This is a genomic window from Methanobacterium formicicum DSM 3637 (assembly GCF_000302455.1).
GTDB lineage: Archaea > Methanobacteriota > Methanobacteria > Methanobacteriales > Methanobacteriaceae > Methanobacterium > Methanobacterium formicicum_A.
The window spans coordinates 57672-108702 of sequence record NZ_AMPO01000012.1 but is presented as its reverse complement, the minus strand read 5'-3'; the positions used below and the strand labels follow the sequence as shown (position 1 = coordinate 108702).

The following is a 51031-nucleotide window of genomic DNA, read 5'->3' as shown; positions in this document are numbered from 1 at the left end:
GTGTGGTGTTTCTTTTTAACACTGCACGCCCCCCCCCCCCCCCCCTTAATTTTCACATATTTTTATTTCACTACTTGTTTTAAATTGGATACTTATATTTCCCGTTTTGAGTCAGTAGTTGTTTTTAACCAATTTTCATGCATTTTTTCTAAAAATATTGATTTACCTATTTAAAAGCAGGGTTTACTCTTTTGAGACTTAATAATCATTTTTTAAGATAAAATACTTACTTGTAAGAAAATATTCTCCTTTTTCGGAGAAAGTATTCAATCTGTTTTAGAAGAATGTTTTCGTTGGAAGAATGGTTTTGTTTAGATGAGGATATTCCATTTTCTTGAGATCAGTTCCTCACTTTTTTTTCGAAGAAAAATCAGTTTTTTAAGAGAAAATACGCACATGTCTTGTGGTTAACTTTTTTGATAATATTTTCAGGTTTATAAGCTGATCCTGGCACAAAAATAAAAAATCAATTTTTCATGATTTTTTTTAAAGTAAAAGTGAAAACTTTATATAGTGTTTGTTCTAAAAGTGAGTTACAGTGGGGTGGGGAATTATAGAGCAAGTGTCATGTAGTGACAAGTGAATTTGCTTCCTAAATAATTAATACCCATTTGAAAAGTCGGAATAATGAAATAAATATCAAATAAATTGTTTAAAATAAAAGGAGGATTTAAATGCATATTATGGAAGGTTTTCTACCATGGCAATGGTGCCTTTTCTGGTACATAGTAGCTCTGCCAGTGGTGGCTTACGGTATTATACAGATTAAGAAGATAACAGATGAACATCCAGAATCCAAACCCTTACTTGCAGTTTCAGGGGCATTTATATTTGTTTTATCATCATTAAAACTACCTTCAGTTACGGGTAGTTGTTCTCATCCAACTGGTACTGGTTTAGGTGCAGTATTATTCGGCCCAGCAGTTACCAGTGTTCTGGGAGCTATTGTCCTTGTTTTCCAGGCACTGCTCCTGGCCCATGGTGGACTGACCACTCTGGGTGCCAACATTGTCTCCATGGGAATTGTGGGACCGGTTGCAGGATGGCTGGTCTACAAAGGAATTAAAAGTGCAGGCGGACCCCCACTTGTGGGAATATTCCTGGCAGCATTCTTTGCAGATCTGTTAACCTACGTGACCACGGCAATCCAGCTATCCCTGGCCTTCCCGGTACCTACCTTTACTGCAGCATTCACCAACTTCATGATCATATTCGCAGTCACCCAGATACCACTGGCCATAGCAGAAGCACTCTTAACTGTGGTTATATTCGATTACATCATGAAACTCAGACCGGACATCCTGGAACAGTTAAAGGTTATCGGGCCTCGTGTTAAGGATAAAGTGAAGGCGGTGGTGTAGATGAATAGTAAATACTACATCCTCATCCTGGCCCTGGTGGCTTTAATCGCCATCATACCCCTGGCCATGTACAATGGAATGGGTGAAGATCAGGGTTACTTCGGCGGAGCCGATGATGCAGCAAGTACAGTAATTGAAGAAACCGGATACCAGCCCTGGTTCAGTTCCATCTGGGAACCACCCAGCGGTGAAATCGAAAGTCTTTTATTTGCACTTCAGGCAGCTATAGGGGCCATTATAATAGGTTACATCCTGGGATACTATAATGGACAGGCAAAGGAACGTAAGAGGATTCGAAAAGAAAGTGAAGCCAAATCAGGTTTTAATGGATCAGAAAAAACAGAACCTGAAAACTAAAAAAATAGGTAGAGGTAAAGGTGAATCAGTACTTAAAGTAAACTGGAAAATATATAAAGTAAAACATATTAAATAGAATTTGAATATGTTTAAAGTAACTTTGTACTGATTGCAGGTGTAACTTTATATGTTTGAAAACACTCTGGATAACTACGCACACTCCAATGGCCTTCGAGATATCAACACTCTCTTTAAGGTTTTGTTTGGAATTTCAACCATGCTGGTGAGCCTGATATCCACATCACTTGTAGTACCTTTACTGATAACTATTTGCATATCTTTTTTAATTATATTCCAGGCCAAAATCCCCTGGAAATTTTACCTTAAATTTTTAACCATCCCCCTTACCTTTGGATTATTTTCATTTGTTTTCATGTCCCTTTTTTTCGGTGTAGGGACCCACATCCTGGATCTGGGGATATTCAACCTGGCAGTTACCGAGGATGGTTTCAATCTGGGTCTGCTCCTTTTTGCCCGGGTAATGGGTGGTTTCACCTGCATGGCCTTCCTGGCACTCACCATTCCCATGACCGAACTATTCAGTGAACTGGAACGCATTAAAATTCCCCAGATAATCACTGAACTGGCCATGTTAATGTACCGTTACATATTCCTCTTTTTAGATGAGGGTATCAACATGTACCATGCCCAGGAAACACGTTTAGGATATTCATCCTACAAAAAATCATTCAAATCAATGGGAATGCTGGGAAGCAACCTGTTTATCCGAACCTGGGTGAAGGGTGAACAGGCACATCTAGCCATGGAATCAAGATGCTATGATGGTTCCATTAAAACAATGAAAGAACCCGAAAGCATAAAAAGCATAGGAATCCTTAATATATCTTTACTCATACTTTTTGAGGCATGTCTTATTTTTGTAGTTTATTTAACTGGAAGCTTCACAGTCATTTAAGTAGGAAATAGCTGTGTTTTTTAGGGTCTAATGGTTATGTGAGGATGGTTAATGTAGTTAGTGTATTACTTGATACTTAAAGAGAAGATGAAAATGTATTACAATCTGGAATTTATTACAATCATTAATGTGGTAGATAATCATGAATGTAGTTGAAACAGTGGATGTCACTTACCAGTATCCCGATGGAACCAAAGCACTCAATGAAATAAATTTCACTGCCCCCGAGGGCAAGATCATTGCACTTCTAGGTCCCAATGGTGCTGGAAAATCCACACTATTTTTACATTTTAACGGAATCTTAAAACCCACCACCGGGTGTGTGAAAATAGAGGGAAATCCAGTAAATTATGAAAGAAAAGGATTAAAAAAGTTAAGACAGAGGATTGGAATCGTTTTTCAAAATCCGGATGATCAACTTTTTGCCCCTACAGTTGCCGAAGACGTGGCCTTCGGTCCCCTGAACCTGGATCTGCCCAAGGAAGAAGTTGAATCCCGGGTTGAGGAAGCCTTAAAACGTGTGGGTATGGAAGGCTTTGAGAATAAACCTCCACATCATTTGAGTGGCGGACAAAAAAAGCGGGTGGCAATTGCAGGAATCCTGGCAATGCAGCCCAAGATAATGGTTCTGGATGAACCCACCAGTGGTCTTGATCCCAGGGGAGCATCCCAGATAATGAAGTTACTCTACAAACTCAACCGGGAAGGAATTACCATTATCATATCCACCCACGATGTTGATCTGGTCCCACTTTACGCCTACCAGGTTTACATAATCAGTGAAGGCAATATAATTAAGGAGGGATCACCTCAGAATGTTTTTGCTGATGTGGAAACCATCAGAAAAGCTAACCTCCGACTGCCCAGAATCGCCCATCTCATGGAAATACTACAAAAAAAGGATAACCTCCCCTTTGATAAACCGTATCCCTTAACCATTGGAGAGGCCCGTCAAAAACTTTTAAAAGAATTTGGAGACTGAATTCTTATTTTTTTCCCTATTTTCATCTGATATATGGTTATAATTGAGTAATTCATTCAATATCCTGTAAAAACTGTATTGCCCGTTGCCATAACAATTCAGATGATTTTCTATTGTAATCTTCTGAATCTGGATCAGCAAACAGGTGTCCTGTGACCGGATACTCAAAATATTCAAAACTGGCGCCAGATTGATGGACACTCTTTGAAAATTCATCGATCAATTGTTGATTTTTCCACGGATCTTTAGCTGCATAATGAACCTGAACCGGGACACTTGATGGCCACCTTTCAATACCAATCATATTAAGAGGTAAAGCAGCGTGAAATAAAAGACATCCCCTGGCACCAGGCTTTGTTCCAGCAAGTAACTCAGCCGATGTTCCTCCATTGGAAAACCCTGCATAAACTGTTTCACTGGGAAAATCTTTAACTGAAGAAATGGTACGAGAAACCATTTCCGCGATTCCAATTTCCTCAAATTTTTCCAGTGCTTGTTCCATATCATCAAATGTTTCACCATTATAAAGATCTGGAGTGAGAACATTATGTCCTTTATCTTTTAACATTTCTGCAGTTTCAATTATTCCACTTCGAAGCCCTAAAACTGAATGAAAGATTACTATATTTGTCATAAATTGCTCCCTTTTTAAATATAAATATTAACAATTTTTTAATCTGCAATCTTAATGGCCTTGGTAGGGCAGGAAGTGGTGCAGAATCCGCAACCAATGCACTTCTGGTTATCCAGTTCCACAGTCCAGTCTTCCTCCATTTTAATGGCATTTACTGGACAGAGGCTTATGCATTCACCACAATCCATGCATTTTTCTTCATCCTTTTTAACCACTTTCTTAATGGGATTAAGCTGGATACCTTCCTTCTCCATGTACTTGATTCCTTCTTCTGCCTCACTGCCGCTAATTTCTATGAGCATTTTACCACCTTTGGGGGTGATATTTGCCTTGAGTATGTTGAAGGTCACGTCGAAGTTCTTTATCAGGTCCGAGATCACGGTCTTATTCACGATACTGGGGGAAAAGTTAAGCCAGGCTTTCATTGTGAACCACCTTCCTTGTTATTCTGGGAACAAATTAATCTGGAGATATCCTCCGCAGTGATCATCCCCTTAACCCTGTTTTCCCGGTCAACTAGGGGCACACCGGATATTTCATGTTTATCAATGCGTCGAGCAACCAGTTCCACTGGTTCATCCTCCATGGCCACAATCACCTTCTTGGTCATTACATCGGTGAGCTTCCGGCTATCCTTGGCCACTGCATGGGCAATATCCCAGCTGGTTACAATACCCATGAGGCGGTCAGCATGATCCACCACCGGAAGGTGGTTGATGTTGTTTTCCACCATTTTCCGGGCAACACCAGAAATAGCCTCTTCAGCACGGGCAGTGATCACTGGTTTGATCTTCAAATCCTGCACCATAATGGATGGCCGTTTAATCTCAAGAGGTTTGACTGTGCATCCGTAGGATGGTAAATTATTCACCGGTTGAGTCAGGAAGAATTCACCATTATCAATCCATTTTTTAAGTTCCTCTGCTATTTCCAGTGCCTTTTTTAAGGAGGAAAGTGGAGATGTCTGTACTTCATTTCCATTGATTTCAATCTTACCGGTTCGAAGTTCCTGGTAATTGGTTTCCATCATCGCAGGACGGCTTCTGCGGGGAACACCATAATCATAAATATTACAGCTTATATCTGCATCACTGATACCGGTACGACGGGCAATATCCTCATTTAAAACTGGGATGGGAATACCAGCACCCACATAGAGCGTGGGACCGTACTTGGGCATGGTAGCTCCCCGAAGATAATCTGCATCCATCTGTTTAAGGTCACCCTTGAGCATCAGTGTACCGGCGGAATCTACAGGAACACCATTCCTGCGCTCACCCTCAGTGGCGTGCTGAGTTCCCTCACCCATAATATATCCCTGGCTTCCACACAGGAATATCCTGGTGCCCAGACCAATGGTCTGGAAGTAGGGGTCATTTAAAAGTGGGCTGAGCTCCCCGGCACTGGAGTAACTCACATTACCCATCTGAGGTAGTAGAGTGCCCATGTAAGTGTAAATGGTTTCCTCAGTGGAGTTTGTGGCTGCAGCGTAGTTCTGGTAACAGTTCCTGGGGTTAACCATAACTGCCTGGTTAAGGTTTTCCAGACTGAGGAATGTGTGAACATCAGTACGGGGATAACAATCTGTTCCGTAAGCTTCTGCCACCAGTTCAACCTCTTTTCCCCGGACCAGATCTTCCAGAAGATGAGCACCACCATAATCTAAGCCAATATCAGGGTTACGATGTGGTTGTGTGGCCCCAACATAGGCATCCACAGCAGCCAGACCAGAATAGGCCTCCACACCATTTAAGTAGGTGCGACTCATCTTGATAGGCGGATCAGAGTGTCCGAAGTTGAAGAATGCACCGGAAGAACACATAGCACCAAATGTACCGGTGGTGACAACATCCACCTCTTCTGCAGCTTCTCCTGCACCTTTCTCCTGCACAATACGGGTCATCTCAACCGCAGTAACCACAACTGCGTCCCCGGCTTTAATTTTTTGGTTTATTTCCTCTATGGTCTTCACTTTTTTCACATCCGGTGCCTTTTAATAATAATCCCCTTTGATGGGGAAGAAATAATAATATCAATGATTTCTAAGCTATTTAACCCGAACATCATATATTTATTTTTCCATAATTAATATCCAAATTTGTTACCTGGAATTTCATTTATTAAATGATTCCACTTAAAGGAGTTTATTTTCAATTAAAGGAATTTTCACTAAAGATTTCTTTCATTGAATCTTATTTAGTAGGATTTTCCCTCATTGAAGTAAAATAAAACAATTTACTCATTAAACAGAATACCTTTAAGTTCCTCTAAATTCATGGTAATCAAGTGCTCAGCTCTTGGTTCTGCCAGTATTTTAAACTGTTCCAGTTCGGTTTCCAAATAGAGCTCGTTTAACACATTCTGAAGTTCGGGAACTGGTTTATCGATAATTCTCCTTATATCCTGCAGGTTTTCATCAGACAACTTGGGTATATATGCCCGTATACCTTCTTCGTATGCTTCGACCCCGTTTATGTCCTTGGAAACATAATCATTAATTACAAATGTGGGCATGGTTTCCACTCCACGCAGTATCCTCCACATATCATTGGTTTTAACTTCTACTCCCAACAATTCCTCCACACATTTAGCTGCTTTTTTGGCCCGGTCATTACTACCACGGCCGTAAACTACAGAGGCAAGGATCACGCCTATTAAAACAGCGAAGAACACGTATAATTGATGTTCACCAAGAGATGAAAGAGGATATCCTGCAAAATAGAATATAATACCTACAAAGAATGCAGTTCCAGCTATGAATGTTAAAACTGCTAAAATAATTGCGATTGGTTTATTCTCGATCAATTCTTACACCCTTTACTATCATTTCACTGTTTATTTATATATAAAGCCCTAAATTTAATTAATCTTTTAACTAAATTAATTGATCCTTAAAATATTAATCTTTAAAATTATATGTCAAGAAGAACATATTAAAAGTGGAGATAACATGAAAGAAGAGTTAGATCTGGACTTACTGGAAAAAACACTGAAATCAGTGGAAAAACATGTTGACTACGCTGATATGCGGGTTAATGAGAGTGAAAACACTGTTATTGTAATGAAGGATGGAAAAATCCAGGAAATCAGATCAGGATCGGATCTGGGTGCCTGTATCCGTGTTTTAAAGGGAGGGGCATGGGGATTTTCCTACACCACCCGGTTGGATCGTCTGGATCATGTGGCAGAATCTGCACTTAAACTGGCCAGTGCCCTTTCCAGTGATGTGGAACTGGCACCAGCTGAGGTTAAAACCGATAAAATATCTTCAAATGCCCGCATCAAACTATCTGATGTGTCCCTTGAGGATAAAAAAGGAGTTATGTCCGAGGTGGAGAAGGCTGCCAACCTGGATAAAGTGGTCAGCACCACTGTTAACTACGTTGATTCTGAGGGAACCACAATGTTCCTAAACTCAGAAGGATCCTCCATTACCATGGAAGAAAACAGGGTTGCTTTGTTTTTAAATGCAGTAGCTGCATCCGAAAGCGGCATTCAATTTGGACACAAGAGTACTGGTGGTGCAAAGGGTTTTGAAGTAATTGAATCCGAAGACCTGGAACTAATGGGAAGAACCGCTGCTACCAAGGCAGTCCGGTTACTGGATGCCAGTCTACCCCCATCCGGACGCTATCCTATAATTATGGACCCGGAACTCACCGGAGTCTTTATCCATGAAGCAGTAGGTCATGCATCTGAAGCTGACCTGATACTGCAGAATGACTCCATTTTAAAGGGAAAAATGGGAACTCAAATTGGTTCACCCTTGGTTACCATTGTAGATGATGCCAGTATGGATGCATTTGGCTATTATGCTTACGATGCGGAGGGTACCAAGACCAGTGAAAACGTACTGGTTCAAGATGGAGTTTTGACATCCCTTTTAAGCTCCAGGGAAACAGCAGCCAAACTCAACATATCATCCAGTGGAAATGCACGCTCTGGAGTTGGGGATCAGCCCATAGTCCGTATGAGCAACACCTACCTTAAACCCGGCCAGATGAGCTTTGAAGAATTGATCGAAGATATGGATCATGGAATATACCTTAAGGGATCACGTGGTGGTCAGGTAGATACCGGTAAGGGTGTTTTCCAGTTCAATGCTGCTGAATCATTCTTAATAGAAAATGGTGAAGTTAAAGATCCCCTCCGTGATGTGTCTCTCTCGGGTAATATCCTGGAAATACTGCAGAAAGTTGATGGCGTTGCATCTGACTTCCACTTAGGAGTGGGATTCTGTGGTAAAGCAGGTCAAACAGCTCCAGTTGGAGATGGAGGCCCACACACCAGGGTCAGTGAGGCAACAGTAGGTGGGGCCAGTTAAGGTAAGATCATCTGCTTGAAGGTTAATTTAAGATAAAATTAACACGTGAACTAACTCTAGTACATTCAATAATTGATACCGGTTGGACTTTAAAAAAATCATATTCAGAAAGGTTAAGCTGGAATAAAAATCAACATTTGGAGGGATATGGTGATAAGTGAGGAAGAAGGGGAATTTCTGGTAAAATTAGCAAGAAACACCATTGAAACCTACATTACTCTTAAAGAGATCATAAAAGTTCCTGATGATCTGGATCCCATCTTAAATGAGGAAATGGGGGCATTTGTAACCTTAACCCGTAATGGGGATTTAAGGGGTTGCATTGGATACCCAGAACCAGTAAAACCTCTGGCCCAGGCAGTGGTTGAGGTGGCTATAAGTGCAGCTACCGGAGACCCCAGGTTCCCACCAGTCACCGCAGCAGAGCTTAAGGAGATCCAGGTTGAAGTCAGTGTGCTCACCAAACCAGAACTGATAGAAGTTCAAAAACCTTCCGAGTACTTGGAAAAGGTAAAAGTGGGCAGAGATGGACTCATTGTGGAGATGGGAATGTACCGGGGGCTGCTGTTACCCCAAGTTCCAGTGGAGTGGAACTGGGATGTTGAAGACTTCCTGGCCAACACTTGTATGAAAGCTGGTTTACCTTCGGATTGCTGGTTAGAGGAAGGTGTTAAAATGTACAGTTTCCAATCCCAGATCTTTTCTGAGTAGTAATGATGTATTAATGGGATTCATGTATTGAAAAAAAGAGTTTAGTCTAATTCTAGAGATTCTTATAAACCTTCAGATATCCCATTATTAAAGAAATTTTTCACTGAACAATGGGTATTCGAATTGAATTAGTGATATTATAAATAAGAACAGAAACAATATTTTAGTACTATACTCATTATTATTATAGGAATATTTAGGAAATAATTAAAGAATTAAGATTTAGGGGATTATGGAATAATTTTTTAAGGAAAAGTAATTAGTAAAAAGTAGATATTGAATATCATTTAAACTTTATTATTGTTCTTAAAAACGTTTTAAAAAGATTATAATCTTTTAAAGTCTAAACTAATCCTATATAATCTATAATTTCATCCTAATAGTTAAGAAACCTATCATAAAATTAACGAAACCATCATAAATTAAGAAAAATGTGAAATAATGTTTTTACCTAACATACCCACCTCCGAGGAAGTAATTGACAAAGCATTCCGTCGGGCAAAAAAAGCTGCGGCCCGGGTCCGAACATCCAAGATCCACCGACAGCAAAAATCAAAGCGAATAGAAGAAGTACGAGTTCAGACTGCCTGCCAGGTGATTAAAGACACCTTTGAGGAAATTCTGGAGAAAACACCCCATGTGGAAGAACTCCCTATGTTCTACCAGGACTACATCGATGTAGCGGTGGGTGTGGATGACCTTAAAAAATCACTGGGAGCATTGAACTGGGCTAACGGAGTTTTAGAAAAACTACAAAACCAGTACACCTTTAAAATACGAAGATCACCTCCTGAAAACGCTTCACAGGTAAGAAGGGCTGCATTTGGGAGAATATCCTCTGTAGTGAAGCGTATAAGTGATGAACTTGACTTTTTAAACTACGCCAAACAGAAGCTGCGAAACGTCCCTACTGTGGACACCGATGCCACCACTGCAGTTATTGCTGGTTTTCCCAATGTGGGAAAATCAACCCTACTAAGACAGATCACCAATGCAGAACCAGAAGTAGCAGACTACCCATTCACCACCAAAGGAATTCAAATTGGACATTTCGAACTTCGCTGGCAGAAGTACCAGATCATCGACACTCCTGGGCTTCTGGACCGTCCAGTGCAGGAAATGAACCAGATAGAACTCAATGCTATGGTAGCACTGGAACATCTGGCAGATCTAATCCTTTTCATATTTGATCCATCACAAACCTCAGGATTCCCTGTGGAAAACCAGATAAACCTGTATTGGGAAATAAAAAAGATATTCAGAAACACTCCAGTTCGTTCCATCTTCAATAAAATGGATCTGGCAGATGATGAAGAAAACATTAAGTACATTGAACAACATATTGATACTAGTGATAAGCCCCTGATGGTCGCTGCCTCTGAAGGTAGTGGTATATCAGAGATAATCAAAATATTAGAGGAATTCAACAGGGAAAATAAGATTAATAGGGGAGAATAATCTTCTCTGCAACGTTTTATAACGTTAGTTCCTTTGATTGGGGGAAATCCCAGCTTATCATATAAGAAATTTCCCTAAAAATTTGGATAGTTTTAATGGTTATGTGAGGGATTTCTATGGATGAAAAGAAAACAAAATTAGAACCCAAAGGCAAAGACACCAAGGAAGAAATTATATCCAAAGCTGCTGAAGTGAAAGATTCTGTTTCAGAAAAAGGTGAAGAGGTCAAAGTCAAAGCTGCAGGAGTAAAAGATTCTGTTTCAGAAAAAAGTGAAGATGTTAAAAATAAGGCTTCTGAAGCTAAAGATACTGTTTCCGGTAAGAGTAAAGAATTCCGTGAAAGTGCATCTGAGAGAACTGAGGAAATTCGCACTACAGCAGAGAAAATGGTTAATGATGTTTTCAAAACACTGCGTGAAAAGCAGGAAGACCTGGGAAAAACCATTAATGATTACACTGCACCCACTACACCTTACCTGGACCTCATTGACACACCTGAAGAGTTTGTACTCATAGCAGATCTTCCAGGAGTCGAAAAAGAAGCTTTATCCGTTGATGTTACTATTGAATCAGTGACAATCACTGCCACATTCCATGAGGGAATGGAAGGTGAAGATATTAATTACATAAAAAGGGAGCGAGGTTCTGGTGAAGTTACCCGTACCATCAAGTTACCTGCTGAGATCAAGATCAAAGAGGCCAGTGCCAATTTCGATGAATCCATTCTCACCCTGAAACTTCCCAAAGAGATTGCAGAAACCCAAAAATTAGAGATCAAATAAAACAACAGATCGAACATCTAAATTATTTGAGTCTGGGATTTTCATGGTTAATTCCCAGATGAACTTCTTTATTTTTTAGATTAATTTAATTATTCAAATCCTTACTAGTTTTACTGAATACTGATATTAATTAATGAATACATTGATTTTTGATGAATATTAATCCTGAAAATAAATTTAGTGATGAGTCTCTTCCTGTTAGAAATATAACTTTTTGATGGGGTATTATTGTTAAAAATAGAATTTTTTATGGATTTCTTATTGTTAGAGATATAACTTTTTGATGGGGTATTATTGTTAAAAATAGAATTTTTTAATGGATTTCTCTTAAAAATTAGAGTGGTACCCTAAAAATCAGTACCTAACTTTCCCAATGTGTCTGGTGCTTCCAGGGTCTTCGTTGTTGTAGTGGGCCAGGTAGTATATGAACCATTCCAGGGGTACTACCAGTATAAATGGTGCCAGTAATGGGTTTATGTCTGTATAATCCTGCATCCGGTATACTATGTTTTCTGCTCCCACTTTCCGGGAAAATTCAATTGATTTGCGGGTGAATTCATCTCCGGGGTAGCCCGCATCGAGGAATATTACTGGTATGTTTTTTTCCACTCTTTCAATGAGTCCGTGGCGGAATTCTCCGGAGTATAGTGGGCAGGCGTGTTTGAGTGCTCCTTCCATGAACATGGTCATGGCCAGTTTGTAGGCCAGTCCGTAGTTGGGGCCGCTTCCCATACAGTAGAATATGTCGTAGTTGGCATATTTTTTGGCCAGGGCTTTGTTATCTTCTTCAGTTTTCTTTAGAAGTTCCTGGGTAATTGATGGGATTTTCGCAAGATCATTAAGGACTTCTTGAGAGTCTGGTGAGTCTTCCATACCAAATAGGATCTGGTAAAGGCACATGAGCTGGGTCATGTAAGTTTTGGTGCCCAGTATTGCGGTTTCCCTGTTGCATCTGGTTAAAACCACATCTTGGGACTCCTGCATCATGGTACTTTGGTCTTCGTTTATGATGGATACAGTGTACATCCCCTCATTTTGTGCTCTTCGGAGTGCTGCTAATGTGTCGGCTGTTTCTCCGGATTGTGATGTTAAGATTACCCCTGCATTTTCATTCTGGAGTTTTTTATGGTAGTAGAATTCGTAACCGGTGTAAACTTCAATGCTCCGGTTTGAAGTGATATTCATAGCGTCTTTAGCTGAAAAACATGTTGAAAGGGAGCTTCCACATCCCACCAGGTATATTTTGTCGAACTCTTTTAATTTCTCACTTATTTCTATCATGTGAGATTTTTCAGATTCCATAGTGTTATTTAAAGAGTGGGGCTGCTCCATCATTTCTTCATACATCTTATAATGCATAATAGTCCCTCAATATTTGTATAATTATAATAATCAATGGGTTCCATTTCATTTAACCCGCTGAATTGTTTTATTAGTTAATTATCATTGTTTATTGCTACTTAATTAATTGATTATTTTTTAAATCAATTATCCATCCTCTAGTCATATATTTCAATCATGCTATAATAACTTCTCCTTTTAGGTGGACTACCATTTTCTAAAGTGTGAAATAGCTGCTCCACTTAACGGATGTGGTATGATTTATGTTAATGTGGTATGATTTATGTTAATAATTGCACTGCTTTGCTGTTCTAAAAGATTATGATGACTTCTATACTATCATGATCTTATCTGTTATACTTTTACCTTTTCAGTAGAAGATAATCTGGCCAGGCACACTGCCATTTCTGCCAGTTCTTCTGGTTGGTTCCCCACCATCACGATCATGGGCTCCTTTCCCCAGGCACCCTTATGGTAAATGACATCTGGAACAGTGTCTGAATTTTGTACTGCCACTTCAACCCCCCATGATATGGTACTTCCCTCTTTCTCGGATACTTTTGATGGTTCATGGGTCCGATCGTAGCTGGAAACCTTTAAACCGAGTTTACGGCACATATCCACCAGATCAGGGGTGTATTTAATATTCAGGGCGCTGCGCTTTTCAGGGTCATGCTTCATAACACTTAAAACCAGCCTGGCCATATGGGATGAAGCACCAAAATCCGGCCTGGAAACAGCTTTAGGAATACCTTTAACTGATGTTATGCGTCCAGGGATCCCTGCAACATCTTCTACAGTTTGGGCATTCTCTTTAGCCATTACAATGTTACTCCTGACCTCGGGAATTAACTGTGCAAATTCTGGTGATTCTTCCAGAATCTGTACTGCCCTTTCGAGCTTCTCTATTATCATGAATATGAGTTTAAAACCAATGGAATATAAGTTTTGGTGTAATGAGAGAATTTTTTAATTATTTTACCGGGAATTTTTTTCACAATTTTAACCAGAGCTAGATCTCTTTGGTGGTCATTATAATGATTGTTCTGTTACATGGGTATAACACCACACTACCTGCTCCATCAACTAACATAATTAAGTAATAAAAAACTATTTTAAGGGTATTTGATGTTTTTTGATGCATTAGATGAAGTTTTTTACCATTTAATACACAAAATACTCTATTTGTGGTTATTTTGGGTATAAAAAATAGTTTAAAAAGATTATAGTGCTTGATTAAATCATTATTCCTCATTTATTCCAATAAACTTAATTTTTATTCTGATTAAGGGCACATTTTGTTCTTGACATGCTTTTACCCGTGATAATCAATATTTCTATTCGGATAATCCCTAAATAATGTCTCAAATTTGCATGGAGTTTTGGAATATTGTTACAAGAGAACATCGCCTTCAAATCTCACGGCAAGTAAACCTTTGGGTTGTGGTGGGGTGGGATGCTAAAAAAGAAAGATCAGGACTGGGAATCCCCATCACCAATTCTGATTCTGAGGGTTTTAAATCTAAAAAAGCTCCATCTAAGGGTTTTTTTCGCAAAAATAAATGAAAAGATTTATATGCACAAAAAGACGATCTTATTGTGTCAGGAACTCTCTATCTGTGTTCAACTGACGTACAGACAAATGAGGGGGCATAATACTGAAGCAACAATGGTTGCTAGCCATGCTACTATTACTCGTAGTAGTCGCGCTAGTCCCTGGTATTAACTATGCCACCCCAAATCAGTCCGTTTCAGATAATTTCACGAACACAACCAACATCAGTGAGATAGTAGAAAACAACACAAACTCAAGCACTATTCAGAATACAACCACTGCGGTGGTTAGTGATACAGGAACCAATCAACAAGAAAACCAGACATCCAAAACCATCAATAATACTCAAAATAGTTCATCCGAAAACACTAACCAAACAGACACCATTCAAAATAACACTGCGGCAGCATCAGATGGAACCTACAATAATGTCCACGCATTATGGTTGAATGTGGATGACGTAAATAACGTCAATGTCAACGAATTAATAACAGCCGGAATAACGGATGTATTCGTCAAGGCAAACCGCATTACCGCTCCAACATATCAAACGGTCCTGACGACCATAATTAATAAACTACAAGGTACAGGAATACGGATCCATGCCTGGATAACCTGTTTCGTAGATGCAAATGGGAACTGGGTTGATCCTAAAGACAGTACAGTCACCGATGCACTGGTAAAAACCATAGCAGATATCACAACCAACTACGACATATCTGGAATTCACCTAGACTACGTTCGCTATCCTGGAACTGCCTACCAACACTCCGGAGGTACAGAAGCAATAACCAGCTTCGTCCAGAGAGTGTACACTACTGTAAAAAGTATTAAGACAAAAGTAGCAGTTTCAGCTGCGCTCATGCCTGAAGGAGCAGTCAATGCATACTATTACGGGCAAGACTACGCTCAACTATCCAACTACTTGGACTTCCTGGTTCCCATGATATATGAAGGGAACTACAAGGAAGACAATGAATGGATAACCACCACCACTGCTTACATTGTCAGTCACTCCACCAAACCAGTAGTAGCTGGTTTACAAACTTATCAAAGTGACAACAATGTGGTAGCACTATCGGCAGAAGAAATCAACCAAGATATAAAATCTGCCCTAGCTGGAGGAGCATCAGGATTTGCACTCTTCAGATATGGTTGGGTAGATAAAGATTTCTTCAAAAGCACTTCCACTACTACTTTCACGCGGGAGCAGATTGCTGCTGCTGCGGTGAATGTTAAGGCTTATATTGAGTCTAATAAGTGTTTGCCTAGTACGGTGAGTGTTGCGGGTGTTTCTGTGAATATTGCTCAGTATTTGTATCTGGCCTGTCAGGCTTCGGTACAGATCGGTAGTGGTAGTACTGGTGGGATAGCTTTGCCGACTGTGTCTGTTCCTGCTGGTTTCTCGGAAGAGATTACCAGTGGAAACGTTACTAAGTCGAATTATCTGGATCTGGCATCTAGGATAGTTTCCTATATGAACAGTAATGGCCAGGCCCCTATATATGGGTTGAATGGTCTGGGTAAAATCAGCTACCAATCACTAACCTACCTATACACCAGAATACTCGCTAGTTACTCTACTAATAACGCACTACCCACAACCATGACTGTTCTTTCATGGAAAACAGCTAACATACCCATTAACGACACACCTAACACTTCCACTACTACTTTCACGCGGGAGCAGATTGCTGCTGCTGCGGTGAATGTTAAGGCTTATATTGAGTCTAATAAGTGTTTGCCTAGTACGGTGAGTGTTGCGGGTGTTTCTGTGAATATTGCTCAGTATTTGTATCTGGCTGCTCAAGCTTCCATACAGATCGGTAGTGGCAGTACCAGTGGGATAGCTCTGCCAACTTTAACTGTTCCTGCTGGTTTCTCGGAAGAGATTACCAGTGGAAAGGTTAATCAGGCAGATTATCTGGATCTGGCATCCAGGATAGTTTCCTACATGGACAGTAATGGCCAGGCCCCTATATATGGGTTGAATGGTCTGGGTAAAATCAGCTATCAATCACTGGTTTACATGTACACCCGGGTTTTAGCCTATAGTGATGCCAATGATGCACTACCTAATTATGTGGTAGTAAAACCATGGTCCGCTGCTAACATACCAATCAATGGAACATCAACAACCGGCACCAGTTTCACTATAAGTGAAATTGCCGATGCAGCACTCAGAGTAAAGAACTACATAGAAAACAACAAAGCCATGCCCAACTATGTTCAGATGGGTAGCATTCAAGTAAACATGGCCCAATTCTTACACTTATTAACCACAGCCACAGTAAACCTAAATAACAAGAACACAGCTTCAATAGACTTAAACAGTGAAACATTACCATCTTCCAGCTATGAACAGATGAGTAGCGGTAACTTGTACCTGGCAGATTACGTTGATTTCGCTCGACGTATCGCAAGTTACATGGACGCCAACAACAAAGCCCCAGAATCTGGCTTGGTAGGCCTGGGTACAATCAGTTACCAATCCCAGATATACCTCTACTCACGAGTGTTAAGCTACTATGGTGCTAACGGTGAGTTACCCAACTATGCAACCATGAAACCATGGAGCAGTATTGTTGGAATCAGTGACCCTGTACCTGCAGATCTACTACAGTACCTACAGGCAACTACTAACTGTCAGGTTAACGACCCCAGTATAATTGCATTAGCCCAGAGCATAACCTCTGGTGCAACATCCAGCTATGATAAGGCCCAACGCATCTTTAATTGGGTGCGTGACAACTTAGAATATTCATATTACTACGACTCCCAGAAAGGAGCCCTTGGAGCTCTCTCTTCTGGAAGTGCGAATTGCTGTGATCATTCACATCTAATCGTGGCCCTTTCAAGAGCAGCTGGATTACCTGCAAGATACGTACATGGAGAATGTTACTTCCTCAGCAGTGGTAATTGGTATGGTCATGTATGGGCTCAGATATATGTAAATGGACAATGGTACAATGCGGATGCAACTAGCTCAAGAAATTCGCTAGGAGTAATCAACAACTGGGATACCAATTCGTGGACTTATAAAGGCACATATGCTTCGCTGCCATTTTAAAACACTTTCTTTTTTTCTTTTTTTTACACTCCCTAGCCCGGGCTATGCAAATTCAAGTGTAACATAGGGCATATTGAACCTTGAAATTTATTCCCTGAAATTTTTATCGTACATTAACATCAAAAAAATAATGATTATAATTTAAAAAGAATTGTTATTTAGGTTTTAAACTAATTATTGGCAATACTAATGATTTTATTTTTTAAATGGTTGTTATTTAGGTTTTAAACTAATTATTGGTAATAATAATGATTATATTTATTTTAAAAGAATTTTAGCAGTGTTTAAAACTACCTGGTGGAAAATCGGACTCTTTAATCTTTTTAATTATTTTACAGGAACTATCCAACGTAGATCTGTGGTAACCTTTAACTTTAACTACTTCTGCTTTTAAACCTCTTTCTTCAAGTTTTTCTCTTAAATTGTCCAGATCAAAGTTTTGATCAGGGCCAATTGCGATGATATCTGGTTTAACCTTGCTAACTGTGCTTAACATGTCAGTTTCACTGCCCAAAACTGCTTCGTCCACCATTTTCAGCATTTGAACCACTTCCCTGCGCTGTTTTTCAGGGACAATAGGCACCCTTTTCCTGGCACGCACAGTTGAATCCCGGGCCACCACCACTACCAGACGTGCATCTTCACCTCCTAGTTTTTTTGCCTCTTCAAGGTAAAGTCCATGCCCTGGATGTATTAAATCAAATGTTCCAGTAGCCATTACAGTTTTAATAATTACACCTCTTGTAGAAACTATTTAAATATGCTATTTGTCAAGTTAATTGTTAAATGATGAAATTTCCATTAAAATTTCGCTTACTTTATCATTTTATTACTATTTTTTCAAAGATAAAAATCTATCACTAAAGTTTTCGTGTTGCTTAAAATCTAATTATATCTGCAACTAAATCATCAGCTCACAACTAATCATCAGTTAATGGTTGAGTTTAATAAACGTTAGCTTTATAAATAAAGAATTAGTGAATTGAATTCTTAAGATATAAAATAATCTCTAATGTAATAGAAAAAATAAGTCTAGATAACTTTTATTGAAAAATTTAATCATTGGTAATTATCATGAGTTCAAAAATTGCAAGGGGAAGCCTGATCATGTTGATCGGGTATTTCATATTCCGTGTTGGAGGTTATTTTTATCGTTTTGCCACCGCATACCTTTTAGGTCCGGCTGGTTTTGGAATACTAAATTTAGCCCTTCCTACGCAGAGTATATTAATACAAATAGCCTCCGGGGGCATGCCACCCGCCATTGCTAAACATGTGTCTGAATATTCTGCTAAAGGCGACGAGGAAATGGTGAAACAGGTAATCCATACCTCTCTTAAGATTGTAATTATTCTGGGGTTATTTTTCAGTTTAGTGATATTTTTACTGGCGGACCCATTGGCCTATGGTTATTTCCATAAGCCTGAAGCTGCACTCCCCTTAAAACTGGTGGCTTTGATTACTCCTTTCAGTGTTATAGTGGGTGTTTTCAGGGGTGCTTTTCAGGGTGTTTTCCAGATGGGAAATATCGTTATCACCAAGGCATTTGAACAGCTTTTCATGATCAGCAGTGCCATAATCCTGATTCTGGTGGGATTCTATGTGGCCGGAGCGGTTATAGGTACTGCCATAGGTTTCCTGTTCTCAGCATTAGCAGGATACTACTTATATCGAAGGGGGCTGGGGAAACGTCTTAAAGATGTGAAATTATCATTCACCCTAAAACAGGAATTATCTTTAGCTAAAGTTCTCATTATCTTTGCATTTCCAGTTCTTGTCACTGGGCTTGCTGAAACTGCTCTATTTGATGCCATTGGAAACTTTATTGTCGGAGCGTATTTGGCCAGTGAACAACTGGGATTTTACGGTGCAGCCACCCCTGTAGCTCGTTTACCTCTCATAATTTCCATGGCAGTTGCAACTGCAGTGTTACCTGCAACAGCAGAAGCAATGGGCTTGGACAACCGACACGTACTTAAAGGTTATGTAAATCAGTCCTATCGTTACGTTAGTTTGGTGGTGCTTCCCATGTGTGTGGGAACCTTCATATTTGCCACTCCTATAATGAAATTACTCTACGTGAATCCTGCTTTCATGAATGGTGCAGCTGCTTTACAGATATTGGCAGTTGGAATGTTATTTTTCACCATTTACACAGTTTCATCCAGTATAGCTCAGGGATTAGGAAAACCATACCTTCCCATGATAATTTTAATTGCTGGAGTCATATTGGATGTGGCATTGAGCACCTATCTTATTCCTATTTATGGAATCACTGGTGCTGCTGCAGCCACAACTATCACTGCCCTTTTCATAATGACTACAATAGTATGGAAAACTCTTCAAATTGCCAATGTAAAACTAGAGTACAAAGATTTGGGTAGAATAGCACTAGCAGCTGGAATAATGGGGGCAGTACTTCTATTAATACCTCAAAACCTTTTAATTAGTCAAGCAACTTTGAACTTTACACATTTCAACTACATTAGTTTCTTTTCCAAATATGTTGCTTTCTTCCTGGTCATGATATTGGCAGCCATTGTTTATTTGTTGGCCCTTATACTGGTTGGGGGACTTAAAAACAGTGATATAAACGCCCTTAGAAAATTAAGTAACAAAACAGGACCATTAAAAGGGAAACTAGGGAAGATTATTACATTGATGGAAAGATTTGCTCATTAATTAATTGATGGAAAGATTTGCTCATTAAATTAGATGCATTATAAATTAGACACCTTTAAGTAGGTTGAGAGCATGTTCTTCCCACAAATCTTTTTTTTCTTTAGAATATCCTGTTTTCAACGAATATAATTACTTTAAACTGCTTAAATTTCAGCATATTCTATCCTCAATGCAGTATATTCATTTATAATATCGTATTACCAAATTATTTCCATAATCAATTACAAACAGATATAGTACATGATTATTGTGAAAGGAATTGGGACCGGGCCCTATGTGGGTGTAGGTCATGTCAAAAAGATTGATAGGGATGAAGATCTCCTGAATCTTAAAGGAGGGGAAATTATAGTTTTATCCACGGCCTCCAGAGACATGGTCTCCTATCTTTACCAGGCAGGGGGTGTGGTGACAGATTATGGTGGACTTACCAGCCACGTGGCCATAGTACTTCGGGAGATGAAAGTTCCCTGTGTGGTGGGAACGGGTAACGGAACCCAGAAAATTAAAGAAGGTTCTATTGTAACTGTAGATGGCCGGACTGGTAACATATATCATGGATTCATGGAAAGAGAAGGCAAATCTGATACTTCTGAAGTATACTATCCTGCCACCAGCATCAAGGTCAACCTCAACGTTCCAGAGGTAGCCTGGAAAGTAGCACCATGGGCAGATGGTGTTGGTTCCATCCGTATTGAAAATAGCATCATCCGCACTGGAAAACATCCCCAGGTACTTTTGGAGGAAGGAAAGCTCAGTAAAGTCATTGCAGATTCTGTCCGTCTTATTGCTGATGCATTTCACCCTAAACCAGTCTGGTTCCGCACCTTTGACATACCCACTGATGAGCTGAAACGTTTAGAAGGGGGAAAGATTGAACCAGATGAAGCTAATCCCTTACTGGGTTTAAGGGGTATTCATAAAGATCTTAAAAATCCTGAAATTCTCAAAGCAGAGTTTGAAGCCATATCTAAACTCATTGATGAGGGTTATGACAATTTAGGAGTTAAGATACCCTTAGTAAGGGATGTTTCAGAGTATAGAGAAGCTAAAAGCATCATGAGCCAGGTTGGAATCAAACCTCACCGGGATCTACCAGTGGGTGCATCCATTGAAACTCCATCTGCAGTTTTCACCCTGGATGAGTTCATAATGGAGGGAATGGATTTTGTGACGTTGGGCATGAGTGACATGGCAATGTGCTCAATGGCGGTGGACCGAAGAGGGGTTAAAGTGGCTAAACATTTCAATTTAACTCATAACTCAGTTTTGAAGATGATAAAGCTGGTGATAGAAAAATGCAACCAGCAAGGGATTGAAAACTGTATTTGTGGCCATGCAGGTTCGGATCCGGCTATTGTAAGCTGGTTAGTGGAAAATGGCATCAGCTCCGTATCCACCAACCCTGATCAAATTCTCAAAATACGTAAAGTGGTGGGAATAGCTGAAAAAACCGTAATTAACAGGGGATTTACCCAGTAAAGTAAGGAACATCCTAAAAAATGAAAAGAGATAATGAAAAGAAATAAGAGATAATTGTTACTTTTTTTCGTAAGCAAGGGTGTCTTCAAAGTTTATGGTTCCTTTGTAAAGTGCAGAACCAATCACCACACCGTAGGCGTCAGTTTGACTCAGGGTAGCCACATCTTCTAAGGTGCTAACGCCCCCTGAATAAACCACAGGAATATCCACAGCTTCTAATAATTCAAGGAGGGGTTGGGCCCTGAACCCACCTAAAAGACCTTCATGGTCCACGTTGGTGAAAAGTATTCCACCAGCTCCGTGATTTTCCATGATCTTCCCCAGTTCAGGGGCAGTCTGGTCTGTTTTTTCAGTCCATCCCCTGACCACCACCTGCGAGTCCTTACTATCCAGGGCCACCATAATACGCTCACTTCCAAATTCACTGGATAAGATCTCTACGGTTGTGGGGTCCTGGATGGCCAGTGTTCCCAGTATTATTCTATCCACGCCCATGTTTAGTAAATTGGTGGCATCATCCAGTGTACGAATCCCTCCGCCCATCTGGACTGGTACTGAGACCTTTTTAAGGATTTCTTCCACCACAGAAGTGTTACCTCTTTCTTCTAAGGCACCGCCCAGATCAATAACATGCAGAACACTGGCTCCTTTGTTTTCCCATTCCAGAGCAACTTCAGCAGGATTATCCAGGACGATCTGTTCTGTTCCGGGCTTACCCTGTACCAACTGCACACACTTACCGTTTTTTATGTCAACTGCAGGCATAATGATCATTGAAAACACCTCATAGTATCTCTATTGGATTTTAATCAAGTATGAATTCATTTTTATAACTATTGTACATCAAAGGATTAATAATAGATATAATTATATTTGAAGGACTATTAATTGTTCTTTAAAGATCTCTTTGTTGGAGATATTTCTTTGTTGGAGATATTTCTTTGTTGGAGATATTTCTTTGTTGGAGATATTTCTTTGTTGGAAATACCTTTTTAATATCTTTCAGATATCTACTATAAACTATGGTTATTAATTAAATAATAATTTCATTTATCTAAATTGGAAGAGGAGAATTCTATGATTAGGGTGGCTTTAAAAGTTGCTTATTTGGGAACGGCTTTTTATGGATTTCAAAGACAACCAAACCTACGCACAGTTGAAGGGGAACTTCTTAAGGCCCTGGAAAAATCAGGTGCAATAACCAACCTGGGTCAATCAAGTTACTCCATTGCTGGTCGCACTGACCGGGGAGTCCATGCCCTGGGAAATGTGGTGTCATTTTGCACTGATAAGGAGCCAATAATAAACCAGGTAAACGATGTTTTACCAATGGATATAAGGATTCTTGGATCTTGCCCGGTACCACAGGGATTTAAGACCCGCTATGCTTATAAGAGGCACTATCGTTATGTATTGTGTCGGAAAACAGGGGAAGAAGAGTGGGATTTGGATAAAATGCAGGAAGCAGCTCATTTAATGGAGGGAACTCATAACTTCATTAACTTTTCCCGGAGAAATGAACGAAATCCCATTAGAAAAGTGGATAGTGTTCGTATTACAGCGGAAAATCAGGGGTGTCTGGTGGATGTGGAGGGTGAAAGTTTCCTCTGGAACATGGTTCGAAAAATGGTTACAATCTTACTCTGTGTGGGAAAACATGAAATGGGGATAGAAGAGGTAGAAAAGTGTTTTGATCCGGAATATAATGCCTGTATCATGCCAATGCCTCCTGAAAGTCTTATTTTAATGGATGTTTTCCATAAAGGGGTGAAGTTTAATGAGGATAAATATGCTCACAAACGTTTTATACAGACCATTGGGGAAGAATGCTTCAATCATCAAAGGATGGTTGCTTCAACCATGGAAATGATAAATGCACTGAATCATAGGAATATTGTATAAAGATAAACATTTCTCTAAAATTTGTCTAAAAATGGGTGGTCTTTCTAAAAATGGGAGATTTTTCTAATAATGACCACTTTCTAATAATGACCGCTTTTGAATGCACATATATTTATTCCTCACAATTGTCTCTGGAATGGAAAACCTGTCCTTTTCTACTTCTTTCATACTTATTCCAGTAATAGCAGGGGAAACACTAAAATAGTAACAAAAACATAGAATAATTAAGAGTAAGTACTAAGATAGTACCCCAAGGAGGAAATTGTCTGGTTCACCGGTACCCTCAAAATTTTAAAGAAAAACTTATTTTAAATAAACATGGGCAGCCACTAACTCCCAAAGGTCAAAGAGGGATTATAGTAGGGCTTGATCCCGGAATGACAGTAGGAGTGGCTATTCTTGATCTTTCAGGTGAAATATTAAGTGTGAATAGTTTTAAAGAAGCTTCTCGTGCTGATATAACCAAACACATCATCAGTTTTGGGAGAACAGTTCTGGTGGCTACGGATGTTCACCAAACTCCTAAAATGGTGAGGAAAATGGCAACAGCCCTCAATTCTAAGGTATACTCACCATACCGGGACCTGGCAGTGAGTGCCAAGAACGAGATGGTGGATGATTACATTTACTCCAATGATAACCACCACGCAATACCCAGATCCAGGGATATTGGGTCTGATCTAATACCGCAGAATGCTCATGAACGAGACGCACTTGCTGCAGCCATCCAGGGGTATAAAAAGCACCAGAAAAAACTGGAACACATTGAAAAAAGAACTTTGAATTTGGAAATGTCCCCTGAATTAATTGATGAAGTAAAAATCATGGTCATAAATGAAGTTCCAATTACCAAGGCCATAAACGCTACTCTGGAAAAATTACAAAATCCAATTAATTCATCCAAAACGGATAAAGGGACTCTTACATCAAATAATGGGAATACTAAAGATGAACCGAATACAGCAGACAACATGACTCATAAAATGGACAAAAAGGTTTATAAAAAACATAATGAGGAAATTAAAGTATTTGAAGTCGTTAAAGAAGGTACTATTAGAATTGCTGAACTTTCTGATAATTACAGTGATTCTCCTGATAAAGATGCTTCTCTGATTATTTCTGGATTAAAAAATAAATTAAAATCACAGGAGAAGCAGATCAGGAATTTACAGAATAAAAACAGGATACTAGAAGATGATCTCCAGACATTTCACAGTGAAATATCCCATCTGGAAAGCAAAATTGAAAGATTGCAATATCAGTATTCTCAGAACATTTTACATCAAAAGGAAATTATCAATAAACAATCGATCATCCGGGGTCTCCAGGAAAAATACAACCGTCAAAAAGCTTTAAATAAAAATTTGGCTGACCAACTGGAATCCATAAAACGAATAAGGGCCATGGAACTTTCCAGGGAAGCATCTCCCGTTAAAATCATAGAATCATTTTCAAAAGATTCCATAAGGGAAGCAACAGGGGCCTGGAATATTAGAAAAGGAGATGTGGTTATGCTGAGAAGTTCGGAAGGGGGAGGTTCCCAGACGGCTTCTTTACTGATTAGGTTAGGAGTTAAAGCAGTTATAACTACAGATAAAATGTCCCACCAGGCTAGAAGTGAATTTGAAAGAAATATGGTTCCCCTAATCCCACTGGAAACGGTTGATTTAAAAATGGCTGATGATTTTGCAGTTATATTATCCAGTGATCTGGATAGGCAAATAAAAAAATGGGAAAAGAATCAGGAAGACAAAAGGAAAAAAGAAGAGACTAACAAGCTTCTAAAGATAATGGATGATTATAGGGCTAAAAGAAAAAGATCTCCCCATAACTTTTAGGTTTCAAATCAATTTATGCACTTTATGACTTAATCTAGAGTAAGACTTAATTGGATATGGACTTAATTGGATAATGGACTTAATCTAATTAATAATGGTAATACTGGTTAATTTGGCTAACGTAGCTTATTTAGATGATTAATAACACACCTGTTTTATAAAATTTTCAATAGCATTTTTTTAATTAATTAATATCATTTATATTTAAATAACATCAACTTAATACATTCAATATCAACATATACATTGATTTAACCTTTTTAATATCTACTTAAGGATGGTTGTGGATTTAAATGAAGATAGCGTTTATCATAGGCACCAGGCCTGAAATCATCAAAATGTCCCCTTTAATCGATGAAGTGGATAAAAGGGGAATAGATTATGTTTTAATACACACTGGTCAGCATTACGACTTTGAAATGTCCCAGCAGTTTTTCCTGGACCTGGAACTCAAAGAACCTGATTATAACATTGGAGTGGGCTCAGATTCACATGGGAAACAAACCGCGGTAATGATGGAAGGAATTGAAGAAGTTCTCCTTTCTGAAAAACCAGACATCGTCCTGGTCCAGGGTGATACCAATGCAGTCTTAGCCGGTGCCCTGGTGGCAGCCAAGTTACATATAGCAGTAGGGCATGTAGAGGCGGGACTTCGCTCCTACGATAAAACCATGCCTGAAGAGATAAACCGTATGATGGCAGATGTCTGCACCAACCTCTTTTTTGTACCAACCGAAGATACAGCCATAAATCTACTTTTTGAGGGAATAAATCCTAAGAATATTTTTATCACCGGTAATACTGTGGTTGATGCCTGCTACCGGAACCTCAAAATCGCCAGTAAAAGTTCCAATATCATGTCCAAGCTGGATGTTGAAGGGGACATTTTATCGTTAACCCTGCACCGTGCAGAGAATGTTGATGATCGGGAAAGATTAAGGAACATAATAGAAGCTCTACTTAAGATTAGGGGACTTAACATTGTTTTCCCTGTACATCCACGTACTGTAAAAACCCTTAAAGAATTTGGAATGTACTCCCAGCTTGAAGAGGCCCCTCACATTCACATGATTAAACCCATTGGGTATCTTGATTTTTTAATCCTCCAGTCCAATTCAAAGATAATGATAACTGATTCTGGTGGAATCCAGGAAGAAGCCATAACTTTAGATGTTCCCTGTCTTACTCTCAGATACAACACTGAACGCCCGGAAACAGTGCATGCAGGGGGTAACATCCTGGTGGGGTCAAATACAGAAAAAATAACCAGTAATGTTGCCAAACTGCTGGCAGATAACAAGATTTACCAGAAAATGAAAGACGCAGCCAACCCCTACGGTGATGGTACTGCTTCAGAACAGATCGTTGATGCCATTCAAGATGCATATAACCAGGGAAAACTGGAAATCAAACCTCCTGAAACCATTGCAGGGGAACAGTCAAAAAAATTACTTACAGTGGATGAAGATGTTACTGTAGCAGAATTCGAGACTAAAAACCCAGATACCAATATAAATATTGTATTTGATGGAGTTAACCCTCAATTTCCCAGGATGGAACTTCATCTGGAAGGTAAAACAATAATGGTTTCCAAATCAGATTCTGTTAATTTTTAATCACCTTTTTCTGGCTTTTTAGTATTTCTAGAAAGCAAAAATATAATTAACCTAAACAGTATAAGAACATTAAAAAAAGTTTAAAGGTTAAAAAAAGATTAAAAAGATTTTAAATAAATGAAGTACCAGTGCTCATAGTTTTTTTAAATCTATTCAAATAAACCTTATATTAATTATTTGGAGTCTTAAAATATATCAAGAGTCCTAAACAGATTATCAACGTTTATTTAGCTATGAAACTACTCAAAATCCATTTATATTTTTATTCAAAATTGAAATAGTTTGAAAAAAATAATTTAGGATAATAACACTAATTTGAATAACACTATTTGAGATGGTAACTGGAAAATAAATAGTTACAGTGAATGAAAATTTATCTTACAACAGTACTGATCGATAAACCATTACAGAGGATAGATTCAATGATTAAAGAAAATTCACCCATAGCAATATTCGGTTTGGGCCACATGGGGCTTCCCACAGCCGCATTACTGGCAAAAAGTGGTCTGAAAGTGGTGGGGGTTGATATAAACAAAGAAACTGTGGAAATGGTTAACTCAGGCCAATCTCCAATTATGGAACCCGGTCTGGAGGCAATGGTTAAAAAAGCAGTGGAAAATGGCTGTTTATCTGCCACTACAGACACTTTAAGTGCAGTAGGAGCAGTTAATGTAATCATGATCATCGTTCCCACCCCAGTGGATGATGATAAAAAATCAGATCTTTCTGCAGTTATCTCTGCATCAAAATCAATTTCTGCAGGTTTAAAAAAGGATGACCTGGTTATCATTGAAAGCACGGTACCACCAGGCACTTGTGAGAACCTGGTAATTCCTTTACTGGAGAAAAGTGGTCTTAAAGCTGGAGCAGATTTCAAAGTTGCTTACACTCCAGAAAGAGCCCTTCCCAATAACACACTCTATGAAATGACCCACAATGCAAGGGTAATAGGCGGGGTAGATTCAGAAAGTACTCAAATGGCAGTATCACTCTACCATAGAATTACAGAGGGTGAAATCATAATGGTACAGGATCTGGTAACTGCAGAAATGGTTAAACTGATGGAAAACACTTACCGGGATACCAACATAGCCCTGGCCAATGAACTGGCATTAGTATGTGATACTTTAGGAGTGGATGCCATTGAAGCCATCCAGGCAGCCAACCACCACCCCCGAGTCAACATACACACACCAGGGCCAGGAGTAGGGGGGCACTGCCTCTCCATAGACCCTTACTTCCTGGTGGAAATTGCCAGGGAAAGGGGATTAGAAACACCCCTAATACAGGCTTCCAGAAAGGTTAACGAGGACATGCCTGGTGAAGTTGTCCGAATAATACAGAAAGCTCTGGAGGGTGAAGGTAAAACTATTTCCGGATCTAAAATTGGAGTTTTAGGTGCAGCTTACAAGGGAAACGTTGCTGATGCCAGGGAAACACCTGCAAAACCTTTAATTGAGGAATTAATCAGTAAAAATGCTGATGTTCTGGTCAATGACCCTTATGTATCTCCTGAAATCATTAGATCCTGGGGTGCTCAGATCGTAGGCCTGGAAACTGCCCTTGAAAGTGATGTGGTTGTCTTGGTAACTGATCATGACCTCTACCGGAACATCAAACCAGAAATGATTAAAAATCGATTGTTGGTATGTACCCGACCTATTCTTGACAGGGAAACCTTCCAAAAGGAGGGTGTAATCTTCAAGGGAGTTGGAAGGTCTTGAGTCTTTTAATTTTTGAATATGCCAGTGCACTGGGGATAAAAGATCCTTCCTTAGCTGCTGAAGGTAAAGCAATGCTCCGTGGTCTTACCTGTGACCTGGAATATTTACCTGCCAGCTACCTCATCTCCAAAAATATAGATGCCATTGAAGGAAGCAAGTGCAAACCACTAGTCATAGATGGAAATATTGAGGACTGGATTTTGGATAATATCTCTCAGTTTGATTTTTGTTTACCCATAGCCCCTGAAGAAGACTTCATACTGTGTGGATTGACACGGTTAATTGAGAAAAATGGTGTTCAGGTGGTTGGATCAGATTCAGATGCAGTACGCATCTGTTCAGATAAATACCTCACCTACAGCCTTCTCAAAGATAAAGTGCCAGTGATCCCCACCCACAGGGTTTCATGGGAGGATATTGGACTCTACTGCCAGGGAATTTCAGGCGATAAAAAGGTGGTAAAACCGGCAGATGGGGTTTCATGTTCTGCGGTACAGATTGTTGATTCTGAAGACTCTTTTAAAAATGCTACCCGGAAAGTGAGAGAAGTTAGCAGCCTTCCCTACTTCCTGGTGCAGGATTACATTGAAGGAGTAAGTGCCAGTGTAAGTTTACTTACCAATGGTAAAAAAGCCATTCCACTCAGTTTAAATCAACAGAATATCTCTATAAAAGAGGGTATCATAAATTATAATGGGGGAAAAGTTCCCATGGCCCACCCCCTGGAAAATGAAGCCAAAAAAATAGCTAAAAAAGCAGTTGAATCTATCCCTGGATTAAAGGGTTACGTGGGAGTTGATGTGATCATTGGTGATGGACAGGTTCATCTGGTGGAGATCAACTCTCGAGTAACCACTCCTTACGTGGCCCTTAGGAATATGCTCAGCTTTAATTTAGGTAAAGCTATGATTCAGGCTGTGCAGGGTGATCTTCCTCAGGAATTCAGCCTTGAAAGAGAGATAGAAATCCAGAAAACTGGTAATAGGCTCCATTTAAAGGTGATAAGTTGAAAATAGGAACTTTTCTTTATAAAGGTGATTAATTGAAAATTGCAGGTTTTGATATTGGCGGAGCAAACACCGACCTTGCTGTGGTCGAATTTGATGAAAAAGGGAAAATTCTCAATATAAAAACAGATTTTTCTTATCTCCCCATGTGGATTAAAAAGCATGAACTTTCCAAGACTCTCCTGGAACTTTTAGGTACTGATATTGATGAAATTGATGCAGTTGGTATTTCCATGACTGCAGAACTTGCTGATAGTTACCAGAACAAGAGTGAAGGGGTTCTGGATATTTCAACCAGAGTTATGGAAACATTCGATCTGCCAGTTGCCTTTGTGGGTCTTAATGGTATGATGGATTACGATGCTGTGAAAAAGAATCCTCTGCAACTGGCTGCTGCTAACTGGATTGCCACGGCTCCGCTAGCTGCTTACATGGCTCCGGATTGTATATTTATAGATACAGGAAGTACCACCACGGATATAATTCCCATAAAAAATGGTGTAGAATGTGCTAAGGGAAGAACAGATCTCCAAAGGCTTGCAACCGGTGAATTGGTTTACACGGGCACCCTCCGCACCAACGTGGCAACCATTGTGGATAAAGTACCACTGGGAGATGATTGGGTGCGCACAGCATCAGAATTTTTTGCAGTAACTGCTGATGTGCACCTGGTTCTTGAAAATATCACCAGAGAAGATTACACCTCTGAAACTCCGGATGGTGCGGATAATAATCGGGAGAATTCGCTTTTAAGATTGTCACGGGTGGTATGTGGTGATCTGGATTTACTGAGTCCGGATGAAGTTGTGAAGATTGCACAGTTCATCTACCAGAAACAGGTAGAACAGGTGGCCGAAGCCCTTAAAGAAGTCAGTGAAAGGGAAGGTATAACGCTGGTAATTGCAACAGGATTGGGAATGGACATAATCGGAAGTGAAGCCGCAAAACTCCAGGGCCTGGAGGTTAGGACCATGGAAGAAATCCTCACCCCTACTGATTGTGTGGTGGCACCGGCAGTGGGAACCGCCCTTCTCATGGAGAAGTTTTTGCGTGCTTGAAAACAAAATCTAGACGTTAAAACATAAATTTTCACTGTTTAATCATTAATCTTGTCGGTTAAAACATTGATTTAGAGTGTTTAATCATTAATCTCGACTGTTAAAACATAATGTTAAGATTTGAAAAATTAGTGGGGGAGGGCAAATTTTAATCTCAGTATAGAGACTTAAAATCTTGTATAAACTTGTAAATTGAAATTCACAGGGTCATGGTTCTATGAGAAAGAGTTTAATAATTGGAGTTATAATACTGGTGCTCGTGGCTGCTTTTTTATTTGCTAACTCAAGTCAGCATTCAATCTTAGGCTCCAACCAACAGGGATACGTTACTAAAGAGGTTTACTCTCATTATGGTAATTCATCTGTAAAGATTGCAGTGATAACTGGCATGCATCCCCGTGAGAACCTCTCCACCAACCTGGTGCCCAAGGTAGTGAAAGTTTTTGCCATACTTAACAATGTGGAGATGGTTGATTACCATGTCACTGTAACTGACCAGCCAGATGACTTTGATGTTGGCAGAAGCAACGGCCAGGACCTGGTTGAACAGTATGCCATTCCAGATATTAAAAAATCAGATTACCAGCTGGTGATCATCGCCCATGACCATGAACAGGGTTATGGTGATGGATATTACATAGCCACCCCCACCCATGATAACAAATCAGTTTCACTGGGTGAAGCAGTTCATCAGTTACTGCCTGCTTTTAATTATTACCCTGGTTCATCCAGCACCCGTGAGAAGAGCACTTCCATATCCCAGATTGATCGACCGTTAACCAATGCAGGGTATCCGGTTTTTGTATATGAAATTCCAGAGTGGAACACTGAACTAGAAGCAGGACAAATGACATACCAGCTTTTCAGTGCTAGTTTTAAATCTATTCTGGCTTCATATTAACGGAATAATGTAAAAACGGAATAATGTATTAATAAATGGAGTATAAGATATTAACGGGAATAAGATCATTTAGAGGATATCTAAATATCAAAAGAATCATAAATGAAAAATTAATGGAAGTTATATCTGGAAGTTTACTCATTAATTTAAAAGTACACTGGAAAAAATAATGGAAATGTGTACTATTAAAATATTATATTTTAGAAAAAATTATTAAAAAAAGGGGGGGAATAGTGGGGAGGCCTAAAATCATGGTATAACTTTTTATCAGTGCATAACTGCTAATATTTTGATGTAATCATAATATAACCAATATTATAGTTGTATTCAACAATATCAGTACCAAACATTCTTCATACCTAATAAATAGGCAATGATATTAGTTCCTAAATGAAGGAAGATACTAATTATAATTATAAGAATGATTAAAGCAAATGGAATAGTTACTACCAAAGATGCGAATAGTAGGGCACCCACCACGAAATCTAACTGATCCATAAATGGTACGGGTCGTCCTCGTTCCACTTTGAATCTTCTCTTAATGAAACTCCCACAAGCGTCTCCTATAATCGCACCGCTACCCAGTACAAGGCCCAGCAATGCACCCTGTAAAACGTTGCTGGTTATTGTTCCTTGAACCAGACTAGCTATTCCAGGATTCCCTAACATTAAAAGGTCATGTACCATGTTACCAGTTATTGCTCCTTGAAGCAGGCCGATACCTATTCCGATTAGAATACCAATGATGGTCCCTTTCCATGTGACACCATCACCAAATATTCTACGACCGTCATTTAGGGATCGGCCAAAGTCAAGGGGTGTTCCTCCCCCAAAGGTAAGGGCACCAGCGTTGGCTAAGTAAGCCGGTAACATAAAGTATATAGCATAAGCGGATAAAATCAAAACACTGAAAATACTCGAGTCCATAGTTTACCTCCGATTTAAAACAGGATAATAGTTATGTGCTTAACCATAAATACTATATGCTAGTTGAAATCCTCAATATTTGTTAAGGATAATAGTTGACGTATTAACCTGAAAATTCAATACTATATAGGTGAGATGATGGTCATAAAGAAAACAAAAAGCCTGTGTCCTGAATGTCTTCAAGTTGTGGATGCAGAAGTCTTTGAAGACCAGGAAAAAATAATGATAAAGAAAACGTGCCCAGAGCACGGTGAATTTGAAAACACTTACTGGCAAAGTTCAGAAGCTTACCGTTACGCAGCGGATTATGATTATGTTGGTGATGGAATTAGCAACCCTCGAACAACTGTGGAAGGGGAATGTCCTCAGAATTGTGGATTGTGTGCTGAACATGAGAGTCAGACCATATTAGGCCTTATTGATGTTACTAATCGTTGTAATCTTCGTTGTCCTATTTGTTTTGCTAATGCAGCTGTATCTAAATCTTTATATGAGCCTACTTATGAAGAAATACGCCAAATGCTACGGAACCTCCGTGCAAACCAACCAGTACCCACACCAGCCATTCAGTATGCGGGTGGTGAACCCACAGTACGAAAGGACATTGTGGAACTGGTGAAATTAGCCCGGGAAGAAGGATTCAGTCACACTCAAATTGCCACCAATGGAATTAAACTGGCTAAAGACCCAGAGCTTGCTCAGAAACTTAAAGATGCCTCTTTAAACACGGTTTATCTTCAGTTTGATGGAGTTACTGAGGAGCCCTACATAAAAGCCCGAAGACGTAACCTCCTACCAACCAAACTGGAAGCCATTGAAAACTGCCGTAAGGCAGATCTGGGAATTGTACTGGTGCCAACACTGGTTAAAGGAATCAATGATGATCAAGTTGGTGACATCATACAATTTGCAATTGATAACCTAGACATCATCCGGGGCGTTAACTTCCAGCCAGTGTCCTTTGCTGGTCGAACACCTGCAGATGAAGTGGAAGAACAGAGAATAACCATACCAACATTCCAGAAATTAGTGGAAGACCAGACCGATGGTCAGATCGGTAGAGATGATTTCTACCCTGCATCTTCGGTTATACCTATCACAGATTTTGTGGAAGCTATTGAAGGGGAAGATCAGGTTTCGTTCACTTGTCACCCTCACTGCGGTGCTGCAACCTACATTTTCATTGATAATGATGAAATTATCCCCATAACTGAGTTTGTGGATGTGGATCGCTTCTTCAACCTCCTTTCCCGTAGCAGTGATGATATAAAAGATGGTGGCATAGTAGGTAAAGCCAGGGTCATAAGCCGAGCCACAATGGAACTTCCCAAAACCATAGACCGGAATAAGAAACCTGATTCACTGGATATAACTGGAATACTGACTAAGGTCTTTAAAGAAAGATCTTACAGTGCTCTGGGAGATTTCCACCATAAAACATTGCTTATATCATGCATGCACTTTATGGATCCCTGGAACTTTGACCAGGACCGTGTTAGAAGATGTGTGATTCACTACGCAGTTCCTGACGGAAGAATAATACCATTCTGTTCTATGAATGCAATTTACCGTTCAGAGATTGAGAAAAAGTTCGCTAAGCCACTGAAAGAATAATCTAAGCCACTGAAGGAATAAAATTAGCGAAGTTAATAAGAACAAAGTTCGCTTAACAGTTAAGAGTAATCTAACTGTTAAGATAAGTTCTTTAAACCTTAAGAATAACCTTCTCTTAACTCTTATGTTTAAAGTTCTTTAAACACTCAAAAAAAATAAATCTGGTAGCAGAATTGATAATCAAAACTCCCTCCCGGCTGCATCTAACCCTAATAGATCTTAATGGTTCCATTGGTCGAATAGATGGTGGTGTGGGCCTTACACTTGAAAAACCCCGACTGGTTCTGGAAATGAAACAGAAGGGTGATGAAATCGCTGTAAAATTTAAAAACCGTCAGAATTTGCCGGTTAATGTTGTAGCTGATTATGAGGATAAAATAAGAACGTCTGCCAGTCGAATGATGGAATATCTTCATTTGGAAGGAGGATATAGTTTTACTGTTCATGAAACGTATCCATCTCATTCTGGTTTGGGTTCTGGCACTCAACTATCTCTGGCTGCAGGTAAACTCATTTCTGACTCTGATAATTATCAAATAAGTGTACCTCAGATTGCTAATATTGTTGGTAGGGGAGGTACATCGGGTATAGGTGTAGCATCCTTTGATAAAGGTGGTTTTATTATTGATGGAGGGCACCACCATGGTGAAAAACCTGACTTTTTACCTTCTTCTGCTTCAAAAGCATCACCCCCTCCAATTATTGCCCGATATGATTTCCCCCTGGACTGGAAGGTGGTTCTGGTTATTCCTCATCTTGAAAAGCATGTTTCCGGAGAAAAAGAGGTTAATATCTTCCAGAAATACTGTCCAGTACCTTTAGAAGAAGTTCAGTCTCTTTCACATATTCTCTTAATGAAGATGATGCCAGCTATCCTGGAAAAAGATCTGGAAATGTTTGGAGAAGCAGTTAACACCATACAAAATATTGGATTTAAAAAAATCGAAAACCAGCTGCAAAATCCAGTCATATCCAAGATAATGCAGCATCTTCGGGATGCTGGTGCACCTGGGGTGGGGATGAGTTCATTTGGACCTACCATTTATGCAGTTACTGACAGTCCTCAGGATATAGTAAGTGCAGCTCGTGATACTATTAAAGATGTGGGTGGGCATATTATTGAAACCAGGGCTCAAAATAGTGGTGCTGTTAAGGAATAAACTAGTTAAATAGCAGGTTAAACTTGTTTAATCAACAAATTAATTATTGCAAAAACCAATTTCCCAAGTTTAGGGAATTAAACTATATCCTTCACTTAAAAAATTTAATAAAATTAAGATAAAAACTATTATAAAATAGTTAATAGGTGGAAGATTATTCTATATATTTATTTGATGAATAATCATCAAAAATGTAGTTAATTAATGGATAATCATTTGAAATCTGGTTAATTAATGGAAAAATCATTTAATCATTTATAAAAAAAATCATTCTGCTGGTAATTATGAAAAAGGAAATAAATGGTAAAGTTTGGAAGTTCAGGGATAGTATAGATACCGATGTAATAATACCTGGACGATACTTGAGAACTTTCAGTTTAGATGAACTTGCAAGTCATGTTATGGAAGGAGAGAACTCTGAATTCGCCAAAAATGTTGAAAAGGGTGATATCATTGTAGCAGGATGGAATTTTGGCTGTGGTTCCTCCCGGGAACAGGCCCCTGTAGCCTTAAAACATGCAGGTGTAGATGCTATTGTGGCCCGATCCTTTGCACGCATATTTTACCGTAACGCTATAAACGTGGGTTTACCAGTCATAGTGGCAGATATAGAAGCAGATGAAGGAGACAAGCTTCAAATTGATCTGGAAAAGGGAATAATACAAAATCTCACCACGGGAAAAAGCTGCCATATTCAACCATTCCATGATTTCATGTTGGGAATATTACAGGATGGGGGTTTAGTTCCTCATTATTTACATAATAAGCAGGATACCAATTCTGATGGACTTTGATTTAAGTAATGTATTTAAATTTTAATTTATCCAGAGCTTATTCCCATACAGAGTTTATTCCCCTTATTCTATTCCTACTCAAATTTTCATCAAAATAATATTATTACTACTAACTAAATTTAATAAACTAATATTTTAACTACTAAACTAGATCAAATAATATAATATGATCAAAGTTCAAATTAATTAGCTCAATCAACTAAATTCCCATAAAGTTCATATTTATACTATTCAAAATACAGAAAAATTGTTATAAATCTTACAATATTTTTTACTTATTTTGATAGAAGCGAGGAAAGAAAATGAAATGTCCAGTTTGTGACTCTGAATCTTGTGAAATAATTAAAACCAAGGGTAAGAACACTAAAGAAGTTCTTATAAAGTGCAATGAATGTGGAAACACATTTAGAGAGACTATTGTTATTCCTAAAATGGTGGAGTGCCGGGTAATCATCAGTAAGTTTGAAGAATCTGTGAAAAAAACCATTAAAATTTATCCTGACGAGATTTTAGAGGCAGGAGAAGTACTGGTGGTGGATGGGGAGGAAGTGGAAATAACCTCACTGGAAAACATCAGAGGGGGCCGTGTCTTGAAAAGCCCAGTTTCTGAACTGGTAACTATTTGGGCTACATCCCTTGCCGGGCCAACCAGAGTAGGAATATCCATTGATTATGGTGGCAGAATCCTATCCCGAAAGGTGGAAGTTGAAAGAGATTTCCAGTTTAATGTAGGAGACGTTTTGAAGCTGGAAAGAGCAGTCCTTCAAATAAAATCAATGAAAACCATCACTTCAAGAGTTAGAAAAGGTGGAGCTACTGCAGAACAAATTAAAAGAGTTTACGGAAGACCTGCAGATAAAAGGGACAGAGTTCAATATGATCTAACCTCTAAAATAGTGGAAACCGCTGAAATAGTCGATGAAGATTAAGAACATTAGAACTAATAACAAACAAGTTTAGCAGAATTAAAACTCTTCCCATTAACTTCAGCAGAACTTCAGTCGGTTATTTTAGATCTTAAGTTTCTCATTATCTACATCTAAGTCATTTATTTGATGTGGGCACTCATAACTTAGAGAGGTACTCCCTTCTCTGATGTGAATACTCATTAATTATGCACCTACTCATTATCATGGTGAAAACTTGGATTTTGAGAATTTAAGTGGTTTTATGAAGGATGAAAGAGAAAAACTGGTGGAAAGGCTCTTTAGCCAGGGATACATAAGAACCCAAAAAGTAAAAGAAGCTATGCTTAAAGTTCCCAGGGAGGAGTTCATGCCTCTGGAGAACCATTCTCATGCCTACCTGGATCGCCCCTTCCCTATTGGGAAAGGTCAAACCATTTCTGCACCACATATGGTGGCGATTATTGCCGAAAAGTTGGAACTAGAAGAAGGAATGAATATTCTGGAAATTGGAACTGGTTGGGGATATAACGCAGCGGTGGTAGGAGAAATTGTTGGAAAAAAAGGTCATGTATTTACCATAGAACGAATTACATCCCTGGCAGAAAAGGCCAGAGAAAATCTGGAGAAAACTGGATACTCTAATGTTGTAACGGTGATCGAAGGAGATGGAACCACAGGATATCCAGATAAAGCACCCTACCATCGAATTTACGCAACAGCCAGCGCACCAAAAATTCCAGAACCCCTTAAAAAACAGTTGAAAATTGGTGGCAAACTGATAATACCCATGGGATCAGACTACTTCCAGGAACTGGTATCTATCTTAAGAATTTCAGATGATAAGTACCAGACCCAGAATCTGGGAGGAGTAATTTTCGTTCCAATGATAGGTCAACATGGCTGGCCTGAAGAAGATTAATAATGGCACAAAATAACTAAATTTTAGTGATATTATTTTCTTTTTAATCCCTTTTTTGAACATAGCCTCAATAACACTTCTTAAATAATAAATAATTCAAATGTATCAAATCAAAATATAAAAATATTTAAATTAAATCCTGATTAACATGAAAATCTACATGGAAACATTTGGTTGTACCTTTAACCAGGCAGACTCTCAGATAATTGCTGGTTTATTGGAAGAAAATGGTGGAAAAATTGTAAAATCCCCTGAAGAGGCGGATGTTATTATCATGAACACCTGTTACGTTAAACAACCCACTGAACAGAAGATCACTAATCGTATTGGGAAACTGCAGGCCCAGTTTCCACAGAAGAAGTTGCTTATTGCAGGGTGTATGGTAGATATTGATCCAGAAAAACTGGAAAAAATGGCACCACAGGCTGGATGGATTGGGGCTCGTAGGATAAATTCAGCTCCAGAAGTAGTTGAAGCAGTTATGAAGGGGCATCTGGTTAGGGAAACCGGTCATGGGGATGAGTTTAAAACCTGCCTCCCACGAAAACGTTCCAACCCATGGGTTCATATTCTTCAGATATGTGAGGGTTGTCTTGGTAAATGCAGTTACTGTTGCACCCGATTTGCACGGGGAGGATTGCAAAGTTATCCTATATCACTGTTAAAATCAGAAGCAGAGCAGGCAGTTGCAGATGGTTGTGTTGAAATCCAGCTTACCGCCCAGGATACTGCTGCTTATGGAAAAGACAGTGGAGAAACCCTGGCAGATCTCATAAATGAAATATCCTCTATTAAAGGTGATTTTCGCATAAGAGTAGGGATGATGCACCCTAAAAACATTGCAAATGATCTTGAATCAATTATAACTGCCTTTAAAAATGATAAGGTCTATAAATTCCTCCATCTTCCTCTGCAGAGTGGGAGTGATCAGATACTGGAGGATATGAATCGTGACCACAGTGTAGAGGAATACCTGGAAATAGTTAAACATTTCCAGACAGAAATACCTGAACTATCCCTGGCAACGGATATTATCGTTGGATACCCCACTGAGGGAGAAGATGATTTTGAGGGCACAATGAATGTAATCCGGGAAATTCGCCCTGATTTTTTACACATATCCAAATATCATCATCGTCCTGGTACCAGCTCTTCATTACTTCCGGAAATTGATCACCAAACCATGAAAAAGCGATCTCGCAATTTAAACGATCTTAAAGTGGAGATTGCAACGGTTAACAATAAGAAGCTACTGGGCACCCATCAAAAAATACTTATTACTGATAAGGGAAGTAAAGGAGGGTACCTTGGCCGTACCAGTTCATATAAAACAGTGGTGGTGGAAGAAGCAATTCTTGGAACCTTCCTTGATGTAAATATAACTGAGTCCAGGAGCACCTATCTGAAAGGTAATCCTATCTGAAAGGTAATATTATATGATAAAATTCTTAAATGAACTGAAAATTCTTAAAAAGAAAAATCTTTAGTACCAAAATTCTCAGAGTACTAATAATCGAGTACCAATTAATAGATGTTGGTACTGATTATTTCCTGTTGTGCTCATTATTATTCTAATTTATAAATTTCATCTTAACTTGTGATTATCAGTATTCTTATAGACTAATGTTAATTTAATTATTATTTTCCTTTTAATCGCATTTTTGCCAATTGATTCTTTTTATTTATAATAAATACCGTTTTTAGTCCCATGATAAACCATATATAGCTCTATAAACAGACAAATAAAAGATAATATGAAATATTTAATATGTGAAATTTGTGGTGGTTACTACCCATTGGAGGATGGAGAATCTATCAACGACTTTGACTCATGTCAATGTGGGGGTAAACTCTATATCATGGAAGAAGATGGTGAAACTGAAATACAATCTCCCAAAATCACCTGTAAAAACTGTGGTAACACAACTACAGATGAAACAGCTTTTTGCAGTAGTTGTGGTCAGATACTAATCCCTGCCAAAGAGGTATCAGGCACTAATCGAAGTGAAACATTTAAACCAATAGGGATATTTGCAGGAGTTACATTTATTGTAGTAGTCTCTATAGTTCTATTGGGATTACTTATTTAACTTAGCCTGAGATTGCTTATTTTAATTAGTTGAATTGCTTATTTTAATTAGTTGAATTGCTTATTTTAATTAGTTGAATTGCTTATTTTAATTAGTTGAATTGCTTATTTTAATTAGCTTGAGATTACTTATTTTAATTAGATAAACGGGCTTATCCAATCTTTTAGTAAATTTGCACTTTAATCCGTTTATCAACAATAATGATTTATATTCATGGTCAATTTTTAATATTGGATTATTTCTTATTTTTGGACAATATTTCGAAAATAAATTATTATTTTTTAGATTATAAACAAATACGGTGTTATTCGTTCCAGTTTGCTAAAAATATAATATCTTATGCCTTTAATTAGTTCATTTTTAATCGCTAAATATTGCTTTATTATATAATAGTAATATTTAAATATTAATAAAAAAAATATAATTCCGATAAAAATTCGTGTTTGGGACATCAGACTGTATCCTTTGTGAAGAATCTAATGCAAATCACATACTAATTAAATATTCAAATAAGGGGCGGGATTTTAATTGAAATACATAATCTGCGATGAATGTGAAGGGTTTTATGAACTTGAGAAGGGAGAATCCTTAGAAGACTTTGAAAGTTGTTTGTGCGGTGGGAGTTTAAGTTATGCTGAATTAACACCACGTGGCATGAAAAAAATAACTGAAACTGTTCAAATAATAATGAAACAACCAGTGTTTATCAAAACAGTGCTAAAAAAGCCAGTGCTCACGTTTCTGAAAATATATGTCCATTGTGTGGGCAGATAAACAAAGTGAAATCACTTTTTTGCTCTAAATGTGGAAAAATGCTCAAGCAGGGGGGACCCGCCAACAGATATGATTATAGTTATGTTCTGGAAGAGAGGGAAAAGAGAAAAAAGAGTTTAAGGGGACTATATGAACATATTGACCTTTGGGGAGTAGGATTGGGTATTATTTTCTTGATAGTAATGACGGTTATTAGTAATATCATTATATTTTTGGGATTGGTGAAATTGGCAGTTCAAAATGCCAACGAACCAACCTTATTTTCATTTTTAGGCGGAGTTTCATTGATTTCTTTAACTATATTCATACTATCTGGATTTATCTCTGCAGCTGCCATGGGAACCAGGAGCTACACTGAAGGAATAGTAAACGGATCTCTGGTAGGAATTTGTATTGCAGTATTTGTTTCAATCATTCCAGGGGGAATTGTTCTAGCATACCTAGGAATCATCCCCTGGTTGGTTATTTTAATAGGGGGATTAATTATTTATGGGATGTTAACTGGGATTGGGGGTTTAGTTGCTGTTGCAGTGCGTAAACACACCGGGATAATTTAAGTGAAAGAGAGATAATTTAGTGATTTTTTAAAGTGAATTAAAAATTATCTGAACTTTAATTATCGTGTACCTAAAAATAATAACTAATGAATTAAAAAACTAATGAATTAAAAAAATATTTATATTGTCCTATCTGAAATACAAGGATTATTACCGGGGTTCCTGTTAAATCGTTAAAACAGTCAAAAGATTAAATTGAAGTTATTTATTTTGTTTCATAGGTTAATTAATATTATAATTAATTATGAATATTCAATTAAGTTTAATTAAGATTATTTTAAGAAATAAAAAAAACTTATTTTAACAAATAAAGAATAAAAATAAAGGGGAGTGCCGTGGGCCGGACTTGAACCAGCGACATCCAGATCTTCAGTCTGGCGTTCTCCCAACTGAACTACCACGGCATGATGGGCCCGACGAGATTCGAACTCGTGATCACCTCCGTGTCAGGGAGGTATCATACCCCTAGACCACGGGCCCGCATTCAAACATTATTGTCCTATACTATATAAACTTTTTCCATGGGATGTGATAAAATTTCTAAAATATACTCATTATTCAAGTTTATAATAATATTTCAGTAAAATGTATATGCCTAAATGGCAATAGGATATACAATTAAAAAAATGTAGGGGTGACCTATGATGGATATCCAGGATCCAATAAAAACTACTGTAGAAGAGATTCGAAAGGTCTTGAACATAGAAAACGTGATTGGGGAAGTAATAGAAAGTGAAGACAAAGTCATGATCCCGGTTACCCGAATGGGAATGGCATTCGGAGCAGGAATGGGTGAAGGAAAAGGTACTAGTAATGAAGGAGGATCTGCAGCTGCAGCTGGTGGAGGTGCAGGTATAGAACCAGTAGCCATGGTGGTAGTTTTCAAAGGCCAGAGTGGACCTGAAGGGGTTAAGATGTTGCCTTTAAAAAACCCAGATCCACTAACCCGTGCAATTGGTGAAGTAAGCAATGCCATAGTTGATGTCATGGCTGAAGGACGAAAAATGGGAATGGGCAAAAAACACAGTAAAAAACATGCTAAAAAGGCTGAAGAAGCAAAAACTGAAGAAAAAAAGGGTGAACCTCCAGTATAAAAATGTTTAATGAATAATTCAAAGAAATACAATTTGAACAATTCACCCTGAATATTTAACAGCCTGAAAGTGGGTTAAATTTTGATATACACTATAATAGGCATCATAATACTTATTTTGGTGCTTATTTTATTGTCTTTTCTTTTGATTCCTCTAAAGTTATCCTTGTCCTTTAAAAAACAGGGATCTGAAATTAACGGTCAATTCAGTCTTAAATTTTTAGGTATACGCATTTTTTCCAAGGATATTCCTGAAGATGAAAAAGATAAGGCTAAGAAAAAGGAAGAACTGGAAGATAAAGAAGAAAAAACAGATGAAGAAGATAAATTTAACCTGAAACGTATTTTAAAGATTCTGAACTTAGTTAAAGAGTCATGGCCACATATTTACCGGTTGATTACTGCTTGCTATAGATCAGTGTCTGTGGAAAAATTCTCCCTGAACATGACATTGGGAATGGAAAGTCCAGCAGACACCGCCCTTTTCACCGGATATATCTGGTCTTTTACCTATCCTCTTAATGCCATCACCCGAATTGATGCAGTTATAACACCTGATTTTGATAGACGGGTACTTGATGGGGATTTGGAGGTGGATGTCAGTTTAAAGCTTATCTGGATAGTGGTAGGGGCAGTACGGGCATACACTAAAAAACCAGTGCGGGAACTGATTGGGGAAATGCGTAGCTAGGGGGATTTAAAACATGTTTAATATTAATATTGCAAATGTTAAATTAGCTGGGTGAAAAATGAAAAATCAGGAAATAAAGGTTGGGAAACCTTTTAAAATAGAAAATAGGGTTTTTTATCCGTTGGTTAAGATTTTTCACCTGAAACACCCTAATGGAGAATTCTATTCCTTATCTCCAGTGGCTATGGTGATAGTGGAAGAAGAAATGAAATATATTCTTCCCCTGGAAGAATGTGATGACCCTGAAAAGCTGGAAATCCTAATGTATATGGTCTAATATTAATGGGCTGGTTGTAAACCTGATGGATAGGGTTGATTAACTGAACTGATGTAATTTCTTTTTAATTAACATCTCCCCCTGGATTTATTATCTTTTTCCAAGTTCTAAATGAACTTTTAAATTATTTTTTCACAGTTCCATTTTATAATTTTCTTTAAAACAATTAACAGCCAGAATTTATTTACAGAATAATAATTTTCATTTAAATTTTTATTTTGATTCTATTTTGAGAAAATGATTTATGCTTCTTTTTACAGAAAAATAACTATAAATAGATTAGTTTTGGGGGTGTGTACCTTGAAGTTAGACTGGAATGAATCACTCTCCGAGTATGAAACTTTCATGGTCCTATCTTTAATTGTCCTATCCTGTGTTTTAACTTACTATTTTCATTTTGTTTTAGGATCTGGAATACTTTTCACCCACTTTTATTATATACCAATAGTACTATCCGCTGTCTGGTGGAAACGGAAGAGTTTATGGGTTCCGTTTTTCCTGGCAGGAGTGCTTATTTTAACTGACTGGATCAGTCCACTTCAAAGCGATTATGTGTATGACGACATTTTCAGATCGATTATGTTCATTTCAGTTAGTTTAATAACCATTCTTCTAAGTGAAAAGATTGAAAAATCACAAACAAAGTTGAAAACCAGCGAAGAAATGTTTCGTTCTGTGGTTGAATCAGCCATAGATGGAATTATCACCACTAATATGTTAGGTGAGGTAGTTTCTGTTAATGAAAGCTTTCAGAAAATGTTCCAATGTTCTGAAGAGGAGGTTCTGGGAGAATCAGTGAAAAAATTTATTCCACATCGTTTGAGGGATAAATATGATGAACAAATGGACCAATTTCGTAAAACTGGTGAACATAAACTGGTTGGAACTTTTGAATCAGTGGGATTAAGGAGTAATGGTCAAGAATTCCCATTTGAAATATCCATTACCAACTGGGAGGGAGATGGTGAGGTATTCACCACCTCAATTATTAGGGACATAACCTATCGTCAAAGTGCTGAAAAGACACGTGCCATACTTTCTGCCATTGTTGAAAGCTCAGCAGAATCCATTATTGGCATGGATTTAAAGGGCAATGTGTTAAGCTGGAATAATGGTGCAGAGAGGACCTATGGTTATAATGTGAAGGAAGTCCTGGGAAAATCCAGTTCCATAATATTTCCACCCGGTTCTGATGAACTCTCATCGATACTGAAGACAATTAGTGATGGAGAAAAGATCGATCACTATGAAACCAAAAGAGTAACCAAAACCGGAGAACTAATCGATGTATCCTTAACTGTTTCCCCTATAAATGATCGATCTGGGAATATAATCGGATTATCTTCCATGGCACGTGATGTAACCCGGGAAAAGGCTGCTGAGGAGGCTTTGGCAAGAAGTGAAGCTCAATTGTCAATGATCACTGATAACATGGCTGATATTATCTGCCAGGCCAGTAAGGATGGTGCTTATGTTTATGTTAGCCCTTCAGTGAAATCTGTTATCGGATTCAAACCACAGGAACTTATTGGAAAATCAATGTTCGATCAGGTGCACCCTGATGATCGGTCCAGGGTAACCTCCTGCATGCAGAACGCCCTCACCAAACACATCACACAATCTGTTCAGTATCGTTGCATGAAGGCAGATGGTAGTTACGTGTGGCTGGACACAAAGGGAACACCAATCTCTGATAAGGACGGGTTGACCAGTGGATTTGTCTGCAACAGTCGCGATATTACCCAGCAAAAAAATGCAGAAGATGCATTGCGTGACAGTGAGGAGAAATACCGGACTCTCATTGAATCTGCTAAGGATCCAATTTCTTTGTATGATGAAAATGGTATTTTTTTAATGTCCAACAAGGCAGGGGCCCATAGTATGGGTAAAGAACCGGCTGATCTGCTGGGTCGTTCACTCAGGGATTTTTTCCCTCCGGAAATTGCCACAAAGCAGATTGAATTAATAAGAGAAGTAATCCGTACAGAAGATGGTTTAGATGTGGAAATGTTTGTCCCGTATGGGAAAGATCAATGGTTCAGTACTAGTTTACAACCACTTTACGGACCTGATAATCGGATTCACAGTGTACAGGTAATTTCAAGGGATATAACTGATATTAAAGAAACTCAGATTAAACTGGAACAGGCATTGCAGGATAAGGAAATGTTAATGAAAGAGATATACCACCGGGTGAAAAACAATCTGATGGTTATTTCCAGTCTTCTTAATCTGCAGTCACGTTACATTAAAGATGAAGAAGCCAGGGCCATATTCAAAGAAAGCCAGGAAAGGGCCCAGTCCATGGCCATGATCCACGAAAGACTGTACCGATCCGCTGATCTGAAACATATCAATTTCGGGGATTACATACGTAAACTGGCCAATGATCTTTTTAGAACCTACGTAGCTGATCCATCCCGTATCAAACTGGAACTGGATGTGGAGGATGTGATGATAGACATAAATATCGCTATTCCCCTGGGTTTGATGGTAAATGAGTTAATATCCAATTCCATTAAACACGCTTTCCCTGGGGAAAGTAATGGTAAAATTCGGGTTAAATTCAATGAAAACGATAATCAATGTGTTCTTGAGGTCAGTGATAATGGTGTGGGATTCCCTCCTGATTTTAAACCTGAAAAAGCCGATTCACTTGGTCTTCAGTTGGTTAATAGCCTTACCCAACAAATTGGTGGTGAACTGGAACTGGAAAGAGATCAGGGAACAGATTTTCGTATAACCTTCCAGCAACCTGAAGAAAATTAAAATAGGTTAATGAATATTGATTAGGGTTAAATAATATCTTAAACCCAAAATTAGGTTTAAATGAATATCATGAATAAAAATTTAGGTTTAAGGGTATATCATAAATGAAAATTAAGGTTAAAGGAATATAATAAATGAAAATTTAGGTTAAAGAATAATCTGAATTAAAAATAAGGTTTAAGTGAATATATTGAACTAAAATAAGGTTTAAGTGAATATATTGAACTAAAATAAGGTTTAAGTGGATATATTGAACTAAAATAAGGTTTAATGGAATATATGACAAAAATAAAAAGGAAAGAAAATTTAATTTACAAAGATTTAATCCACATTAAAGAAATCTGATTTCAGTGCTTTACAGACCGGGCAAACATCAGGTGCTTCGTTTTCTACAGTGTTTCCACAGTATCTGCAGACATAGTAATCCACTTCTTCGTTATTTCCTAGAGCTTCTAAAGCTTTTTGGTAGAGTCCTGCGTGGATTTCCTCCACCTGGTTGGCCACATCAAAGGTCCACACTGCTTTTTCATTCTCATCTGCTTTTGCTTCTTCAATAAAATTGGGATACATTTCTTCGAATTCTTCAATTTCACCTTCAATGGCATCCTTCAAGTTTTCTTCGGTGGTTTTAATACCTGACATTACAGTTAAGTGGTTGTGTGCGTGGACTGTTTCAGCTTCGGCTGCTGCACGGAAGAGCTTGGCTACTTGGGGGTGTCCTTCTTCATCAGCTTTTTTGGCATATGCCAAGTATTTACGGTTAGCCTTAGATTCACCAGCGAATGCTTCATTTAGATTATCCATGGTACTCATGTTTTCTGCCTCATCTTATGTTCAATCTTCTTTATTTTGCATGTTTGTGTATTTTTAATTATACACGTCACATAAATATGGGAGATTTAGTATTGGTCTTCACAACATATAATCCATCCATATGCCCAAAATTGACAATTTAAAGTTCTTAAAATGAAAACATCAAATTGAAAGTCATATTATGAGATCACAATGGATTATAGATGTAATTAAAAAAAATAATCAACCTAAAAAATAAGAAAAATAAGAAATAAAAAAACTTAAGCGGATTTGACGGCCATTTCGATATCTTCGGCTTTGACAGTCTTTCTTCCAGCGTGTTTTGCAAGTTCGACGGCTTTTTTAGCTAGCTCTTCGCCATTTTCTTCCAGAGCTTTGGCTAAAGCCTCCTTTGCATCATCGCTTATCCTTTGTGCACCAGCATTTTTTATGATCCTTCCAACTGGAGCAATTGGTAATTCAGCCATAATTTCACCTCCTAATCTAGCTAGGACACTATAATATTTAAAGATATCGGTTTTCATGACATGATGGGCCATGGTACTTGGCATGCACACCCACCAAGTGTGATCATCAACCTACCAAAACTTTAAAGGTTATAAACATCAATAGGAATTCTCATGTATAAGAGTCCGGACATCGAACCCACTATAGAAGAGATACTTGATAAAGCCAAAAATGAGATTATTTCTTCTGAAGATGCACTTAAGCTTCTTAAAACTACTGGTAATGAATATCAAGCCCTTATTCAAACAGCAGACTTAAGGAGGCAGTCCTTAGTGGGTGATGAGATTACTTATATTCCAAACTGGAACATCAACTTCACAGACATATGCACTGGAACTTGTGGGTTCTGTGCCTTCCGAAAAGACTCCACTGATAATGGTGCCTACTTCCTGAGTATGGATGAAATAGTACGAAGGGCAAAAACTGCATGGGATAATGGTGCAGTGGAACTATGCATCCAGGGAGGACTTCACCCTGATGTTGATGCTCATTTCTATGAAAAGATACTGCTTGGTATTAAGGAGGAAATTCCTGATATCCATATTCATGCATTTTCTCCTATGGAAATCTATTACGGGGCATCAAAGTCCGAAATGTCCCTTAAAGAGACTCTTAAAATGTTAAAGGATGCTGGTTTGGGATCTATGCCTGGAACAGCCGCTGAAATATTGAATGATGAAGTTCGAGAGATTATCTGTCAGGGTAAACTCACCACATCCCAGTGGGTGGAGGTTGTTGAAACTGCCCACCAGACTGGAATACCCACCACCTGTACCATGATGTACGGTCATGTGGAGAGTGTGGAGCATCGGGTGGAGCACCTGGAAATTCTTAGAAACATACAGAAAAAGACAGGGGGATTCACAGAATTCGTACCACTCACATTCATGCACCAGAATGCACCCCTTTACCTGAAAGGAATCTCCAGTCCAGGAACTACTGGCACCGAGGACCTTAAACTTTATGCAGTGGCCAGGTTGATGTTTGGAGATCTTATCCCTAACATACAGGTTTCATGGGTGAAACTGGGATTCAAATTCGCCCAGGTATGCCTCACTGCAGGCTGCAATGATATGGGTGGAACCTTAGGAGAAGAGAACATCTCAAGATCTGCAGGGGCGCAACACGGGGTTTACACACCACCTGAAGACCTGCAGCGGATCATAAGGGATCTGGGACGGATTCCTGCTGAAAGAGACACCCTTTATAAGAATATAAAACCAGTGTAATATTTTAAAAAAATTATTCATTTCTTATAATCAATCCCTTTTTAAACTTATTTAGAATCAATCCCTTTTTAAACTTAAATCATATTTTTAAATGATTAATCTAAATTTGAACTGATTCATATAAATCTCAAAAAATTCAGTATAAACCACCTAAAAATGCTTTAAATTATGGTGGGGTGTTACTGAATTCATAAATTATTTTTAATTTTAAATGTTTGAAAGAGTTATGTTTAAACAGTTTTAATAGATCTAACATTATTAAAATGTTCAAACAGTTTAACTAAATTCAAACGGGTTTAATAATCACCCAATCCCCCTCCTCAACACTCTCCATGATCTCCAAACCTTCAACAACCCGTCCAATATGATTCACATCAGATGCAGGCTGGGAATCTCCGAAGAAGATACAGAATGCCTTTCCTGGAGGCCAGTAGGATACATCTCCTTTATCCGCAGATGGTGAGGGGTTTTCATAGTCATGTTCAAGGGGAATGGGGAAGAAAACTTCTTCCTGCCATAACTGGGCTTCACCTTCCATGGGGAGATTTTCATAGAATTCCTGGGCAGTTGAGGGGTTTCGATCATCAAGGAGTACTTTAACAGTTTCCTTTTTCAGTATTTCGATTTCAATTTCCATTTGAGTTCACCTGGGCTACATTTTTTCTTATTAAACAGTCAATACAGTTTAATCTGGGAAATATTTTCTTTTTTTAATCTAAAACATATCATCTTTTAATCTAAACATTTTTTTAATTTAGAATATATCCTCTTTTTCGCCCTGTTCCAGGAGTTCTTCCATAATCTGCACACCGGTGGAGGTGCCGATTTTACTGGCCCCTGCATCGATCATGGCCAGGGCAGTTTCCAGGTCCCGTATACCGCCGGCAGCTTTAACACCCATCTCCAGTCCCACAGTCTCCCGCATGAGCCTGACATCCTCTACTGTGGCACCGCTTACTCCGAATCCGGTGGATGTTTTAACGTAATGCGCCCCTGCCTCTCTGGCCAACTGGCAGGCAATTATCTTTTCATCACGGGTAAGAAGTGCTGTTTCCAGAATAACTTTCACCACGCGTCCCCGTGCTGCTCCCACCACTGCGGCGATGTCAGCCTGGACCAGGGAATAATGTTCTGATTTGAGGGCGCCGATGTTCATCACCATGTCCAGTTCAGAGGCACCATTGGCTACAGCTTCCTCTGCTTCAAAGGCCTTGGCACGTGGTGTTTGTACTCCAAAGGGGAATCCTATCACCACGCAGACCTGGGTGTTTGAGTTTTCCAGGAGTTCACTTGCCAGATCTGCCTGGGTGGGTGTTACACAGACACAGTTAAAGTCATAGTTATCTGCCTCCTGGCAGAGTGCGTGAATATCATCATCTGTGGCATCCCTCTGCACATTGGTGTGGTCTATCATTCCTGCCAGTTCTTCTATGGATATCATAATTTAATCCCTCCGTTTTGTGGTATCTATTATTTTGCAAATGATGTAATTTATTGCAAATAGGATTCTGGTTTATTGCAAATGATTTTCAGTATTTTTTTTAATATTCAACTGATTTAATAATTACAGTAAGAAGTGGGTGAATTTCACTTCAACAGGTCAGTATCCACATTTAATCTAATTTTTTTGCCATGTAGGGTCCCTTCCTTTCATAGCCAAATTTACGGTAATAGTTACGGGCTCCGATCCCACTGATAATCAGAATTTCTCTTTTATCATACTTTTCCCGGCTGATCTCTTCTGCCTTTTTGAGTAACTCTTCACCGTAACCTCGATGCTGCCACAGTTCATCTTCCCTTTCACCTAATGGTATCATGGGGCCGTACACATGTAATTCACGAATTAAAGCTGTTTCGGAGCTGATTTCTGGACGGTGAGCATGTGCTGATGGCATTCGTAGCCTTAAAAAGCCGAGAAGGACATCTGCTTGTGTGTCTTCCATGGACATGAATATTTCCTCCCCTTCACTGGCCCGGTACTTCTCCATTAAAAGCTGAACATTCTCTTTACTGGTGAATATTCCATGGGCTGCCTGATGCCCCACTTCCCGGCAACGGATGCACTGGCACTGAACTTTTTCTTCCTTAAGTTGATTATAAACAAGTTCTCCCAGGTTGGACTTTTTAACACCTGCTTCTATGAGTTGTGAGGGGATATCCCGCTGGATGCGCATGGTACGCACCCATTTTGGCAGGATCTTCTTAACTTCT

Annotated in this window: 45 protein-coding genes, 2 tRNA genes and 1 pseudogene (1 of these 48 running past the window's edge); 32 read left to right on the top strand and 16 right to left on the bottom strand. The window is 38.7% G+C overall.

Translation table 11 applies throughout. The features are described 5' to 3' along the window. The first annotated feature begins 674 nt into the window (after positions 1–674). The 4 genes from cbiM (at position 675) to A994_RS11900 (ending at position 3616) form a co-directional block, all read left to right on the top strand. Positions 675–1361, top strand: a complete 687-nt coding sequence (cbiM, locus tag A994_RS11915; RefSeq protein WP_004031900.1) for a cobalt ECF transporter S component CbiM — start codon at positions 675–677, stop codon at positions 1359–1361. Next, positions 1362–1718 (top strand): energy-coupling factor ABC transporter substrate-binding protein, encoded by a 357-nt coding sequence (locus tag A994_RS11910; RefSeq protein ID WP_004031897.1) that lies wholly within the window; start codon positions 1362–1364, stop codon positions 1716–1718. Positions 1719–1845: 127 nt separating this feature from the next. Further along, positions 1846–2634 carry a cobalt ECF transporter T component CbiQ gene (gene cbiQ, locus A994_RS11905; protein ID WP_004031896.1) on the top strand — a complete coding sequence of 263 codons (789 nt, stop codon included), beginning with the start codon at positions 1846–1848 and terminating at the stop codon, positions 2632–2634. 142 nt (positions 2635–2776) lie between these two features. Further along, positions 2777–3616 (top strand): ATP-binding cassette domain-containing protein, encoded by an 840-nt coding sequence (locus A994_RS11900; protein WP_004031895.1) that lies wholly within the window; start codon positions 2777–2779, stop codon positions 3614–3616. A 52-nt stretch (positions 3617–3668) separates the two neighbouring features. Here the strand turns inward: A994_RS11900 and A994_RS11895 are convergent. The 4 genes and pseudogenes from A994_RS11895 to A994_RS11880 all read right to left on the bottom strand — a co-directional run. Then, positions 3669–4259 (bottom strand): annotated as a pseudogene (locus tag A994_RS11895) (dienelactone hydrolase family protein); the annotation flags it as partial. A 29-nt stretch (positions 4260–4288) separates the two neighbouring features. Continuing rightward, positions 4289–4675, bottom strand: coding sequence for a 4Fe-4S dicluster domain-containing protein (locus A994_RS11890; protein ID WP_004031892.1), 387 nt, complete (start codon positions 4673–4675; stop codon positions 4289–4291). Next, the gene (locus A994_RS11885) at positions 4672–6222 is read right to left on the bottom strand and encodes a homocysteine biosynthesis protein (RefSeq protein WP_048204261.1); all 1551 of its coding nucleotides are present in this window, start codon (positions 6220–6222) and stop codon (positions 4672–4674) included. Before A994_RS11885 ends, A994_RS11890 begins: the two co-directional genes overlap by 4 nt. A gap of 263 nt (positions 6223–6485) precedes the next feature. After that, on the bottom strand, positions 6486–7055 hold the full coding sequence (locus tag A994_RS11880; RefSeq protein WP_004031890.1) for a hypothetical protein: 570 nt from the start codon (positions 7053–7055) through the stop codon (positions 6486–6488). Between the two features lie 145 nt (positions 7056–7200). Between A994_RS11880 and A994_RS11875 the strand changes: the two genes are divergently transcribed. The 4 genes from A994_RS11875 to A994_RS13095 all read left to right on the top strand — a co-directional run bounded on the left by A994_RS11875 (position 7201) and on the right by A994_RS13095 (position 11525). Beyond that, positions 7201–8574, top strand: coding sequence for a TldD/PmbA family protein (locus A994_RS11875; RefSeq protein ID WP_004031889.1), 1374 nt, complete (start codon positions 7201–7203; stop codon positions 8572–8574). Positions 8575–8724: 150 nt separating this feature from the next. Beyond that, a complete protein-coding gene (locus A994_RS11870) occupies positions 8725–9285 on the top strand; it encodes a TIGR00296 family protein (RefSeq protein ID WP_100222314.1) in 561 nt (186 codons plus the stop codon). 441 nt (positions 9286–9726) lie between these two features. Further along, on the top strand, positions 9727–10743 hold the full coding sequence (locus A994_RS11865; protein WP_004031887.1) for an NOG1 family protein: 1017 nt from the start codon (positions 9727–9729) through the stop codon (positions 10741–10743). Positions 10744–10859: 116 nt separating this feature from the next. Further along, on the top strand, positions 10860–11525 hold the full coding sequence (locus tag A994_RS13095) for an Hsp20 family protein (protein ID WP_004031886.1): 666 nt from the start codon (positions 10860–10862) through the stop codon (positions 11523–11525). Between the two features lie 354 nt (positions 11526–11879). Here the strand turns inward: A994_RS13095 and A994_RS11855 are convergent, their stop codons facing one another. Together A994_RS11855 and A994_RS11850 are read right to left on the bottom strand one after the other, a co-directional pair. Beyond that, entirely contained in the window at positions 11880–12884 is a 1005-nt protein-coding gene (locus tag A994_RS11855) for an SIS domain-containing protein (protein ID WP_004031885.1), read from the bottom strand. A gap of 336 nt (positions 12885–13220) precedes the next feature. Beyond that, positions 13221–13781 (bottom strand): thiamine-phosphate synthase family protein, encoded by a 561-nt coding sequence (locus A994_RS11850; RefSeq protein WP_004031884.1) that lies wholly within the window; start codon positions 13779–13781, stop codon positions 13221–13223. A gap of 767 nt (positions 13782–14548) precedes the next feature. Here A994_RS11850 and A994_RS12975 point away from each other — a divergent pair. After that, on the top strand, positions 14549–17491 hold the full coding sequence (locus A994_RS12975; RefSeq protein WP_052309312.1) for a pseudomurein-binding repeat-containing protein: 2943 nt from the start codon (positions 14549–14551) through the stop codon (positions 17489–17491). Between the two features lie 274 nt (positions 17492–17765). Here A994_RS12975 and A994_RS11840 read toward each other — a convergent pair whose 3' ends face one another. Next, positions 17766–18209, bottom strand: a complete 444-nt coding sequence (locus A994_RS11840) for an FAD synthase family protein (protein ID WP_004031882.1) — start codon at positions 18207–18209, stop codon at positions 17766–17768. A gap of 356 nt (positions 18210–18565) precedes the next feature. Here A994_RS11840 and A994_RS11835 point away from each other — a divergent pair, with 356 nt between their 5' ends. Together A994_RS11835 and A994_RS11830 are read left to right on the top strand one after the other, a co-directional pair. Beyond that, positions 18566–20173, top strand: a complete 1608-nt coding sequence (locus tag A994_RS11835) for an oligosaccharide flippase family protein (RefSeq protein WP_004031881.1) — start codon at positions 18566–18568, stop codon at positions 20171–20173. Between the two features lie 240 nt (positions 20174–20413). Further along, positions 20414–21652 (top strand): putative PEP-binding protein, encoded by a 1239-nt coding sequence (locus A994_RS11830; RefSeq protein ID WP_004031880.1) that lies wholly within the window; start codon positions 20414–20416, stop codon positions 21650–21652. Positions 21653–21709: 57 nt separating this feature from the next. Here A994_RS11830 and hisA read toward each other — a convergent pair whose 3' ends face one another. Next, positions 21710–22426: a 1-(5-phosphoribosyl)-5-[(5-phosphoribosylamino)methylideneamino]imidazole-4-carboxamide isomerase gene (gene hisA / locus A994_RS11825; protein WP_004031879.1), complete on the bottom strand. Its 717-nt coding sequence runs from the start codon at positions 22424–22426 to the stop codon at positions 21710–21712. A gap of 303 nt (positions 22427–22729) precedes the next feature. On the opposite strand from hisA, the gene truA reads away from it, so the two are divergent. The 7 genes from truA (at position 22730) to A994_RS11790 (ending at position 31698) form a co-directional block, all read left to right on the top strand. Continuing rightward, entirely contained in the window at positions 22730–23554 is an 825-nt protein-coding gene (truA, locus tag A994_RS11820) for a tRNA pseudouridine(38-40) synthase TruA (RefSeq protein ID WP_004031878.1), read from the top strand. A 242-nt stretch (positions 23555–23796) separates the two neighbouring features. Then, positions 23797–25392, top strand: a complete 1596-nt coding sequence (locus A994_RS11815) for a DUF460 domain-containing protein (protein WP_337466297.1) — start codon at positions 23797–23799, stop codon at positions 25390–25392. 293 nt (positions 25393–25685) lie between these two features. Continuing rightward, complete coding sequence (wecB, locus tag A994_RS11810) at positions 25686–27008, top strand: non-hydrolyzing UDP-N-acetylglucosamine 2-epimerase (RefSeq protein ID WP_004031876.1); 1323 nt, start codon at positions 25686–25688, stop codon at positions 27006–27008. A 422-nt stretch (positions 27009–27430) separates the two neighbouring features. Further along, positions 27431–28732, top strand: coding sequence for a nucleotide sugar dehydrogenase (locus A994_RS11805; protein ID WP_004031875.1), 1302 nt, complete (start codon positions 27431–27433; stop codon positions 28730–28732). Continuing rightward, positions 28729–29742, top strand: a complete 1014-nt coding sequence (locus A994_RS11800) for an ATP-grasp domain-containing protein (protein WP_004031874.1) — start codon at positions 28729–28731, stop codon at positions 29740–29742. The genes A994_RS11805 and A994_RS11800 overlap by 4 nt, the downstream gene beginning before the upstream one ends. Positions 29743–29774: 32 nt before the next feature. Then, on the top strand, positions 29775–30797 hold the full coding sequence (locus A994_RS11795; protein WP_004031873.1) for a hydantoinase/oxoprolinase family protein: 1023 nt from the start codon (positions 29775–29777) through the stop codon (positions 30795–30797). A 217-nt stretch (positions 30798–31014) separates the two neighbouring features. Then, positions 31015–31698, top strand: coding sequence for a hypothetical protein (locus A994_RS11790; protein ID WP_004031872.1), 684 nt, complete (start codon positions 31015–31017; stop codon positions 31696–31698). 336 nt (positions 31699–32034) lie between these two features. Here the strand turns inward: A994_RS11790 and A994_RS11785 are convergent, their stop codons facing one another. Then, the gene (locus tag A994_RS11785; RefSeq protein ID WP_004031871.1) at positions 32035–32625 is read right to left on the bottom strand and encodes a CDP-2,3-bis-(O-geranylgeranyl)-sn-glycerol synthase; all 591 of its coding nucleotides are present in this window, start codon (positions 32623–32625) and stop codon (positions 32035–32037) included. 138 nt (positions 32626–32763) lie between these two features. Here A994_RS11785 and tes point away from each other — a divergent pair, with 138 nt between their 5' ends. The 9 genes from tes (at position 32764) to A994_RS11740 (ending at position 41441) form a co-directional block, all read left to right on the top strand. Further along, a complete protein-coding gene (tes, locus tag A994_RS11780; RefSeq protein WP_004031870.1) occupies positions 32764–34239 on the top strand; it encodes a tetraether lipid synthase Tes in 1476 nt (491 codons plus the stop codon). Positions 34240–34412: 173 nt separating this feature from the next. Beyond that, a complete protein-coding gene (locus A994_RS11775) occupies positions 34413–35399 on the top strand; it encodes a beta-ribofuranosylaminobenzene 5'-phosphate synthase (RefSeq protein WP_004031869.1) in 987 nt (328 codons plus the stop codon). 284 nt (positions 35400–35683) lie between these two features. Further along, positions 35684–36193 (top strand): homoaconitase small subunit, encoded by a 510-nt coding sequence (hacB, locus tag A994_RS11770; RefSeq protein WP_004031868.1) that lies wholly within the window; start codon positions 35684–35686, stop codon positions 36191–36193. 302 nt (positions 36194–36495) lie between these two features. Continuing rightward, complete coding sequence (locus A994_RS11765) at positions 36496–37122, top strand: HVO_0476 family zinc finger protein (RefSeq protein ID WP_004031867.1); 627 nt, start codon at positions 36496–36498, stop codon at positions 37120–37122. Between the two features lie 241 nt (positions 37123–37363). Next, positions 37364–38020, top strand: coding sequence for a protein-L-isoaspartate O-methyltransferase (locus A994_RS11760; protein WP_048204258.1), 657 nt, complete (start codon positions 37364–37366; stop codon positions 38018–38020). A 148-nt stretch (positions 38021–38168) separates the two neighbouring features. Further along, the gene (locus A994_RS11755) at positions 38169–39443 is read left to right on the top strand and encodes a tRNA (N(6)-L-threonylcarbamoyladenosine(37)-C(2))-methylthiotransferase (protein WP_004031865.1); all 1275 of its coding nucleotides are present in this window, start codon (positions 38169–38171) and stop codon (positions 39441–39443) included. A 331-nt stretch (positions 39444–39774) separates the two neighbouring features. After that, positions 39775–40110, top strand: coding sequence for a hypothetical protein (locus tag A994_RS11750; protein ID WP_048204254.1), 336 nt, complete (start codon positions 39775–39777; stop codon positions 40108–40110). 528 nt (positions 40111–40638) lie between these two features. Then, positions 40639–40884 carry a hypothetical protein gene (locus A994_RS11745; RefSeq protein ID WP_004031863.1) on the top strand — a complete coding sequence of 82 codons (246 nt, stop codon included), beginning with the start codon at positions 40639–40641 and terminating at the stop codon, positions 40882–40884. Between the two features lie 38 nt (positions 40885–40922). Then, on the top strand, positions 40923–41441 hold the full coding sequence (locus A994_RS11740; RefSeq protein ID WP_004031862.1) for a hypothetical protein: 519 nt from the start codon (positions 40923–40925) through the stop codon (positions 41439–41441). A gap of 331 nt (positions 41442–41772) precedes the next feature. Here the strand turns inward: A994_RS11740 and A994_RS11735 are convergent. Further along, a tRNA-Phe gene (locus A994_RS11735) sits at positions 41773–41845 on the bottom strand. Between the two features lie 4 nt (positions 41846–41849). Then, a tRNA-Val gene (locus A994_RS11730) sits at positions 41850–41921 on the bottom strand. A gap of 161 nt (positions 41922–42082) precedes the next feature. On the opposite strand from A994_RS11730, the gene A994_RS11725 reads away from it, so the two are divergent. From A994_RS11725 to A994_RS11710, 4 genes are all read left to right on the top strand, one after another. Then, positions 42083–42535, top strand: coding sequence for a GerW family sporulation protein (locus A994_RS11725; RefSeq protein WP_004031861.1), 453 nt, complete (start codon positions 42083–42085; stop codon positions 42533–42535). Between the two features lie 132 nt (positions 42536–42667). Then, entirely contained in the window at positions 42668–43225 is a 558-nt protein-coding gene (locus tag A994_RS11720) for a DUF2953 domain-containing protein (RefSeq protein ID WP_237739744.1), read from the top strand. Between the two features lie 58 nt (positions 43226–43283). Further along, a complete protein-coding gene (locus A994_RS11715; protein WP_004031859.1) occupies positions 43284–43502 on the top strand; it encodes a hypothetical protein in 219 nt (72 codons plus the stop codon). Positions 43503–43802: 300 nt separating this feature from the next. Then, positions 43803–46271 carry a PAS domain S-box protein gene (locus A994_RS11710; protein WP_004031858.1) on the top strand — a complete coding sequence of 823 codons (2469 nt, stop codon included), beginning with the start codon at positions 43803–43805 and terminating at the stop codon, positions 46269–46271. A gap of 321 nt (positions 46272–46592) precedes the next feature. Here A994_RS11710 and A994_RS11705 read toward each other — a convergent pair whose 3' ends face one another. Beyond that, positions 46593–47084 carry a rubrerythrin family protein gene (locus tag A994_RS11705; RefSeq protein ID WP_004031857.1) on the bottom strand — a complete coding sequence of 164 codons (492 nt, stop codon included), beginning with the start codon at positions 47082–47084 and terminating at the stop codon, positions 46593–46595. Between the two features lie 260 nt (positions 47085–47344). Next, entirely contained in the window at positions 47345–47551 is a 207-nt protein-coding gene (gene hfoA2 / locus A994_RS11700) for a histone HfoA2 (RefSeq protein WP_004031856.1), read from the bottom strand. Positions 47552–47704: 153 nt separating this feature from the next. Here hfoA2 and cofH point away from each other — a divergent pair, with 153 nt between their 5' ends. Continuing rightward, a complete protein-coding gene (gene cofH / locus A994_RS11695; protein WP_004031855.1) occupies positions 47705–48820 on the top strand; it encodes a 5-amino-6-(D-ribitylamino)uracil--L-tyrosine 4-hydroxyphenyl transferase CofH in 1116 nt (371 codons plus the stop codon). Between the two features lie 286 nt (positions 48821–49106). Here cofH and A994_RS11690 read toward each other — a convergent pair whose 3' ends face one another. The 3 genes from A994_RS11690 to A994_RS11680 form a co-directional block, all read right to left on the bottom strand. Then, complete coding sequence (locus A994_RS11690) at positions 49107–49457, bottom strand: cyclophilin-like fold protein (protein ID WP_004031854.1); 351 nt, start codon at positions 49455–49457, stop codon at positions 49107–49109. 117 nt (positions 49458–49574) lie between these two features. Next, the gene (gene deoC / locus A994_RS11685; protein ID WP_004031853.1) at positions 49575–50261 is read right to left on the bottom strand and encodes a deoxyribose-phosphate aldolase; all 687 of its coding nucleotides are present in this window, start codon (positions 50259–50261) and stop codon (positions 49575–49577) included. Positions 50262–50433: 172 nt separating this feature from the next. Next, positions 50434–51031, bottom strand: the 3' end of a protein-coding gene (locus A994_RS11680; protein ID WP_004031845.1) for a tRNA uridine(34) 5-carboxymethylaminomethyl modification radical SAM/GNAT enzyme Elp3. The gene runs 1034 nt beyond the window's last position; 598 of the gene's 1632 nt are visible here — the last part of the coding sequence; its start codon lies off the right edge, out of view; the stop codon is at positions 50434–50436.

Excerpts from the sequence above, each read along its gene's own strand:
- A994_RS11755 (WP_004031865.1), top strand. The coding sequence starts at position 38,169 with ATGAAAATCTACATGGAAACATTTGGTTGTACCTTTAACCAGGCAGAC.
- A994_RS11830 (WP_004031880.1), top strand. The coding sequence starts at position 20,414 with ATGATTATTGTGAAAGGAATTGGGACCGGGCCCTATGTGGGTGTAGGT.
- A994_RS11765 (WP_004031867.1), top strand. The coding sequence starts at position 36,496 with ATGAAATGTCCAGTTTGTGACTCTGAATCTTGTGAAATAATTAAAACC.
- hisA (WP_004031879.1), bottom strand. The coding sequence starts at position 22,426 with ATGATCATTATGCCTGCAGTTGACATAAAAAACGGTAAGTGTGTGCAG.
- A994_RS11840 (WP_004031882.1), bottom strand. The coding sequence starts at position 18,209 with ATGGCTACTGGAACATTTGATTTAATACATCCAGGGCATGGACTTTAC.
- A994_RS11790 (WP_004031872.1), top strand. The coding sequence starts at position 31,015 with ATGAGAAAGAGTTTAATAATTGGAGTTATAATACTGGTGCTCGTGGCT.
- A994_RS11900 (WP_004031895.1), top strand. The coding sequence starts at position 2,777 with ATGAATGTAGTTGAAACAGTGGATGTCACTTACCAGTATCCCGATGGA.
- A994_RS11785 (WP_004031871.1), bottom strand. The coding sequence starts at position 32,625 with ATGGACTCGAGTATTTTCAGTGTTTTGATTTTATCCGCTTATGCTATA.
- A994_RS11740 (WP_004031862.1), top strand. The coding sequence starts at position 40,923 with ATGCTCAAGCAGGGGGGACCCGCCAACAGATATGATTATAGTTATGTT.
- deoC (WP_004031853.1), bottom strand. The coding sequence starts at position 50,261 with ATGATATCCATAGAAGAACTGGCAGGAATGATAGACCACACCAATGTG.
- A994_RS11725 (WP_004031861.1), top strand. The coding sequence starts at position 42,083 with ATGATGGATATCCAGGATCCAATAAAAACTACTGTAGAAGAGATTCGA.
- A994_RS11850 (WP_004031884.1), bottom strand. The coding sequence starts at position 13,781 with ATGATAATAGAGAAGCTCGAAAGGGCAGTACAGATTCTGGAAGAATCA.
- wecB (WP_004031876.1), top strand. The coding sequence starts at position 25,686 with ATGAAGATAGCGTTTATCATAGGCACCAGGCCTGAAATCATCAAAATG.
- A994_RS11910 (WP_004031897.1), top strand. The coding sequence starts at position 1,362 with ATGAATAGTAAATACTACATCCTCATCCTGGCCCTGGTGGCTTTAATC.
- hfoA2 (WP_004031856.1), bottom strand. The coding sequence starts at position 47,551 with ATGGCTGAATTACCAATTGCTCCAGTTGGAAGGATCATAAAAAATGCT.
- A994_RS11690 (WP_004031854.1), bottom strand. The coding sequence starts at position 49,457 with ATGGAAATTGAAATCGAAATACTGAAAAAGGAAACTGTTAAAGTACTC.
- A994_RS11855 (WP_004031885.1), bottom strand. The coding sequence starts at position 12,884 with ATGCATTATAAGATGTATGAAGAAATGATGGAGCAGCCCCACTCTTTA.
- A994_RS11715 (WP_004031859.1), top strand. The coding sequence starts at position 43,284 with ATGAAAAATCAGGAAATAAAGGTTGGGAAACCTTTTAAAATAGAAAAT.
- A994_RS11705 (WP_004031857.1), bottom strand. The coding sequence starts at position 47,084 with ATGAGTACCATGGATAATCTAAATGAAGCATTCGCTGGTGAATCTAAG.
- tes (WP_004031870.1), top strand. The coding sequence starts at position 32,764 with ATGGTCATAAAGAAAACAAAAAGCCTGTGTCCTGAATGTCTTCAAGTT.
- A994_RS13095 (WP_004031886.1), top strand. The coding sequence starts at position 10,860 with ATGGATGAAAAGAAAACAAAATTAGAACCCAAAGGCAAAGACACCAAG.
- truA (WP_004031878.1), top strand. The coding sequence starts at position 22,730 with ATGATTAGGGTGGCTTTAAAAGTTGCTTATTTGGGAACGGCTTTTTAT.
- A994_RS11750 (WP_048204254.1), top strand. The coding sequence starts at position 39,775 with ATGAAATATTTAATATGTGAAATTTGTGGTGGTTACTACCCATTGGAG.
- A994_RS12975 (WP_052309312.1), top strand. The coding sequence starts at position 14,549 with ATGCTACTATTACTCGTAGTAGTCGCGCTAGTCCCTGGTATTAACTAT.
- cbiM (WP_004031900.1), top strand. The coding sequence starts at position 675 with ATGCATATTATGGAAGGTTTTCTACCATGGCAATGGTGCCTTTTCTGG.
- cofH (WP_004031855.1), top strand. The coding sequence starts at position 47,705 with ATGTATAAGAGTCCGGACATCGAACCCACTATAGAAGAGATACTTGAT.
- cbiQ (WP_004031896.1), top strand. The coding sequence starts at position 1,846 with ATGTTTGAAAACACTCTGGATAACTACGCACACTCCAATGGCCTTCGA.
- A994_RS11805 (WP_004031875.1), top strand. The coding sequence starts at position 27,431 with ATGATTAAAGAAAATTCACCCATAGCAATATTCGGTTTGGGCCACATG.
- A994_RS11835 (WP_004031881.1), top strand. The coding sequence starts at position 18,566 with ATGAGTTCAAAAATTGCAAGGGGAAGCCTGATCATGTTGATCGGGTAT.
- A994_RS11865 (WP_004031887.1), top strand. The coding sequence starts at position 9,727 with ATGTTTTTACCTAACATACCCACCTCCGAGGAAGTAATTGACAAAGCA.
- A994_RS11760 (WP_048204258.1), top strand. The coding sequence starts at position 37,364 with ATGAAGGATGAAAGAGAAAAACTGGTGGAAAGGCTCTTTAGCCAGGGA.
- hacB (WP_004031868.1), top strand. The coding sequence starts at position 35,684 with ATGAAAAAGGAAATAAATGGTAAAGTTTGGAAGTTCAGGGATAGTATA.
- A994_RS11875 (WP_004031889.1), top strand. The coding sequence starts at position 7,201 with ATGAAAGAAGAGTTAGATCTGGACTTACTGGAAAAAACACTGAAATCA.
- A994_RS11890 (WP_004031892.1), bottom strand. The coding sequence starts at position 4,675 with ATGAAAGCCTGGCTTAACTTTTCCCCCAGTATCGTGAATAAGACCGTG.